Here is a 55,472-nt window from a genome sequence, read left to right as displayed (position 1 = left end):
GCGGGTTGGAGCGGTCGGACACCAGGCCCATGAGAAACTTGGACAGGCCGTAGGCGATCGCGATGGCCGACATCGCCAAGCCCAGCTCACCACGGGTGTAACCCTCGTCGATCAGGTAGGGCATGGCCAAGGAGAAGTTTTTGCGCAGCAAGTAGTAGCCGGCGTAACCAAAGAAAATACCAGCGAAGATCTGCCAGCGCAGTCGTCGGTAGGTACTGTCTATTTTTTCTTCAGGCAGGGGCGCCTGGTGTGCGGCAGGTCGAAAGAAAGCAAACATTCAAGAGCTCCAAATTTCTTGTTTTGACTGCGGATGCGAATGTTACAGTTTCGTTACCGAAAATAGCATCGCCTCTTATCCGCAAACACAGGAAAACGGAGCAATTGCATGTTCTCTTATGAACATGTCGCTAATAGATAAGTTGTGGTCGGAATTGGAGTCTGCGAGTCCCTGGAGATCCAAATGTGGGAGGGGGCTTGCCCCCGATTACGGTGGATCAGTTGTGAATAGGTTGACTGAATAACCGCCATCGGGGGCAAGCCCCCTCCCACATTTGAATGCATTTCATACCGGTCAGCGGGTTTGAACGACCACCTTGCCCACCGCCTTGCGCTGCCCCAGGTCATTGATTGCCTGGGCAGCCTGTTCCAACGCATACACCCGCGACACCAACGGCTTGAGCTTGCCCTCACCGTACCAAGTGAACAACTGCTGAAAATTCGCCGCATTGTCCTGCGGCTGACGCTGGGCAAACGAGCCCCAGAATACGCCCACCACTGCCGCGCCCTTGAGCAGCGCCAGGTTTACCGGCAGTTCCGGAATGCGCCCGCTGGCAAAGCCCACCACCAGCAAGCGGCCGTTCCAGGCGATTGAGCGGATGGCCTGGTCAAACAGGTCACCACCCACAGGGTCGTAGATCACGTCGGCGCCGTTGCCGTCGGTCAGGCGCTTGACCTCGTCCTTGAGGTTGGCTTCGCTGTAGTTGATCAGCTCATCGGCGCCGGCCGCCTTGGCCACCGCGAGCTTGTCGGCGCTGCTGGCGGCGGCGATCACCCGCGCGCCCATGGCCTTGCCGATTTCCACGGCGGCCAGGCCCACGCCACCGGAAGCGCCGAGTACCAACAGGGTTTCGCCGGGTTGCAGGTGGGCGCGCTGTTTCAGCGCGTGCATCGAGGTGCCGTAGGTCATGCTGAAGGCGGCGGCGGTGTTGAAGTCCATGCTGGGCGGGATCGGCAGCACATTGTAGCCAGGCACCGCAACCTGCTCGGCAAAGCTGCCCCAGCCGGTCAGGGCCATTACACGATCACCGACTTTCAAGTGGCTGACCTTCTCCCCAACCTCGCTCACCACGCCCGCCGCTTCGCCACCCGGCGAAAACGGAAAGGGTGGCTTGAACTGGTACTTGCCTTCGATAATCAGGGTATCCGGGAAATTCACCCCGGCCGCGTGCACGTCCAGCAGGATTTCGTTCTTCTTGATCGCAGGGCTGGCGATCTCTTCCAGCACCAGGGTTTCGGCGGGGCCGAAGGCTTTGCACAGCACAGCTTTCATCGGACTATTCCTTTTGGCATCGTGGCCGATAAGTGTAGGAGGGTACGCGCGTGGGTCAACGAGCATGCCCGCGCCTGATAAGCCCCCATAAGCTTGTGCTCAGCCTTGCTAGCGTTATGCTACCCGGCAACCGAATTCGAGGAATGAACTGTGAAAGCGTGGATCCTGTTGATGCTGGCCCTGACCTTGCCGATGGCAGCCCAGGCCGAAGAAGCCAAAGAGGGCGAGGCGCCGAAAGTCAGCTATATCAGCCTCACCCCGCCGTTCGTGGGCAACTACGGGCTGGATGGCACGGCCAAGCTCAAGGTCTTCAAGGCCGATATCGCCCTGCGCGTGACCGGTACCGAGGCCGCCGCAGCGGTCAAAGCCAACGATGCGTTGATTCGCAACCAACTGGTGGCGCTGTTTACCCAACAGACCAACGAAACCATGAGCAGCGTTGAAGGTAAGGAAAAGCTGCGTCAGGAAGCGTTGAAACAAACCCAGCAGGTGATGAACGATGAGACCGGCAAGCCGGTGGTAGAAGACCTGTTGTTCAACAACCTGATCATCCAGTAACGCCTCAACGCAAACCCATCACCGCCGCCCACTGCTCGGCAGTGACCGGCATCACCGAGAGCCGGCTGCCTTTTTGCACCAAAGGCAATTCGGCCAGCGCGGCCTGCTGTTTGAGGTAGCCCAGGCCCAGCACCTTGGGAAAGGTCTGCACATGCGCGACGTCGATTGCGCTCCACGGGTTTTTCTCCGGGGTGGCCTTGGCGTCGAAATAATGGCTGTCCGGCTCAAGTGCGGTCGGGTCGGGATAGGCGGCCTCGATGATTTTACCGACGCCGGCAATGCCCGGCTCCGGGCAGCTGGAGTGGTAGAAAAAAAATTCATCGCCCACCGCCATGGCTCGTAGAAAGTTGCGCGCCTGGTAATTGCGCACCCCGTCCCAGCGGGCTTGGCCGAGCTTTTCCAAGTCATGTATGGACAGTTCGTCAGGCTCGGATTTCATCAGCCAATAGGCCATTTTTGGGCTCCTGAAAAAGGCATTGGGCAAGTTGTCGGGCAATGCCGTGACAAACCGACAGTCGGTTGACGTCAAGGTTTGCGTGTTGGTTCACGTTACCTCAGAATGCCGGCTTTTAAGCTTGGCGCAGCTGCAACGGACTACTTTGGAACGTTGTTGTCATCGTGTACGAGGTGCCTGAAGGGGGGCAATCGATGCAACGTAAACCGGATTTACTATGGATATTGGTTATTTTGTTTGGTCTGGGCGTCGTGACCACCGGGTATGCCCAGAGCCTGTGGTCGAACAAGACCGATGCACCGGTTGAACTCTCGCCTGTGCAACAGCAATTCAAGCGCTGACACCACTTCAAGGCGTCGCTGGTTCCAGCGACGTTTGTGCAACATACCAATGCTTATCGGTGACAGTGCCCGCCAGCGGCACGTCCCAACTCGCCTGCGCCAAGCGATCCACTTGCTGACACTCATGGGCCAGCCCCAGCAGCGTTGGCTTGCGCCAGCTTTTGCGCCGTGCGAGGTAGGCCAGGCTGCGGTCATAGAATCCGCCACCCATGCCCAATCGCCCACCCTCATCATCGAACCCCACCAGCGGCAGCAGCACCAGGTCCAGGGCCCACACCTTGCGTTGGCGCTGGGCATTGGGCCGTGGCTCGAGAATGCGAAAACGGTTGGGCAGCAACTTATCCCCAGGCCGCACGCGCTGGAACACCATCTTGGTCCGCGGCCACGCACTCAAAACGGGCAGGTAGGTGGCCTTGCCCTGGCGCTGGGCAGCGCGCAGCAGCAGGCGCGGATCGATTTCACCGTCCGTCGGTAGATACAAGGAAATATGGTTGGCCCGGCGAAACAGCGGGTGCTGCGCCAGTTGCCGATACAGGCCCAAAGCGGCCTGGCGCTGCTCGCGCGGCGTGAGGGCGCGGCGGGCTTTGCGCAACATGCGTCGAAGTTGCGGACGGGAGAGCGGCGCAGGTTCGGTCATGGCTTTTCGGCTCATAAAACAATGCCAGTCCTGGGACTGGCATTGAGTTTGGGATTCAGGCTCCCCGGCAGAGCCGCTGTCGACTAAGCCCTTGAACCCGAAAGTTCAAGGTGGAAGAAGCAGTAGGCTTTAAGGCTTTCCGTCTAGCGGACATGCACACCAGCCCAACGTGCAACTTCCAGGGTAGTGCGAATCGGCTCCGGGACATCGCCGACTGGCAAACACGCCAGGGAGTGAGGCGAGTATACCTTAAACAGACTCGGCAATCAGCCCTTGGGTGTGTCTGAATCGGTTGAAAGCGCCAGATCAACGCGTTCGAGCAGGTCGCGCACTTGCTCACGGGTCGAGCCACTGGCCTGCACATCAGGGCGCTCCTGCTTATGCAGCAGGTCGTGGGTAATGTTCAGCGCGGCCATCACGGCGATGCGGTCGGCGCCGATCACTTTGCCGCTGCTGCGGATCTCGCGCATCTTGCCGTCCAGGTAGCGGGCAGCGCTCACCAGGTTGCTGCGCTCTTCCTGGGGGCAGATGATCGAATATTCTTTGTCTAGGATCTGCACGGTAACGCTATTGCTTGAACTCATGAGTCTTGCTCCAGGGCCTTCAGGCGCGAAATCATCGATTCGACCTTACGCCGGGCGATTTCGTTTTTTTCAATGAGGTGAGCGCGTTCCTCGCGCCAGGTCTTTTCCTGAGCTAGTAGGAGTCCGTTTTGACTCTTAAGTTGCTCGACCCGATCAATTAGCAGTTCGAGTCTGGCCATCAGCGCTTGCAGGTCGGTGTCTTCCATTGGGTTCCACTGGATTTGTCTGATGAATGGCAACTGCAGGATAAACGATCTGACGCCCTCGATAGTCTTGGTACGTCTGCCGGTGCTAGGATACAGCGCTCCATTCTAGACATTGCGCCGTCTGGCGCCTAGCTCACCATGCCCATTCAGAACTCCCCGTACGACGCTTTTTCCAAACTGCTGAGCACCAGCGGTCATCCTTGCTCGCCTGCTGAACTGCACGGCGTGCTGTTGGGCCGCAGCTGCACCGGTGTCGGCTTCGATGCCGACAACTGGCTGGCCGATGTGGCCGAGCTGCTGGAAAAGGAACCTGAAGATAACGTGCGCAATGCGCTGATCGGCCTGCAAGAGATGGTCAAGGGCGAGCTGACCGGTGATGACGTCACCGTGGTCCTGCTGCTGCCGACCGACGATGCGCCGCTGGCCGAACGCGCCGCTGCACTGGGCCAATGGTGCCAGGGTTTCCTCCACGGTTTCGGCGTGAACGCCGGCGGCCTGGAACTGAGCACCGATGCCAAGGAAGTGCTGCAGGACCTGGCAGCCATCTCCCAGGTACAAGACGCCCTGGAAGAGTCCGAAGATGGCGAGGGCGACTACATGGAAGTCATGGAATACCTGCGCGTCGCGCCATTGCTGTTGTTCACCGAGACCAAGAAGTCCGCTGAACCGGCGGCACCCAAGCCGTCGCTGCACTAAGAGAGGAAACCCATCTGCCCATGATCCATATCCCCAAAGCGGAATACACCCGTCGCCGCAAGGCGCTCATGGCGCAGATGGAACCCAACAGCATCGCCATCCTGCCCGCCGCCGCCGTGGCGATCCGCAATCGCGATGTGGAGCATGTCTACCGCCAGGACAGCGACTTCCAGTATCTGAGCGGTTTTCCCGAACCGCAGGCGGTGATCGTGCTGATGCCCGGTCGCCAGCATGGCGAGTACGTGCTGTTCTGCCGCGAACGCAACGCCGAGCGCGAATTGTGGGATGGCCTGCGCGCCGGCACTGAAGGCGCGACCCGTGATTACGGGGCGGACGATGCGTTTCCCATCACCGATATCGACGACATCCTGCCCGGCCTGATCGAAGGCCGTGACCGGGTGTATTCGGCCATGGGCAGCAATGCCGAATTTGACCGGCATCTGATGGAGTGGATCAACGTGATCCGCTCCAAGGCGCACCTGGGCGCCCAGCCGCCGAACGAATTCGTTGCCCTGGATCATTTGCTGCACGATATGCGCCTGTATAAATCGGCGGCGGAAGTGAAGGTGATGCGCGAGGCAGCGCGAATTTCCTGCGCGGCCCATGTGCGGGCGATGCAGGCCAGCCGTGCCGGCCTGCATGAGTTCAGCCTGGAGGCCGAGCTGGATTACGAGTTCCGCAAAGGCGGCGCGAAAATGCCGGCCTATGGCTCCATCGTCGCCGCCGGGCGTAATACCTGCATCCTGCATTACCAGCAGAATGACGCGTTGCTCAAGGACGGCGACCTGGTGCTGATCGATGCCGGTTGCGAGATCGACTGCTACGCCAGTGACATCACTCGCACGTGGCCGGTCAATGGCAAGTTTTCGCCCGAACAGAAGGCGATCTACGAAATTGTGCTGGCCTCCCAGGAAGCCGCCTTCCAGCAGATCGCGCCGAACAAGCACTGGAACCAGGCGCATGAGGCGACCGTGCAGGTCATCACTGCCGGGCTGGTCAAGCTGGGGCTGCTGCAAGGCGAGGTTGACGAGCTGATCGCCAGCGAGGCCTATCGCGCCTTCTACATGCACCGCGCCGGTCACTGGCTGGGCATGGATGTGCATGATGTGGGCGAGTACAAAGTGGGCGGTGAATGGCGTGTGCTGGAAGTCGGCATGGCCTTGACCGTGGAGCCGGGAATCTATATTTCACCGGACAACCAGAGCGTAGCGAAGAAGTGGCGTGGCATTGGCGTGCGCATCGAGGACGACGTGATAGTGACCAAGCAAGGCTGTGAAATCCTGACCGGCGCGGTGCCCAAGACGGTGGCCGAGATCGAAGCGCTGATGGCGGCTGCCCGATGAGCCGGGTCAACCTGGCGATTATCGGCGGCGGCCTGGTGGGTGCCAGCCTGGCACTGGCGTTGCAGGCCGGGGCCAAGGCGCGCGGGTGGACCATCGCCCTGATCGAGCCCTTCGCTCCGGGTGACAGCTACCAGCCGAGCTACGATGCGCGTTCTTCGGCGTTGTCCTTCGGCGCCCGCCAGATTTATCAGCGCCTGGGCCTGTGGCAAGCGATTTCCCGGCGCGCGGAGCCGATCAAACAGATTCACGTGTCGGACCGTGGGCGTTTCTCCACCGCACGTTTGTCTGCCCTGGAAGAGGGCGTGCCGGCCCTGGGTTATGTGGTGGAAAACGCCTGGCTCGGCCAGTGCCTGTGGCAAGGCCTGGACAAGGACGTGGTGAGCTGGCGCTGCCCGGCGGAGGTCACGCGCATGGAGCCGCTGCCGGATGGCTATCGCCTGACCCTCAACGACGAAACCGTGCTGGAGTGCGATCTGGCGGTGTTGGCCGATGGCGGTCGCTCCGGCTTGCGCGAGCAACTGGGCATCGGCGTGAAAACCCGGCCCTACAACCAGAGCGCGCTGATCGCCAACATCACCCCGAGCGAAGCCCACAACGGCGAAGCGTTCGAGCGTTTCACCGATGACGGCCCGATGGCCTTGCTGCCGCTGCCCGACAACCGCTGTGCGCTGGTCTGGACCCGCATCGGTATGGACGCCCAGCGCCTGGCCAACCTCGATGAGCGCAGTTTCCTGAGCCAATTGCAGGACGTGTTCGGCTATCGCCTGGGCACCCTGAAACAAGTGGGCGCGCGACATCTTTATCCGCTCACCCTGGTGGAAGCCGAGGAGCAAGTGCGCTCGCACCTGGTGGTGCTGGGCAATGCGGCGCACAGCCTGCACCCGATCGCCGGGCAGGGCTTCAACCTGTCCTTGCGCGATGCCAATGCCCTGGCCGAAGCCTTGCTGGCCGGGCCGCAAGTGCCCGGGGACCTGGCAACGCTGCAACGCTATCGCGAGCGCCAGCGCCTGGACCAGCAGTTGACCGTGGGCTTCTCCGACCAGGTCACGCGCCTGTTTGGCAGCGGGCAACCGTTGGTTGCGCTGGGGCGCAACATGGGCCTGCTCGGCCTGGATCTGCTGCCGCCGGCCAAGCGCTGGTTCGCCCGCCAGGCCATGGGCCTGGGTACGCGCTCCGATGCGTAAGTGGCTGGTCGGGCGGCTGGGCAAGGCGCGGCTGTTGCGCTGGGTGATGACGCTCTATCCGCCGTATCTGGGCGCCGGCGTCAGCGTGCAGCACATGAGCGCCGACTTTCGTCACGTCAAAGTGCGCATGGGTCTGGGCTGGTATAACCGCAACTATGTGGGCACGCAGTTCGGCGGCAGCCTGTATTCGATGGTCGATCCGTTCTACATGCTGATGCTGATGGAGAACCTGGGCCGCGACTACATCGTGTGGGACAAGGCCGCCAGCATCGACTTCATCGCGCCGGGCAAAGGCCCGGTGTATGCCGAGTTTTCCATCGACGACACCTTGCTCGATGAGGTGCGCCGGCAGACCGCCGATGGCGAGAAATATTTGCCTCGCCTCAAGGTCCAGATTCATGACGGCTCCGGCACCTTGGTGGCGCGAGTCGACAAAACCCTTTACGTGCGGCGCAAGCCGCCAGCGAGACAGGCTTGACTATGGACATGCGCGCAGATGTGCTGATTGTCGGGGCCGGAATGGTCGGAAGCGCCCTGGCGCTGGCGTTGCAGGGCAGTGGCCTGCAGGTATTGATGCTTGACGGCAGCCCGCTGAGCGTCAAGCCGTTCGAGCCGGCAGCGGCGTTTGAACCTCGGGTGAGTGCGTTGTCCGCCGCCAGCCAGCGCATTCTGGAGCGCCTTGGCGTGTGGGATGGCATTGTCCAGCGTCGCGCCAGCCCGTACGGCCAGATGCAAGTGTGGGACGGCAGCGGCACCGGGCAGATCCACTTCTCGGCGGCCAGCGTGCATGCCGAGGTGCTGGGGCATATCGTCGAAAACCGCGTGGTCCAGGATGCCTTGCTGGACCGCCTGCATGATTGCGACCTGGGCCTGCTGGCCAATGCGCGCCTGGAGCAGATGCGCCGCTCCGGCGATGACTGGCTGCTGACCCTGGCCGATGGCCGCAAGCTGCGTGCGCCGCTGGTGGTCGCCGCCGACGGTGCCAACTCCGCGGTGCGCCGCTTGACCGGCACCCCCACCCGCGAATGGGATTACCTGCATAACGCCATCGTGACCAGCGTGCGCAGCAGCCAGCCGCACCAGCGCACGGCGTGGCAACGCTTTACCGACACCGGCCCGCTGGCGTTCTTGCCGCTGGTGCGGGATGGGCAAGAGGATTGGTGCTCGATCGTCTGGTCGACCACGCCGGCGGAGTCCGAGCGCCTGATGGCGCTGGATGACGAGCGCTTCTGTGGGGAACTGGAGCGTGCCTTTGAAGGGCGCCTGGGCAACGTGATCAGCACCGACCCGCGCGTCTGCGTGCCGTTGCGTCAGCGCCACGCCAAACGCTATGTGGCCGAGGGCCTTGCGCTGATTGGCGATGCGGCCCACGTGATTCATCCGCTGGCGGGGCAGGGCGTGAACCTGGGGTTTCTGGATGCTGCGGTGCTGGCCGAAGTGCTGCTGGCGGCCAACGAACGTGGCGAGCGTCTGGCGGATGTGAAGGTGCTGAGCCGCTACGAGCGGCGGCGCATGCCGCATAACCTGGCGCTGATGGCCGCGATGGAAGGCTTCGAACGTTTGTTTCAGGCTGATCAACTGCCATTGCGCTGGTTGCGCAATGCCGGCTTGAAAATGGTCGACCAAATGCCCGAAGCCAAGGCACTGTTTGTACGCCAGGCCCTGGGCCTGAGCGGCGACCTCCCGAACCTCGCCAAACTGTAAATTAAAATGCGGCCTCCTGTGGGAGGGGCGGTGCGACGATTCGACTTGCCCCCGATGAGGTCGCCAGCCCTCACACATACCTCAAACCGTGCAACATCTGGTAACGCCTCCATCAAGCGTTACCAAATGTGAGTCCTTATCATTTGCCCTCTTTTTGCAAATGAGCGACCGCACCCATGTTGGCACCCAAGCGCCTCCTGACTGCCCTGGCACTCACCCTGATCGGCAGCACCACCGTGCAGGCCGCCGACGAAGTGGTGGTCTACTCCTCGCGCATCGATGAACTGATCAAGCCGGTGTTCGACGCCTACACCCAGAAAACCGGTGTGCAGGTCAAATTCATCACCGACAAGGAAGCCCCGCTGATGCAGCGCATCAAGGCCGAGGGCGAAAACGCCACCGCCGACCTGCTGCTCACTGTCGATGCCGGCAACCTCTGGCAGGCCGAGCAAATGGGCATCCTGCAACCGTTCACCTCCGAGGTGATCGACAAGAACATTCCGCTGCAATACCGCTCCTCGGCCCACGCCTGGACCGGCTTGAGCCTGCGCGCGCGTACCATCGCCTATTCCACCGCCCGTGTAAAACCGGGCGACCTGACCACCTACGAAGCCCTGGCCGACAAACAGTGGGAAGGCCGCCTGTGCCTGCGCACGGCGAAAAAGGTCTACAACCAGTCACTCACCGCCACGCTGATCGAAACCCATGGCGCGAGCAAGACTGAAGAAATCGTCAAGGGCTGGGTGAATAACCTGTCTACCGACGTGTTCTCCGACGATATCGCGGTGTTGGAGGCGATCAATGCCGGGCAATGCGATGTCGGTATCGTCAACACCTACTACTACGGGCGCCTGCACAAGCAGAAGCCGGACCTGGCGGTGAAGCTGTTCTGGCCGAACCAGGGCGACCGTGGCGTGCATGTGAACCTGTCGGGTATTGGCTTGACCAAGCACGCGCCACACCCAGAGGCGGCCAAGGCTTTGGTGGAGTGGATGACCACGCCCGAAGCGCAGAAAATCTTCGCCGATGTAAACCAGGAGTTCCCAGCCAACCCGGCGGTGCCGCCGTCGCCCGAAGTGGCGAGCTGGGGCAAATTCGTGGCCGATACCTTGCCGGTGGAAGTGGCGGGCAAGCGCCAGGCCGAGGCTATCCGCTTGATGGATCGCGCCGGCTGGAACTGATTTTGTAAGTCGCCGCGGATCAAAGTGTGGGAGGGGGCTTGCCCCCGATGGCGGAGTGTCAGTCTAATCATCAGTGGCTGATTCACCGCAATCGGGGGCAAGCCCCCTCCCACATTGTTTTGTGTTCACCCTTCCCAGAGAGTTAAGCCTTGGCCCATCCCGCCCAACGCCGCTGGTACCTGCCGGTCTTCAGCGTCGCCGCCCTGGTGCTGCTGCCGCTTAGCGTGCTGTTGCTGTCCTGGCAAAGCATCGACCAGCAGATCTGGTCCCACCTGTGGGACACCCAGATGCCGCGTTTGCTGGGTAACACCTTGACGCTGGTGCTCGGCGTCGGTCTTGGCGTGACGTTGCTGGGCGTGAGCCTGGCCTGGCTGACCAGCCTGTGCGAATTCCCGGGGCGCCGCTGGCTGGATTGGGCGCTGATGCTGCCCTTTGCGATTCCGGCCTATGTGCTGGCCTTCGTGTTCGTGGGGCTGCTGGATTTTGCAGGCCCGGTGCAAACCCTGCTGCGCGAGTGGTTCGGTGCAGGGCTGCGCCTGCCGCGTGTGCGTTCCACCAGCGGGGTGATCATCGTATTGGTGCTGGTGTTCTACCCCTACGTCTACCTGCTGGCGCGCTCGGCATTCCTGGCCCAGGGCAAGGGCCTGATGGAAGCGGCACGGGTGCTCGGCCAGTCGCCCTGGCAAGCGTTCTGGCGCGTGGCGCTGCCCATGGCTCGCCCGGCGATCGGTGCGGGTGTCGCCTTGGCCTTGATGGAAACCCTGGCGGATTTTGGTGCGGTCTCGGTGTTCAATTTCGATACTTTCACCACCGCCATCTATAAGACCTGGTACGGCTTTTTCAGCCTGTCCAGCGCGGCGCAACTGGCCAGCCTGTTGCTGCTGGTGGTGATGCTGGTGCTGTACGGTGAGCGGCGCGCCCGCGGAGCGAGTCGGCCCAGCAACGAGCGCCCGCGGGGCAAGGCGTTGTACCACCTGCATGGGTTCAAGGCGGCAGCGGCCAGTGCCTGGTGTGGCGTGGTGTTCGCCTGCGCATTTGTGATTCCGATGCTGCAACTGGTGGCCTGGTTCTGGCAGCGCGGCCGCTTCGATCTGGATGAGCGCTACAGCGGCCTGATCGTGCACACCCTGTATCTGGGCGGGATCGCGGCGCTGATAACGGTCAGCGTGGCGCTGGTGCTGGCGTTCGCCAACCGCCTGGCGCCGACGCGGGCGATTCGTTCCGGCATCAGCCTGGCCAATGTCGGTTATGCCTTGCCCGGCTCGGTGCTGGCAGTGTCGATCATGCTGGCTTTCAGTTACCTGGACCGTGAGCTGGTGGTGCCGTTGTCGGGCTGGCTGGGCGGGGCGGGTAAACCATTGCTGCTGGGCAGCCTGTCGGCGCTGGTGCTCGCCTATCTGGTGCGTTTTCTGGCGGTGGCTTACGGGCCTCTGGAAAATAGTCTGGCGCGTATCCGCCCGTCGTTGCCCGAGGCCGCGCGAAGCCTGGGGGTGAGTGGGCCACGACTGTTTTACAAGGTGTATCTGCCGTTGTTGCTGCCCGGCACGCTGAGCGCGGCGCTGCTGGTGTTCGTCGATGTACTCAAGGAAATGCCCGCCACCTTGCTGATGCGCCCGTTTGGCTGGGACACCCTGGCGGTACGGATCTTCGAAATGACCAGTGAAGGGGAATGGGCGCGGGCCTCGCTGCCGGCGCTGACCCTGGTGCTGGTCGGGCTGTTGCCGGTCATCGGACTGATCCGACGCTCCGCGAGACAAATCGGTTAGGTGCCAGTCCTACGGCTTGCGGCTACAATGCGCGGCATTCGGTGTGCCGCGTCTTTCGAGACGGGGCGCCGCGTGTGTCTGCAGGCCTTGTCATTCAAGGCTTGCGGCACTAGCGGTGGCTCTGCGCACCTTCGCCAAGCCCGGAAGGAGAAACCCATGGGACAGCGTACGCCTCTGTACGACCTGCATCTCGCCCTCGGCGCGAAAATGGTCGATTTTGGCGGTTGGGATATGCCTTTGCATTACGGCTCGCAGGTTGAGGAGCACCACCAAGTGCGACGCGACTGCGGGGTGTTCGATGTATCTCATATGACCGTGATCGATGTCAGCGGCCTTCAGGCCAAGGAATGGCTCCAGCACCTGCTGGCCAATGATGTCGCTCGATTGCACGGCTGCGGCCGTGCGTTGTACAGCGCCATGCTCAACGAGCAGGGCGGGGTGGTGGACGACATGATCGTCTACCGCACCGAAACCGGTTACCGGCTGGTGGTCAACGCCGCCACCCGCGACCAGGACATGGCCTGGATGCAGGCGCAACTGGGTCACTATGAAGTGCAGCTCCAGGAGCGTTCGGAGCTGGCCATGCTCGCCATTCAAGGTCCCCTCGCGCGGCAGAAGATCGCCGAACTGGTGACTCAGTCCCGTGGCAGCCTCATTCACCAGCTCAAACCGTTCGAAGGCCAGGCCGATGGCGACTGGTTTATCGCCCGCACCGGTTACACCGGCGAAGACGGCCTGGAGATTGTCCTGCCTGCCGACCAGGCGCCAGGTTTTTTCAACGACCTGGTGGGCGCCGGCATTTCCCCCATTGGCCTTGGTGCCCGCGATACCTTGCGCCTGGAGGCCGGCATGAACCTGTACGGCCAGGATATCCACCAGCAGGTGTCACCCCTGGCCGCCAACATGGCCTGGAGCATCGCCTGGGAGCCGGCCTCGCGCAACTTCATCGGCCGCGCCGCGCTGGAAGCAGAAAAAGCGGCCGGTGTGCAGTTCAAACTGGTGGGCCTGGTCCTGGAAGAGCGTGGGGTTTTGCGCGCTCACCAGGTGGTTCGTATCGCCAATGTTGGCGAAGGGGAGATCACCAGTGGTAGTTTCTCACCTACGCTGAGCAAATCCATTGCACTGGCGCGCGTGCCGACGGCAACTGCCGACCGGGCCGAAGTGGAAATCCGCGGCAAGTGGTACCCGGTTCGAGTGGTCAAGCCGACCTTCGTGCGCCATGGCAAAACCTTGATCTAACTATTTTCCGGCAGGCCAATGGCTGCTGACATTTCTTCTTGAGGACACAGACTATGAGCAATATCCCTGCCGACCTGCGTTTTGCCGAAAGTCATGAGTGGGCCCGTCTGGAAGCCGACGGCACCGTGACCGTGGGGATCTCCGACCATGCACAGGAAGCCTTGGGTGATGTAGTGTTTGTTGAATTGGCTGAGGTTGGCGCCAAATTTGACGCAGAAGCGCAGGCGGGTGTGGTTGAGTCGGTGAAGGCAGCTTCGGATATTTATGCGCCGGTGGCTGGCGAAGTGATTGCCGTCAACGAAGAGTTGAGTGGTAGTCCTGAGCTGTTGAACTCCGACCCTTACGGCGCCTGGATCTTCAAGCTCAAGCCAAGCAACCCGGCTGATCTGGACAAGCTACTTGACGCTGCCGGCTACAAAGCCGCTATCGGCGAGTAAACGCAAGGCCCATGTGGGAGGGCTTGCTCCCGATAGCGGTGGTTCAGTCAAAGATGCATTGGCTGACACTCCGCCATCGGGGGCAAGCCCCCTCCCACATTAGGTGATCAGTCTGCTTTCAATACTGCTTTTACCGCCGCCACGGCTCGCTCTACATCCGTCTCTGTCATCGCCGTAAACATCGGCAACGACACGATCAAACGTCCCACTTTCTCCGCAACCGGGAACATGCCTTCCTTGAACCCCTGTGCCCGATACAGGCTCAGCAGGTGGATCGGCGGGTAGTGATAGCCAATGCCGACGCCGTGGGCCTGCATCTGTTCCATAAAGGTGGCGCGGGCAGGCAAACCGTCCTGACGCTCCGGCAATACCAGTTGGAACAAGTGCCAGTTGCTGTTCTCGAAGTCGGCCGGCGGCAATTGCGCGCCGTACTGTTCTTCAAAATCACTGCCGAAGCATTCGAAGTAGTGCCGCGCCAGGTTCTGGCGGTGGGCGGTAATTTTCTCGATATGGGCAAATTGCCCCAGGCCGATGACGGCGGCGATATCGGTCATGTTGAATTTGCCACCCAGCACGTCCACATCCAGGCCATCGAAACCGCTACGGGTCACACCCTGCAGGCGATATTTTTCGGCCAGACGGGCTTCTTCGGCGTTGTTCAGCACCAGGCAGCCGCCTTCGGATGAAGTGATGTTCTTGTTGGCCTGGAAGCTGAACGACACGAAGTCACCGGTAGCGCCGATGCGTTCTCCGTCCCAGCTGGAACCCAGGGCCTGGGCAGCATCCTCGACGATGCGCAGGTTGTACTTGTTGGCCAGCGCGTAAAGCATCGGCATGTCCAGGGGCAATCCGGCCAGATACACCGGGATGATCGCCTTGGTGCGCGGGGTAATCGCCGCTTCCACCTGGGCCAGGTCGATGTTGCGGGTCACCGGGTCGATATCGGCAAATACGGGGGTGGCGCCTACCTCGAGGATGACATTGGCCGTGGCAACCCAGGAAATCGGTGTGGTGATGACTTCATCTCCAGGCCCGATGCCAGCGATGCGCAGGGCAATCTCCATGGTGCAGGTGCCGGAGTTGAAGGTGCGTACCGGACGGCCGCCGAAATATTCCGACAGTTGCGCTTCGAACGCCTGCACCTTCGGCCCGCTGGTGATCCATCCGGAACGCAGCACATCGCCGACCGCCGAGATGGTGGCTTCATCAATGGTAGGTTTGGAGAACGGCAGGAAGGGCTGTTGGCTCATGACGAAGAAGGCATCCGTTTCAGTTAGGCGATAAGTAATGGACGTGTGAGTCCTGCATGGTTGCATGGCTCGACTGAATATAGCCTGTCGCCCGTGAACGATTCGTCACGTTGCAGACAAAAAAATGCCGCTTGAAAAAGCGGCATTTTTCTAACGCGCAGTTGTTACTCGGTAACAGCGTTCTTCGCGAGGATGGCGTTGGCCAGCTCCATATCCGTGGCCTGGAGGCCAGGGTTGTCGGCGCGTACTTTCTGCATGGCGGCTTCCAGGTATGGGCCGCGGATGCCGCCGTCACTGGCAACGAAGCTGCCTGCGTCGTCCTGGGCGGCGACCACCAGCTTGTGGTCCTTGAAGGTCAGGTAAGTCGAGCCGGTGGTGGCGCCCGACGAGATGACATTACGCCAGAAGCTGTCGGCCATGGCTGAGCCGACAGGGAGGGAAAGCACAGCGAGGGTTGCGACAGCATATTTAAGACGCATGATGGGTGACTCCGGTGGGTTATCTGTACGTTTTGATTGTAGTTAACCTGATCCAGTTCCATCACTGACTAAACAGTTTCAACTTTTAAAACCACCCCATCCTGGCCAACCACGCGGACTTGAGCGCCTACAGGTGCATCGGTACCAGTGACCATCCATACGCCATCGCCGACTTTGACCTTGCCCCTGCCATCCACAATTGCCTGATGCACCACGAAGGTGCGCCCGACCAGCTCTGAACCGCGCTCGTTCAAGCCGGGTTGGTCGCTGGCCTTGGCGCTGCTGCGTTGGCGTTTCCACCAGTACACTGCCGTCAATATCGACAACAGGGCGAACAGCAACAGTTGCCACTCAAGCCCCAGGGGCGGGACGATGAATTTGATCACCCCCACGGCAGCTGCGGCGATACCCATCCACAACAAGTAGCCACCGGCACCGAACACTTCGAGAATCAACAACACGGTGCCCAGCGCCAACCAGTCCCAGAACGAAAGATGCTGCAGGAAATCCCACATGGTGGCGGCCTCAGCCTTTCTTGCTGTCGAAAGTTGCTTTGACTATCTCACCGATACCGCCCACGGCACCAATCACCTGGCTGGCTTCCAGCGGCATCAGGATCACCTTGCTGTTGTTGGCCGACGCGAGCTTGCCCAGGGCATCGATGTATTTCTGCGCGACGAAGTAATTCACCGCCTGCACGTTGCCGGACGCGATCGCTTCCGATACCACTTGTGTCGCACGGGCTTCAGCTTCGGCCTGACGCTCACGCGCTTCGGATTCGAGGAAGGCGGCCTGGCGGCTACCCTCAGCCTCGAGGATCTGCGCCTGCTTCTTGCCTTCGGCCGTGAGAATCGCCGAGGCTCGCAGGCCTTCGGCTTCGAGGATCTGGGCACGCTTGATTCGCTCGGCTTTCATCTGCCCGGACATGGCCGCCATCAGGTCGGCGGGTGGGCTGATGTCCTTGATTTCGATACGGGTGATCTTGATGCCCCACGGCGCCGTGGCTTCGTCGACGGTGCGCAGCAGTTTTTCGTTGATACCGTCGCGCTGGCTGAGCATGGCATCCAGCTCCATGGAGCCGAGCACCGTGCGGATATTGGTTTGCAGCAGATTGCGGATGGCATGCTCGAGGTTGTTCACCTCGTACGCGGCCTGGGCCGTGTTGACCACCTGGAAGAAGCACACGGCGTCGATCTGCACGGTGGCGTTGTCAGCGGTGATCACTTCCTGAGGCGGGATATCCAGCACGCTTTCCATCACGTTGATCTTGCGGCCGATGCGGTCCATGACCGGGATGATGATATTGAGGCCGGGCTTGAGCGTGTTGGTATAGCGGCCGAAACGTTCGACTGTCCACTGGTAGCCCTGGGGCACTACCTTGAAGCCCATGAACAGGATGGCAATGGCCAACCCCACGAAAAGAAGCAGTACGGTTCCGATCTGCATAGCGATTCCCTATCTGGTGATGTCAGTGATACGAGGTTCGGCTGATTGTAACGGCCTCGTCACGGATAAGAACGGTTTCAGTGTCCGACAAACAACGGATTTGTTACTGAATCCCCAGGGGTAACCCTGAGTACTTCCGCCATCGTTGTCAGCCCGGCCTTCACCTTTTGCAGGCCGGCCATCCGCAGGCTGTGCATGCCTTGACGCAGAGCCGCATGACGCAAGGCCTGCACGTCCGCGCCGGGGGTGATCAGCGCCTTGAGGGTTTCGTCCAGGCTCATGATTTCGTAGAGCCCGGCTCTGCCTCGATAGCCACTGTCGCGGCACTCCACGCAGCCGACAGCTTCATAAACTTCAGCCACGGCGCTTTTGCAATGGGGGCACAGCACGCGCACCAAGCGTTGCGCCATGACGCCTATCAGGGTGGCCTTGATCAAATAATGCGCGACACCCAGCTCCTGCAAGCGGCTGATGGCACTCGGCGCATCGTTGGTGTGTAGGGTCGACAGCACCAGGTGCCCGGTCAGCGCGGCCTGGATCGCCATTTCGGCGGTTTCCTGGTCGCGAATCTCGCCGATCATGATGATGTCCGGGTCCTGGCGCAGCAACGCGCGGACACCGCTGGCGAAGGTCAGGTCGATGTTGTGCTGCACCTGCATCTGGTTGAACGCCGGCTCGACCATTTCGATCGGATCTTCCACCGTGCACAGGTTGACCTCGCGGCTCGCCAGTTGCTTGAGGGTGGTGTAGAGCGTGCTGGTCTTGCCCGAGCCGGTGGGGCCGGTGACCAGGATGATGCCGTTGGCCTGACGGGTCATGGCCTGCCAGCGCTGTTGATCGTCGGCAGACAAACCCAGCTCGTCGAAATTCTTGAGCAGCACCTGAGGATCAAAAATGCGCATGACCAGCTTCTCGCCAAAGGCGGTGGGCAGGGTCGAAAGGCGCAGCTCCACTTCGGCGCCCGCCGGGGTTCGGGTCTTGACGCGGCCGTCCTGGGGTTTGCGTTTCTCGGCCACATTCATTCGCCCAAGGCTTTTCAGGCGGCTGACCACGGCGGTGGTGACCTGGGGCGGAAACTGGTAGACGTCATGCAGCAGCCCATCGATGCGAAAGCGCACACGGCCCTGATCCCGGCAAGGTTCGATATGGATATCACTGGCCCGCTGACCGAAGGCGTACTGCAAGAGCCAATCGACGATATTGACGATATGCGCGTCGTTGGCGTCCGGCTCCTTGTCGCTGGCGCCGAGGCTGAGCAGTTCGCCACCGCCGGGCGCCGCCATGTTCTGATCGGCGCCGCTGACTGACCTGGCCAGCCGATAAAATTCGTTGATACAGCGCTGGATGGCTTGAGGGCTGGCCACCACGCGCTTGACCGAGCGTTTGAGCACCTGGGACAGCCCGGCTTCCCAGGCACTGACGTGGGGTTGAGTGCTGGCCACCGTGACGCTGTGTGTATCCACGGCCACCGCGAGAATGGCGTGGCGCTGGGCGAAGGCCTGAGACATCAACGGCACCACCGTCGCGACGTCGATCTTCAGCGGGTCGATGCGTAGATACGGCTGGCCGACCTGCCGGGCCAGCCACTGCGTCAGCGTTTCCAGGCACGGGCCTTCGGCGGCGATACGTTCCAGCGGATGCTGGGTGCTGGGGGGGGCCGACGACAAGCGCTGCGCCACCGCTGCGCTGATAACTTCCTGCTCGACCAATGCAGGCAGTAATCGATGCAGTTCCAAGGGGCGATCTTGCAGGGCGGTGGGCATGATGTTTCCTGGTTGGCGTCGGGTGTAATCCCAGCCTAGCCAGCACCTGAAAATCCTCCCTGCGCCTGTGTTGCAGGCTTTTACCCGAACGTCGCCGCCACGGCTTGAGGCCGCACGCCATCCGCCGGCCACAACTCCACGGAGCACACGCTGATCAGGTTTCGAAACTTTTCACCGATCACCTGGGCGCGGTGCCAGCTCAGGCCGTCGATCACGATGTCGATGCGCAACAGGTCGTCTTCCCTGTTCATGCTTACCTGTCGGGGCGTGAGAAATTGCAGCGCGAAATAATTCAGCACCCGGCACAACACATCCGGTTCTGCCTGCGCGACGATCTGATACTGCGCCTCGCAGTGAAGGCTATCGACCGCCCATGCATCGACGCGGGTAACACAGTGAACGGTTTCGACGGCATGCATGCTGATTCTCCAGATTCGACTGGAGAAATTTTTACATTCAATCCGGGAGATTTCTTATCTAAAATCGCCTGTATTAGCGTGTAATCGAATCACATAATTCAAATTGAACGAGTTAAAAGGTATTTCTATGCACAGCGAGCTGGACGTATACGACCGCCGCATCCTGGCCCTGCTTCAAGAGGACGCTTCGCTCTCCAGCGCACAGATCGCCGAGCAGGTCGGACTTTCGCAGTCACCGTGCTGGCGGCGTATCCAGCGGCTCAAGGAGGAAGGCGTGATCCGCGGCCAGGTCACTTTGCTGGACCGCAAGAAGATCGGGCTCAATACGCAGATTTTCGCCGAGGTCAAACTCAACGCCCACGGACGGTCCAACTTCACCGAGTTCACCGAAGCGATTCGTGGCTTTCCGGAAGTGCTGGAGTGCTACGTGCTGATGGGGGCGGTGGACTTTCTGTTGCGCATTGTGGCGTCGGACATCGAGGCGTATGAGCGGTTTTTCTTCGACAAGTTGTCGATGGTGCCGGGGATTCAGGAGGTCAATTCGATTGTGGCGCTGTCTGAGATCAAATCCACCACCAGCCTGCCAGTGTTGCGCTAGCAGGTCCGGCCTCATCGGGGGCGAGTCGAATCGTCGCACCGCCCCTCCCACAGTTGACCGAGTTCCTACTTTGGAATGCAGTTATATGTGGGAGGGGGCTTGCCCCCGATGGCGATCTTACAGGCGCAGAAGCATCTTCCAGGCACGATTCTGATAAACCGCAATCGCCTGATGCATCCGCGCATCCAGCGACTCATCGGTAATCGGCTGGTTAGCCAGGTGCGCCAACTTGTTCAGTTCGCCGTACAAACGGTCCAGTTCCGGGATTTCCACCACCTGACGCGCATGGTGCAGCCAGGCCTGGATGCGTTCGATACGCGGCAATTGCTCGGCCAGGTCTTCCGGCTGCTGCTGGTAGCGCTGCAGTTGCAAGGCGACGGCGTCGTCGGCCAGCAGGCGCGGCAGCCAGTTGGTGATCTGCGCGCCACCCTGGCGGTTGCCACGCACGTTGCGCTCGGCGGTCCAGGTGCGGGCCAGCAGCCAGCGTGAGGTGTTCAGGGAGAACAGGCCCCAGCGCACGTCCTGCAGTTCTTCAGCGAACTGTTCAGGTGCGGCTTTGCGAATGTCTTCATCGTCGTCACCGGCCTGCACCAGCGGGCGCCAGTCTTCCAGCAACGCGTCCAAAGCACTGCGCAGCTCGCTGGTGGACTGACGCGGCGCGGCCTGGCCGAGGCTGCCGATCATGGCGCGCAATTCGCCGAGGTTCTCGACCCAATCCTGCAGCAGGCGCCAGTGGCCATTGAAGCGATATTGTTCGGCCAGGCGCTGGCTGCTGCCCAGCAGGTGCCACATGATTGCGGCGAAGGCATCGTCCAACGGCATTTCGGCGTGGATCTGCGGTGCCGGCAAGCTCAAGGAATAGCTGCTGGCGTCATGCAGGCGATAGCCACGTTCAGCCTTGCTGATATCGCACGGCATCAGCGCCAGGGTCGCAGCCAGCTCGGCGGCCAGTTCCAGCAGGGCGGCCGGTTCGCCTTCGCGCAGTTCCAGTTCCAGCTCGCAGATTTCTTCCTTCTGCTTGCCGACCACCACATGGCCCAGGTCCAGGGCGGCTTCGATCACTACCTTGGCCTTGCCGCGACCCCAGGCGATTTCGGCGCGTTCGCGCACGAAGTCGGTGGTAAAGATCGGCTTGAGGGTCTTTTTGTCCAGCTCGGCCAGTTGCTCGGGCCAGCATTCGCCGTCGAGTTTCTTCACGTCGAGCTTGGCTTTGGGCAGTTCCCAGTTGTATTCGTTACGTTCCGACAAGCCGGCGACGCTCTGGCCGCGGGTCTTGAGGGTCTGGATGATGTCGTCACCGTCCTTGCGCAGGCGCAGGGCCACCTTGGCTTGGGCCAGGTCGCGTTCGGGGGTGTCGAAGTACTGGTTCATCAACTCACGGCGTTCCCAGCCACTTTTGTTGCGTTTTTTCAGTAGCGGGTGCTCACGCAGCGCGGCGAGTGTTTCGCGGCTGACGCGGAGCTTGATTTCGGTTTCTTTCTGCATGGCCGGAAAATCCAGGATCGGGAGCGCAGCCGGGGAAAAGTGTGGCTGCCAAGGTCGTGCAGTGTACAGGACTGAGCCCGGCAACGTGCCGCAACGGTTTATTGTGTCGTGCAGATGGCTCTATAGTGGGGTTCATCCGGGAAGTTGGAGACCGCGCATGCCGTTACCGTCCATGAAAGAGCAGTTCGCCGCGCTGATTGCCGCGCCGTCGGTCAGTTGCACTCAAGCGTCCATCGACCAGACCAACCGCCCGGTGATCGATCTGCTCGCCACCTGGCTGGGCGACCTGGGCTTCTCCATCGACATCCAGCAGGTCAGCCCCGGCAAGTTCAACCTGCTCGCCAGTTTTGGCAGTGGCCCCGGTGGCCTGGTACTGGCCGGCCATAGCGACACGGTGCCTTACGACGCGGCGCTGTGGAAAACCGACCCGCTCAAGCTGACGGAAGTCGACGGCCGCTGGGTAGGCTTGGGCAGTTGCGACATGAAGGGTTTTTTTGCGCTGGCGATTGAAGCGGTGTTGCCGCTGCTCGACCAACCCTTCAAGCAACCGCTGCTGATTCTCGCCACCTGCGATGAAGAAAGCTCCATGTCCGGCGCCCGGGCGCTGGCCGAGGCGGGGCGGCCGTTGGGCCGGGCGGCGGTGATCGGTGAACCCACCGGGCTCAAGCCGATCCGTCTGCACAAAGGCGTGATGATGGAACGCATCGACATCCTTGGCCGCAGCGGCCACTCGTCGGACCCAAGCCTGGGCCATAGCGCCCTGGAAGCCATGCACGACGCCATCGGCGAACTTCGCGGTTTGCGCCTTGCCTGGCAGCGCGAATACCGCAACCCGCAATTCAGCGTGCCACAGCCGACCCTGAACTTCGGCTGCATCCATGGCGGCGACAACCCCAACCGCATCTGCGGCCAGTGCTCCCTGGAGTTCGACCTGCGCCCTCTGCCGGGCATGGACCCTGCGGTGCTGCGCGCCGCCATTCGGCAAAAACTCGAGCCCCTGGCCGAGCGCCACAAGGTCAAGATCGATTACGCGCCGCTGTTTCCCGAAGTACCGCCCTTCGAGCAACCCGAAGGCGCCGAGTTGGTGCGGGTGGCGGAGCGTTTGACCGGCCATCGTGCCGAAGCAGTGGCGTTCGGCACCGAAGCGCCTTATCTTCAGCGCCTTGGTTGTGAAACCCTGGTGCTCGGCCCTGGCGATATTGCCTGTGCGCACCAGCCGGGCGAATACCTCGAAATGTCACGCTTGGCGCCTACAGTGCGTCTATTGCGGGAACTGATCGAACATTACTGCCTGAAACCTGCATAAATTAACCCCCGCCTGTTCGTACATACAAAGGAGAGTGAGCGTGTCGCCAAGCCTGTTCCGACGATAACCATCAGCCCGCTGTGCGCTTTCACGATTGATCCTTTTTTTGGCTGCTTTTTATTACAGGCCCAGGTGTTATGCCCGAATACGTTAATTGGCTTCGTCACGCTTCGCCCTACATCAACGCCCACCGCGACTGCACCTTTGTGGTCATGCTGCCCGGCGATGGTGTGGAACACCCCAACTTCGGCAATATCGTTCACGACCTGGTGTTGCTGCACAGCCTGGGGGTGCGCCTGGTGCTGGTGCACGGCTCGCGTCCGCAAATTGAAGCGCGCCTTGAAGCACGCGGCCTGACCCCGGCGTATCACGAAGGCTTGCGCATTACCGATGCGGCGACGCTCGAGTGCGTGATCGACGCCGTGGGGCACTTGCGTATCGCCATCGAAGCGCGCCTGTCCATGGACATGGCCTCATCGCCCATGCAGGGCTCGCGCCTGCGGGTGGCCAGCGGCAACCTGGTCACCGCACGGCCGATCGGTGTGCTCGAAGGCGTGGACTACCACCACACCGGCGAAGTACGCCGGGTCGACCGCAAGGGCATCAACCGTTTGCTGGACGAGCGCTCCATCGTCTTGCTGTCGCCGTTGGGGTATTCGCCCACCGGTGAAATTTTCAACCTGGCCTGCGAAGACGTTGCCACCCGAGCCGCCATTGACCTGGGTGCCGACAAATTGCTGCTGTTCGGCGCCGACCTGGGCCTGATCGATGAAAACGGTCGACTGGTGCGTGAGTTGCGTCCGCAACAAGTGCCGGCGCACCTGCAGCGCCTGGGCAGCAACTATCAGGCGGAGCTGCTCGATGCCGCCGCCGAAGCCTGCCGTGGTGGCGTGGGGCGCAGCCATATTGTGAGCTACGCCGAAGACGGCGCCTTGCTCACCGAACTGTTCACCCGCGACGGCGGCGGTACGCTGGTCGCCCAGGAGCAATTCGAACTGGTGCGCGAGGCGGCGATTGAAGACGTCGGTGGCTTGCTCGACCTGATCAGCCCGCTGGAAGAGCAGGGCATCCTGGTGCGTCGTTCCCGCGAAGTGCTCGAGCGTGAGATCGAGCAGTTCAGCGTGGTGGAACGCGAAGGCATGATCATCGCCTGCGCGGCGTTGTATCAGATCGCCGATTCGGATGCGGGTGAGCTGGCGTGCCTGGCGGTAAACCCGGAATACCGGCATGGCGCACGTGGCGATGTGTTGCTGGAACGCATCGAAACCCGTGCCCGGGCCCAGGGCTTGAAGACTTTGTTCGTCCTCACCACCCGCACTGCCCACTGGTTTCGTGAGCGCGGCTTTGTGCCCAGCAGCGTGGACCGCCTGCCGTCGGCGCGGGCGTCGCTGTACAACTATCAGCGTAACTCGAAAATTTTCGAGAAGGCCCTGTAACCCCGGTCCAACAAACCACACCTATCCAAATGTGGGAGGGGGCTTGCCCCCGATAGCAGTGGGTCAGTTAACTCATAAGTCGCTGACAAACCGCAATCGGGGGCAAGCCCCCTCCCACATTTAACTGCATTCAGTCTTTGATGTATTTGTCAGTCACATACGCCGAATAGTCCGGCAGCACCGTTTCGACCTTGCCTTGCTCCTTCAAGAACTTCGCCGTCTCCCCAATCGCCTTCGCCGTGCCGCCCTTGAGCAGCGCTTCGCTCTGTTGCGCCTGTGCATCGGGGAAAGTGCTGCCGGCCAGCAATTCGGGAATGTCGGTGGCGTTCGAACCTGTCAGTTTGGCGATTTTCTGTACCGGTTCGGAATCCACCGTCCAGCTGTCCTTGTGCGCGGCGTAGTCGGCAAAAGCGTCCAGCGTGACCTTGGCAAACCTGGCCACTACGTCAGGGTGTTTTTCGGCGAAATCCTTGCGCGCCACCCACACTTCGAAAGTTGGCGCACCCCACTGACCCACCTGCGCCGCGTCTGTCAGGGTTTTTCCGGTCTTGCGAATCTCGCCGAGAGCCGGTGACCACACGAAGGCACCGTCGATATCGCCACGTTTCCACGCGGCGGCAATTTCGGCGGGTTGCAGGTTCACGACTTTGACTTGCTTGGTGTCCAGCCCCCAATGCTTGAGTGCACCCAGCAGGCTGTAATGGGAGGTGGAGACGAACGGCGTGGCGATGGTCTTGCCGATCAGGTCGGAGGGTTTGTCGATACCGCTGCCGTTACGCACCACCAGGGCTTCAGAAGCGTTGATTTGTGCCGATACGATAAACGCCACAATCGGCAAGTTGCGTGAAGCGGCCGCTGCGAGCGGGCTGGAACCCAGGTTGCCGATTTGCACATCGCCGGAGGCAATGGCCGTAACCACTTCCGGGCCACTGTTGAACCGGCGCCAATCGATCTTTTCGCCAATGGCTTTTTCGTAAAGGCCGTCGGCCTGGGGGACTTTGCTGGGGTCGATGCCGGTCTGGTAGCCGACAGTCAGGTCGGCCGCGTTGACACCAAAAGAAAGTAATACCGATACAAAAACTGTAACAAATTGACGGGAGGATGTGCGTTTGGCCATGATGGCGTCGCCTTTTTGATCGTGAGTGACGTATGCAACCGAACGTCAACACTAATCGATCTAAAAAAGCAGCAGTAAATACCTTTTAGGAATTAGCTTATGGAACGGTTCGTCTAACCTGACCTACCCGTCTCATGGATGCGCTTATTCCTGAATCGTATGAAAAAGAATGAAACAATTCTTTTTGGGTGTATGAAAAACTCATTACCCTGCAGGGACCAAATCGACTGCGATTAGACGAAGGTAGTAGACACACAAGGTTACGATTGACTTGGTAGTCACTATCTGGCGCTAATCGCGCATCTGTGGATCGAGGGCGTCAGACCCGAGACCAAAGAAATACAAAAATTAGAAATGAGAGGAGCGGTACATGAAGAAGTCCACCTTGGCTGTGGCTGTAGCGTTGGGCGCAATCGCCCAGCAAGCAGGCGCTGCCGGTTTCATCGAAGACAGCAAGGCCACACTGGGTCTGCGTAACTTTTACATCAACACCGATAACCGTGATGGCGCCGGTGCGAACAAGAACGAAGAATGGGGCCAAGGCTTCGATCTGCGCTTCATTTCGGGTTATACCCAAGGCACCGTTCAGTTCGGCGTTGACGCCATCGGCTTGTACGGTGTGCGCCTCGATTCTGGCCGTGGCACCAGCGGTAACATCGCCGGTACTTCGTCCGGCGGTACTGTGTTCCCAAGCGACGGCAACCGCGCAGTCAACGATTTCGCCAGCCTGGGCGTGACCGGCAAGGTGAAGATTTCCCAAACCGAACTGAAGCTGGGCACCTTGCAGCCTAAGCTGCCAGTTATCGTGACCAACGATGGTCGTCTGCTGCCGCAAACCTTCCAGGGTGGCCAGATCACTACAAACGATATCAAGGATTTGACCCTGGTTGCCGGTCAGATCGAGCATGCCAAAGGCCGTAACTCCAGCAACAACGAAGGTTTGTCGCTGGGTGGTGCCAACGGTGGTTCCAACTACACCGCAGGCAAGTTCGTCAACAAGTTCTACTACGCCGGTGGTGACTACAAGCTCACCAAAGACCTGACTGCACAGTATTACTACGGCAACCTGGAAGACTTCTACAAGCAGCACTTCCTGGGTCTGACCCATAACTGGTCGATTGGCCCGGGCGTATTGAAGTCTGACCTGCGTTATTTCAACAGCTCTGACGACGGCCTGAACGGTAATACTTCCAGCTACTACACCAACGGTAACTACAACGGTTTCCGTGCTGGTAAGGGTAAAGTCGACAACAACCTGTACAGCGGCCTGTTCCTGTACACGGTGGCCGGCCATACCTTTGGCGGCGGTTACCAAGTCAGCAATGGCAGCAGCGACTTCCCTTGGCTGAACCAGGGTGACGGCTCGTCGGCTTACCTGACTACCGACATGCAGATCCAGAAATTCGCCCGTGCTGGCGAGCGTACCTGGCAAGCTCGTTACGCTTATGACTTCGCCAAGGTAGGTGTACCTGGCCTGACTGCTGGCGTTGTTTACCTCAAAGGTAGCGACATCGACACCATCGCCAACACCGCTGCACGTACTGAAACCACCGGCCAATCCGAGTGGGAACGTGACATCACTGTTGCCTACGTGATTCCGGAAGGCCCGCTGAAGAACCTCGGCGTAGCCTGGAAAAACGCTATGTGGCGCACCGATCTGGCGAACACCCGTTCCCAGGACGAAAACCGTTTGATCGTCAGCTACTCGCTGCCACTGTTCTAGTAGCGTAACGCTGTCGTAAGACTGTAAAACCCTGCCCGGCGCAACGCCGGGCAGGGTGTCTTGCTTTTCAAGTCGGGCTCAACCCCCGCAAGCCCTTCCTGAACCCTCTTTTTACAGCGTCTCAAGGCCTTCTCGAACCTTGAAAACGATGTTGATCCTCGCTCGTCCCCAAGTCCAATGAACAGATTTTTAATATTCCTTTATCATCTAGATAAATCGATATTTATTCTTTTTAAAATATCCACGATCCATGCACAGTGGGCTCCATAAGCACTCATCAGGAGCCACACCATGAGCCTAAGACTGGGCGACATCGCCCCCGACTTCGAACAGGATTCCAGCGCCGGCAAGATTCGTTTCCACGAATGGCTGGGCGATAGCTGGGGTGTACTGTTTTCCCATCCGGCGGACTTCACCCCGGTGTGCACCACTGAGCTGGGCTTTACCGCCAAGCTCAAGGACGAGTTCGCCCAGCGTGGCGTCAAGGCCATCGCCTTGTCGGTTGACCCCGTGGACTCGCACCACAAGTGGATCGAAGACATCAACGAAACCCAGAACACCGTGGTCAATTTCCCGATTCTGGCCGATGCCGATCGCAAGGTGTCGGACCTCTACGACCTGATCCACCCCAATGCCAGCGACACCCTCACCGTGCGTTCCTTGTTCGTGATCGACCCGAACAAGAAAATCCGCCTGACCATCACCTACCCGGCCAGTACTGGACGTAACTTCCACGAAATCCTGCGGGTGATCGACTCGTTGCAGCTGACCGACAACCATAAGGTCGCCACCCCGGCCAACTGGCAGGACGGGGACGAAGTGGTGATCGTGCCGTCGCTCAAGGATGAAGACGAGATCAAGAAACGCTTTCCGAAGGGCTATCGCGCAGTGAAGCCATACCTGCGACTTACTCCACAACCCAATCGTTAAAGCGGATATCGCCATCGGGGGCAAGTCGAATCGTCGCACCGCCCCTCCCACAATTGGCCGCATTCCAATGTGGGAGGGGGCTTGCCCCCGATGACGTCGGTAAATGCACCGCTTTTTGAAGCTGAATCACCACAAGGGTTTTCAGGCCGTTTCGACGGCCTTTTTTTTCGCCTGGCGATTCACTGCCTGCATATGCATTTAAAGAATAAACAAATGAATAAATAAGATTTAAAGATATATAAATCTGCTGCTAAGGTCTGTTCCATCTTGGCGTCATCGTCACACAGCGAACCGCCGACACTTGCTCAAGGAATACTTGCATGCTGGTCGTAACACTTGGAGGCAGCCCCAGTCAGCGTTCCCGCTCCGGGGTCTTGCTGGAGAAAACCCGTCAATGGCTGCAAGGCCAGGGCGTGGAAGTGGTGAGTTACCAGGTCCGCGACTTCCCGGCCGAAGACCTGCTGCATGCGCGCTTCGACAGCCCCAAGGTCATTGACCTGTTGCAGCAAGTGGCAAATGCCGATGGCCTGGTGATCGCCACGCCGGTGTACAAGGCGTCTTTCTCCGGTGCATTGAAGACGGTCCTCGACCTGCTGCCCGAGCGCGCCCTGGCGCACAAGGTGGTCTTGCCGATGGCCACCGGCGGCAGCATCGCCCACATGCTGGCGGTGGATTACGCCCTCAAACCGGTGTTGTCGGCGCTAAAGGCGCAGGAATTACTGCATGGGATTTTTGCCGAAGACAGCCAGATCGCCTACGGCGAAGGCAGCGCCCAGGCGCAATTGGTGCCGGTGCTTGAGCAGCGTTTGCACGAAGCCCTGGAGCAGTTCTACAGCGCCATGGCCCGCCGCCCGAAACCGCTGGACCCGCATGTATTGAATGAACGCTTGTTGAGTGCTCGCTGGAGCATTTAAGCCTTACCCCGACATCTGGAAACACTCACCTTACTCAGCCGCCAACGGCCAAGCAGGTGCAGCCAAAACCCTAATCGCATATTTGGAGAGAGCGCCATGCGCACTGTCATTTTGCGTCGCGGTCTGGTCGCACTGTTTGCTGCGGCTGTGTCCTTCGGCGCCATCGTTCAAGCCCACGCCGCCGAAACCCTGCGGATCGGTTATCAGAAATACGGCACGCTGGTGCTGCTCAAGGCCAAGGGCACCCTGGAAAAACGCCTGGCTGCCCAGGGCGTGCAGGTGCAATGGACCGAATTCCCCGGTGGCCCGCAATTGCTTGAAGGCCTGAACGTCGGCTCCATCGACTTCGGCGTTACTGGCGAAACCCCACCGGTGTTCGCCCAGGCCGCTGGTGCCGACTTGCTGTACGTGGCGTATGAGCCGCCCGCGCCGACCAGTGAAGCGATCCTGGTGCCGAAGGATTCGACGATCAAATCGGTGGCCGAGCTCAAGGGCAAGAAAATCGTGCTGAACAAAGGCTCCAACGTGCACTACCTGCTGGTGCGTGCCCTGGAAGACGCCGGCCTTGCCTACACCGACGTGAAAACCGTGTTCCTGCCGCCCGCCGACGCTCGCGCCGCCTTCGAACGCGGCAGTGTGGACGCCTGGGTAATCTGGGACCCGTACCAGGCCGCCGCCGAGAAACAACTGCAAGCGCGCACCCTGCGCGACGGCACCGGCATCGCCGACAACCACCAGTTCTACCTGGCCACCAAGCCTTACGCCGAACAGCACCCCGAGGTGATCAAGGCGCTGGTGGAAGAAGTGCGCGCCGTGGGCGAATGGTCCAAGGCCAACCCGCAGGAAGTGACTGACCAGGTCGCGCCGCTGCTCGGCCTGCCGGCGGACATCACCCTCACCTCGGTGAAACGCCAGGGTTACGGCGCGCTGTTCCTGACGCCTGAAGTGGTCGCTGCCCAGCAGAAAATCGCCGACAGCTTCTACCAGCTCAAATTGATTCCCAAGCCCTTGAGTATCAAGGACGTGATCTGGACCCCACCCGCCGCTGTTGCCAAAGCGCCGTAATCCGACTTCTTCAGGAGACAACTCCATGAGCCTCAATATTTTCTGGTTCCTGCCTACCCACGGCGACGGCCATTACCTTGGCACCGCCGAAGGCGCTCGCGCCGTCGATCACGGTTACCTGCAGCAAGTGGCCCAGGCCGCTGATCGCCTGGGCTTCGGTGGGGTGTTGATCCCTACCGGGCGCTCCTGCGAAGACTCCTGGTTGGTGGCCGCCTCGCTGATTCCCGTAACCCAGCGTTTGAAATTCCTCGTCGCGCTGCGCCCCGGGATCATTTCCCCGACGGTGGCCGCGCGCCAGGCGGCAACCCTGGACCGCCTCTCCGGTGGCCGTGCGCTGTTCAACCTGGTGACCGGCGGTGACCCGGAAGAGCTGGCCGGCGACGGCTTGTTCCTCAGCCATGAAGAGCGTTATCAGGCGTCAGTGGAATTCACCCGCATCTGGCGTCGTGTGCTCGAAGGCGAGACCGTGGATTACGACGGCGAGCACATCAGCGTCAAAGGCGCCAAGTTGCTCTATCCGCCGGTCCAGCAGCCACGCCCGCCGCTGTACTTTGGCGGTTCCTCCGAAGCCGCCCAGGACCTGGCGGCCGAGCAAGTGGAAATGGTGCTGACCTGGGGCGAACCACCGGCAGCGGTGGCCGAGAAGATCGAACAAGTGCGGGCCAAGGCCGCCAAGCTCGGGCGCACCCTGCGTTTCGGTATTCGCCTGCATGTAATCGTGCGTGAAACCAACGAGGAGGCCTGGAAGGCTGCCGATAAACTGATCTCCCACCTGGACGACGACACCATCGCCCGCGCCCAGGCCTCCCTGGCGCGCTTCGATTCGGTGGGCCAGCAACGCATGGCGGCCTTGCACGGTGGCAGCCGCGACAACCTGGAAGTCAGCCCCAACCTGTGGGCTGGGGTCGGGCTGGTGCGTGGCGGCGCGGGTACTGCGCTGGTGGGCGATGGCCCAACGGTTGCGGCGCGGGTCAAGGAATACGCGGATCTGGGCATCGACACCTTTATCTTCTCCGGTTATCCGCACCTGGAAGAGTCGTATCGGGTTGCCGAGCTGCTATTTCCGCACCTGGATATCGAACGCCCGGAGCTGCCCAAAGGCGCCGGCTACGTCAGCCCATTCGGCGAGATGGTGGCCAACGACATTCTTCCCAAAGCTGCATCGCAGAGCTGAGGCGGCGCTATGAACCTGGAAAAATTCAGTCATCGCGTGGCGCCCTGGGTGCTGCCGATCCTATTGCTGGCGGTGTGGCAGCTGTCGGTAACGGCGGGTTGGTTGTCGACGCGCATTCTGCCGGCGCCCAGCGCGGTCATCGAGGCCGGCATCAACCTGATCCGCAGCGGCGAAATCTGGACGCACCTGGCGATCAGTGGCTGGCGCGCGGGCCTGGGCTTTGTGATTGGTGGCAGCATCGGCCTGGCGCTGGGCTTTATCACCGGCCTGTCGAAGTGGGGCGAACGCTTGCTGGACAGCTCGGTGCAGATGATCCGTAACGTGCCGCACCTGGCGCTGATTCCCCTGGTGATCCTGTGGTTCGGGATTGACGAGACCGCGAAGATTTTCCTGGTGGCCCTCGGCACCTTGTTCCCGATTTATCTGAACACCTACCACGGCATCCGCAACGTCGACCCGGCACTGGTGGAAATGTCGCGCAGCTACGGGTTGTCCGGTTTCAGCCTGTTCTGGCAAGTCATCCTGCCGGGCGCATTGCCGTCGATCCTGGTGGGCGTGCGCTTTGCCCTGGGCTTCATGTGGTTGACGCTGATTGTGGCGGAAACGATCTCGGCCAGTTCCGGCATCGGTTACCTGGCGATGAATGCCCGCGAGTTCCTGCAGACCGACGTGGTGGTGCTGGCCATTGTGATGTACGCGATCCTCGGCAAGCTGGCCGACCTGGCGGCGCGCGGCCTGGAGCGGGTATGGCTGCGCTGGCACCCGGCGTATCAAGTGAACAAGGGAGGTGCGGCATGACGGCTCAACAACCCCCGCGCCTGCTCAAGGGCATCCCCCTGGCGGTGCGCAAGTTGCGCAAGTCCTTCGGTGCTCGCGAAGTGCTCAAGGCAATCGATCTGCATATCCCGGCCGGCCAGTTCGTGGCCGTGGTTGGCCGCAGCGGCTGTGGCAAAAGTACCTTGCTGCGCCTGCTGGCAGGCCTGGACAAAGCCAGTGGCGGCGAGCTACTGGCGGGCTCCGCGCCGCTGCATGAGGCGATTGAAGACACGCGGTTGATGTTCCAGGAAGCGCGCCTGCTGCCGTGGAAGAAAATCATCGACAACGTCGGCCTGGGCCTCAAGGGCAACTGGCGCCCCAAGGCGTTGGAAGCGTTGGAGGCCGTGGGCCTTGCCGAGCGCGCCGATGAGTGGCCGGCGGCCTTGTCCGGTGGCCAGAAGCAGCGCGTTGCCCTGGCCCGCGCTTTGATTCACCAGCCGCGTCTGTTGCTGCTCGATGAGCCGCTGGGCGCGCTGGATGCCCTGACACGGATCGAGATGCAGCAACTGATCGAAAACCTGTGGCAGAAACACGGCTTTACCGTGCTGCTGGTCACCCATGACGTCAGTGAAGCCGTGGCGATTGCCGACCGGGTCATCCTGATCGAAGACGGCGAAATCGGCCTGGACCTCAGCGTCGACTTGCCACGCCCCCGCGCCCGTGGCTCACATCGCCTGGCTGCGCTGGAAGCCGAAGTACTCAACCGCGTGCTGTCGCTGCCCGGCTCACCGCCGGAACCCGAACCTGTTTCACCGCTGCCGACGCAATTGCGTTGGGCTCAATAACTCGCAGAGGAAAAAACCATGACTATCAAAGCCATCAACGTGCGTAACCAGTTCAAGGGCACCATCAAGGAAATCGTGGTGGGCGACGTGTTGTCGGAAATCGACGTACAGACGGCGTCCGGCATCGTCACCTCGGTGATCACCACTCGCTCGGTCAAGGAACTGGAGTTGGTGATTGGCAGTGAAGTGATTGCCTTTGTTAAGTCGACTGAGGTGTCGATTGCCAAGTTGTAATGTACGTCGCTCTTGAGGCCGTCATCGGGGGCAAGCCCCCTCCCACACTTTGAATGTATTCACAGATCCAAATGTGGGAGGGGGGCTTGAACTGGCCTAATGATCCCGGACACCTCTTAAGGGCGATATGATTCGCCCAATCAGGAGGTTCCAAATGCAACAGCGAAAGACCTATACCCGCGAGTTCAAGCAACGTGCTGCAAGCATGGTTCTTGATGATAACTGCTCAGTTCCCGACGTCTGTGCATCGATGGACGTTGGCCCTACGGCTCTGCGCCGCTGGGTTGATCAGGTTCGTAAAGAGCGTCACAAAGGGCAGCCAGTGGCAGGTACCAAAGCTATCAGCGACGAACAGCGAGAGCTTCAACAGCTACGAGCCAAGGTCAAGCGCCTGGAGACTGAGGCTGAAATCTTAAAAAAGGCTACGGCTCTCTTGATGTCGGATCCCGATCGTTTTTCCTGATCGAGGAACTGAGGGAGTCGAGTTCATATCCGACCAGCCTGCTTTGCAGTGCGCTAGGCGTTTCTCGCAGCGCGTTTTATGACTGGATTAAGCGTCGCTCAGCGCCGAATGCCGAGCGTGACGCGCTTAGAGCAAAAGTCGTGCAATTGCATGTCGAAAGCCGGGAAAGTGCAGGCGCGCGGATGATCTCTCAGCGCCTGAAGGCCCAGCAGATCAAGGTGGGAAGGTATTTAGTTGCAAAGCTCATGGCGGAGGCAAATCTGGCCAGCAAACAGCGCCGCCGCCATCAGTATCGTTCTAGAGGCGTCGAAGCATTTGTGGCCAAGAACCTGCTCGAGCGTAACTTCGAGCCAACCGCAATTAATCAGGTCTGGTGCGGCGACGTTACCAGCCTGATGGTTGGGAAACGCTGGTATCACTTGGCAGCGGTGATCGATCTGTTCGCCCGCCGAATCGTTGGCTGGGCATTTTCTCTGATCAATGACGCCAACCTGGTAAGCAAGGCGCTGAGAATGGCGGTAGAGGTTCGAGGCAAACATGCAGGCTTGATGTTTCATTCGGATCAAGGCTGCCAATACACCAGCCAGCTCTTTCAGTCCGAGCTGCTGGAGCATGGAATAACGCAAAGCATGAGCCGCAGGGGGCAGTGCTGGGACAACGCGCCAACAGAGCGTTTCTTCGGGACGCTCAAATCAGAGTGGGTGCCCAGCAAAGGCTATACGACAGTTGAAGAAGCCAAGCAGGATATGACCCGCTTCTTCATGCGATACAACCGAATCAGGCTCCACAGCTACAACAACTACCTGTCGCCAATAGCCATGGAGCAGGAGGCGGCTTAATCACCGTAATCGGTGTCCGGAAAAACTTGACCAGAACAGCTTGCCCCCGATGAGGCCGGCCCAGCCAACACAAGACTCACCGCTTGGGCAAATACACCGGCAAATAAAGCCCCACATACGCATCAAACACCCGCATCCCTTCCTGCGCCATGCGCGGCGTAATCTGCCCATGCTGATGCACCGAACGCGCATACACGCGGTCGCTCAGCTCCAGTGCCAGGGCAAATACATCCACATCGTTCGGCAGGCTTGGCACGTCGAAGTGGCGGTTGAACACCTCCAGCATCAGCACCCCCAGTTCCAGGTCATGCTGGCGATCCGCCTGGGTGACTTCGGTCAGCCCATGCTGGGCCAGGATCAACTGGCGGGCGGCGGCGTCGTGGCTGTAGATGCTGAGCATACGTTGCTCGACGATGCAGGACAGGTCGCGCCACGTCTGGAGTGAATCATGCTCGATGGGCGCCTGGATGGCTGCGCGAAAGGCCGCGTGCACATCGGCCGTCAAGGCTTGCAGCAACGCTGGCACGCTGGCGAAAAAGTGATACACCGACGATGGCGGGATCTGCGCCCGTTCGGCCACGCTGTAGATCGACAAGCCGGCCACGCCTTCGGTCGCCAGCAAGGCACGGGCGGCGTCCAGGATTGCGTCGATCCGGGCCTGGCTGCGGGCGCGTGGTTTGCGAGGGGCGGCGGGGGGGGGGGCATGGAAGTCTCCTACAGGGCAGCGGGCATTGTATGAGCAGGAAGATGTGTTGTCTGCTCAGCCGCCATCGGGGGCAACCCGATGTACCGGAAAAAAACCATAAAAAAACGCCGCAGCCTATAAGGCCTGCGGCGTTCTTTTTTGCAGCAACCGCTTAAACGGTATGCAGGTACCAGTTGTACTCAAGGTCGGAGATGGAGTGTTCGAACTCCTCCAGCTCACTTTCCTTACAGGCAACGAAGATATCGATGTATTTAGGATCGATGTACTTGGCCATCACCTCGCTGTCATCCAACTCGCGCAGGGCATCGCGCAGGTTGTTCGGCAGGCTCTGTTCGTTCTGCTCGTAGCTGTTGCCTTCAACGGGAGCGCCCGGTTCGATCTTGTTGGTCAGACCGTGGTGCACGCCCGCCAGGACCGAAGCCATCAGCAGGTAAGGGTTGGCGTCGGCACCGGCCACGCGGTGTTCGATACGCACCGCATCGGACGAGCCGGTCGGTACGCGAATCGCCACGGTGCGGTTGTCCAGGCCCCAGCACGGCGAGTTCGGCACGTAGAACTGTGCGCCAAAACGACGGTAGGAGTTGACGTTGGGGCACAGAAACGCCATCTGGGCGGGCAGGGTCTCCAGCACACCGCCGATCGCGTGACGCAATGCGGCGTTCTGCTCGGGATCCTCGCTGGCAAAGATGTTCTTGCCGTCCTTGTCCAGAATGGAGATGTGTACGTGCAAACCGTTGCCTGCCTGACCTGGGTAAGGCTTGGCCATGAAGGTGGTGTCCATCTCATGGTCGTAGGCGATGTTCTTGATCAGGCGCTTGAGCAGTACCGCGTAGTCGCATGCCTTGATCGGGTCGGCGACGTGGTGCAGGTTCACTTCGAACTGCGCCGGGGCACTTTCCTTGACGATGGCGTCGGCCGGAATGCCTTGCTCTTTGGCACCTTCCAGAATGTCCTGGAGGCAGTCGACGTATTCGTCGAGGTCGTCGATCAGGTAGACCTGTGTCGAGTGCGGGCGTTTGCCGGAAATCGGCGAGCGGGGCGGTTGTGGCCGGCCGTTCACGTTCTCCTGGTCGATCAGGTAGAACTCAAGCTCGAAGGCAGCGCAGATGGTCAGGCCCATGTCGTCGAATTTGCTCACGACTTGGCGCAGCACTTCGCGAGGATCGGCGAAGAACGGCTCACCTTCCAGTTCGTGCATGGTCATCAGCAGTTGCGCGGTTGGGCGCTTTTGCCAGGGCTCATTGCACAGGGTGTCGGGGATTGGATAACAGATTCGGTCAGCATCACCGATATCCAGGCCCAGGCCGGTGCTTTCCACCGTAGAGCCGTTGATATCCAGGGCAAATAAAGAGGCAGGCAGGTTAATGCCCTTCTCGTAAACCTTGTGGAGGCTGGTGCGTTCGATGCGCTTGCCGCGCACCACACCATTCATATCCGCAATTAGAAGGTCTACGTACAGAACCTCAGGATGATCCTTAAGGAACGCGTTCGCTTCGTTAAGCTGAACGGCACGCGGGGGTACCGACATGATGCAACACCTTTGTTGTTAAAAATATCAATCATTGATCTTTTCTGGTTTCAGTCAACCCGAACGGCATGCCGAAGTCAAGCGAGGCATTTTTTGCCCTAAAAAAGCGCCACGGCGCCTTTTTTGGGGCTTTTGGGGGCGGTTTTTTGGGTTTGGGGGGCTTGGGACCTGCAGGCTTGAGCGGGCCGTGTTGTATTTTTTACGGGGGTGTTGTGTAAAAAAATGAACAAGGCTAAGCTCGATTCAAACCCATAACAGCAATAATACCGGGGTGCTTCATGTCTCGCCTGCCGCCATCTGGCGTCTTGGCCTGCTTCAGCCAGGCTGTGTCATCCGTTTCTCGTCGCAGCGTGTATACCTGCGCAGCGGCCAATATTCTTGACGCCTGGTCCGCCTCTCTCTTTTCCCCTTCGATTGTCTCAATTGTGCCGCGCAGCCGTGCCGATGCACGGTGCTGCTCATGATTCTGCACAAGTTTGGCGTGAGGAATGCAACCCTTGGGCAAATGGCAGGTAAGCTCCTACCCTGAGTGAACAAACGACGCGGATGCTGCGTCAACCAACGCCTGGCTTTTTAATGGATGCCAGGAAACCCAGCCCAGAGGCATTTATGAGTAACAACCTCGACCAGCTCACCGATTGGTTGAAAGACCACAAGATCACAGAAGTCGAATGCATGATTGGCGACCTCACAGGCATCACCCGGGGCAAGATCTCGCCGACCAACAAGTTCATCGCCGAAAAAGGCATGCGCCTGCCCGAAAGCGTGCTGCTGCAGACCGTAACCGGCGACTATGTCGAAGACGACATCTATTACGAATTGCTCGACCCGGCCGACATCGACATGATCTGCCGCCCCGACCAGAACGCGGTATTCCTGGTGCCCTGGGCCATCGAGCCGACCGCCCAGGTGATCCACGACACCTACGACAAGCAAGGCAACCCGATCGAGCTGTCGCCGCGCAACGTGCTCAAGAAAGTCCTCAAGCTCTACGCCGACCGCGGCTGGCAGCCCATCGTGGCGCCAGAGATGGAGTTCTACCTGACCAAGCGCTGCGAAGACCCGGACTTCCCGCTGCAACCGCCGATTGGCCGCTCCGGTCGCCCGGAGACCGGTCGCCAGTCCTTCTCTATAGAAGCTGCCAACGAATTCGACCCGCTGTTCGAAGACGTCTACGACTGGTGCGAACTGCAGGAGCTGGACCTCGACACGCTGATCCACGAAGACGGCACCGCCCAGATGGAAATCAATTTCCGTCATGGCGATGCGCTGTCCCTGGCCGACCAGATCCTGGTGTTCAAGCGCACCATGCGTGAGGCCGCGCTCAAGCACAACGTGGCCGCCACCTTCATGGCCAAGCCGATGACCGGCGAGCCCGGCAGTGCGATGCACCTGCACCAGAGCATTATCGACATCGCCACCGGCAAGAACGTCTTCTCCAATGAAGACGGGACCATGAGCCAGTTGTTCCTTAACCACATTGGTGGCCTGCAGAAATTCATCCCCGAATTGCTGCCTTTGTTCGCCCCCAACGTGAATTCATTCCGCCGCTTCCTGCCCGACACCTCGGCGCCGGTGAACGTGGAGTGGGGCGAAGAAAACCGCACCGTGGGCCTGCGCGTACCGGATGCCGGCCCGCAGAACCGCCGCGTGGAAAACCGCTTGCCGGGCGCCGATGCCAACCCGTACCTGGCGATTGCCGCCAGTTTGCTGTGTGGCTATATCGGCATGGTCGAAGGCCACAACCCGAGCGCCCCCGTGGTGGGCCGTGGCTACGAGCGCCGCAACCTGCGCCTGCCGTTGACCATTGAAGACGCACTGGAACGCATGGAAAACAGCAAGACCATCGAGCAATACCTGGGTCAGAAATTCATCACAGGCTATGTCGCGGTCAAGCGGGCCGAGCATGAAAACTTCAAGCGCGTGATCAGTTCGTGGGAGCGGGAATTCCTGCTCTTCGCCGTCTGATGCGCCGGGCGCGTCGTTCACACGGCGCGCCCTCACCGAAAAAGTCTAGGAGATCGGTATGTCCAGCAACAACCCGCAAACCCGTGAATGGCAAGCCTTGAGCAATGATCACCACCTGGCGCCGTTCAGCGATTTCAAGCAATTGAAAGAGAAAGGCCCAAGGATCATCACCAAAGCCCACGGCGTTTACCTGTGGGACAGCGAAGGCAACAAGATCCTCGACGGCATGGCCGGCCTGTGGTGCGTGGCGATCGGTTACGGTCGCGACGAACTGGCTGAAGCCGCCGCCAGGCAGATGAAAGAGCTGCCGTACTACAACCTGTTCTTCCAGACCGCTCACCCGCCGGTACTCGAACTGGCCAAAGTCATTTCCGACGTCGCACCCGCGGGCATGAACCATGTGTTCTTCACCGGTTCCGGCTCCGAAGGCAACGACACCATGTTGCGCATGGTCCGCCACTACTGGGCGATCAAGGGCCAGCCGAACAAGAAAACCATCATCAGCCGCAAGAATGGCTACCACGGCTCCACCGTAGCCGGCGCCAGCCTGGGCGGCATGACCTATATGCATGAGCAGGGCGATTTGCCGATCCCGGGCATCACCCACATCGCCCAGCCTTACTGGTTCGGCGAAGGCGGCGACATGAGCCCCGAAGAATTCGGTGTCTGGGCCGCCAACCAGCTGGAAGAGAAAATCCTGGAACTGGGCGTGGACAACGTCGGTGCCTTTATAGCCGAGCCGATCCAGGGCGCGGGTGGTGTGATCGTGCCGCCCGCCAGCTACTGGCCGCGCATCAAGGAAATCCTCGCCAAGTACGACATCCTGTTTGTCGCCGACGAAGTGATCTGCGGTTTCGGCCGTACCGGCGAGTGGTTCGGCAGCGACTTCTACGACCTCAAGCCCCACATGATGACCATCGCCAAGGGCCTGACCTCGGGCTACGTGCCCATGGGCGGCCTGATCGTGCATGACGATGTAGTAGCGGTGCTCAACGAAGGCGGCGATTTCAACCACGGTTTCACCTACTCCGGGCACCCGGTGGCGGCAGCGGTGGCCCTGGAAAACATCCGCATCCTGCGCGATGAAAAAATCGTTAGCCGTGTACACGATGAAACGGCACCGTATTTGCAGAAACGTCTGCGGGAACTGGCGGACCATCCACTGGTGGGTGAAGTACGCGGTGTGGGCATGCTCGGTGCGATCGAGCTGGTGCAGGACAAGGCCACGCGCAAGCGTTACGAAGGGAAGGGCGCGGGCATGATCTGCCGCACGTTCTGCTTCGAGAATGGCCTGATCATGCGCGCCGTGGGCGACACCATGATCATTTCGCCGCCGCTGGTGATCAGCCAGGCAGAAATCGACGAATTGGTGAGCAAGGCCCGCCAGTGCCTGGACCTGACTTTGGCGGCATTGCAGGGCTAAGTGCTAGGCTCAGTGCGCAGCGGCTTTTCGTGTGCTGCGCCTGTGTGGATAAATGTGGGGGCCGGTTGAAAGCGGGCCCCCGAACTTGCCAGACTGTCGTCCTGTTTTGTTGCCCTTTGGCTGGGCCCGAAACACCTACAACTTGCGGCCCAAAAAAGAAAAATCGGAGCATCACCAAATGAAGGCATTAGGTTTGAAGAACGCTGGCAAGACCCTCCTCGCCTTGTCCCTGATGGGCGCAATGGCGGGCGCGGCCCAGGCGGACAATAAAGTGCTGCATGTCTACAACTGGTCCGACTACATTGCACCGGACACCATCGCCAACTTTGAAAAAGAGTCGGGCATCAAGGTGGTGTACGACGTATTCGACAGCAACGAGACCCTGGAAGCCAAGTTGCTGGCAGGCAAGTCCGGCTACGACATCGTCGTGCCATCGAACAACTTTCTCGCCAAGCAGATCAAGGCCGGCGTCTACCAGGAGCTGGACACGTCCAAGCTGCCTAACTACAGCAACCTGAACAAATCCCTGCTCAAGGCCGTGTCGGTCAGCGACCCGGACAACAAGCACGCGTTCCCCTACATGTGGGGCTCGATTGGCATCGGCTACAACCCGGAGAAGGTCAAGGCCGCGCTGGGCGTGGACAAGATCGATTCGTGGGACGTGCTGCTCAAGCCGGAAAACATCGCCAAGCTCAAAAGCTGCGGCGTGAGCTTCCTTGACTCGCCGACCGAAATGCTGCCGATCGCGCTGCATTACCTGGGCCTGCCGACCGACAGCCAGAAGAAGGCTGACCTCAAGCAGGCCGAAGACCTGTTCCTGAAAATCCGTCCTTCGATTGGCTACTTCCACTCGTCCAAGTACATCTCGGACCTGGCCAACGGCAACATCTGCGTAGCCGTGGGTTACTCGGGTGACATCCAGCAGGCCAAGTCCCGTGCGAATGAAGCCGGTGGCAAAGTCAAAGTGGCCTACGACATTCCGAAAGAAGGTGCTGGCAGCTTCTTCGACATGGTCGCCATTCCCAAGGACGCTGAAAACGTCGAGGCCGCGTATGCCTTCATGAACTACCTGCTCAAGCCGGAAGTGATGGCATCAATCACCAACAGTGTGCGTTTCCCGAACGGCAACGAGAAAGCCACTGCGTTGGTCGACAAAGACATCACCAGCGACCCGGGCATCTACCCATCGGCGGAAGTGCAGGCCAAGCTCTACGCGATTGCCGACTTGCCGGCGGCAACCCAGCGTGAAATGACGCGCAGCTGGACCAAGATCAAGTCCGGTAAATAAGCCTTAAAACCTGTGGGAGCGAGCTTGCTCGCGAAAATCGTCAACGATAACGCAGCGCCTCTGGTCGCCCGCGTTGCCTGTGAGTTCTTCGCGAGCAAGCTCGCTCCTACAAAGAGCGGCAGCCGTACAGAAAATAAATGACAGAAAGTTTTGCCGGATCGGTTTATCGAGGGTAAGTTGCGCGCCGGTTTTGTTGCCGGGCAACAACTTTGGGCCCAACTATTTAAGAGGACCTCCACTTGCCAATTTCTTTATTTCGCAAAGCCTTGCTGGTGGGTGCAGGTATCACGCTGGCTGTCAGCGTGCAGGCCGCATCGACCGTGCATGTTTATAACTGGTCGGACTACATCGGCCCCGACACCCTGGCCAACTTCGAAAAGGCCACCGGCATCAAGCCCGTGTATGACGTGTTCGATTCCAACGAAACCCTGGAAGGCAAGCTGCTCGCCGGGCGTACCGGCTACGACGTGGTGGTGCCGTCCAACCACTTTTTGGGCAAGCAGATCAAGGCTGGGGCGTTCCAGAAGCTGGACAAGTCCCTGCTGACCAACTATGCCAACCTCGACCCGGCACTGCTCAAGCGCCTTGAGAAAAATGATCCGGGCAACGCGTACGCCGTGCCATACCTGTGGGGCACCAACGGCATCGGTTACAACGTCGACAAAGTGAAAGAAGTACTGGGCGTCGACAAGATCGACTCGTGGGCCGTGCTGTTCGAACCGGAAAACATGAAGAAGCTCGCCACCTGCGGTGTTTCGTTCATGGACTCGGCCGATGAAATGCTGCCGGCGGTGCTCAACTACATGGGCCTGGACCCTAACAGCACCAACGAGGCCGACTACAAGAAAGCCGAGGAAAAGCTGCTCAAGGTTCGCCCCTACGTGACCTATTTCCACTCCTCCAAATACATCTCCGACCTGGCCAACGGCAATATCTGCGTGGCGGCAGGGTTCTCCGGTGATGTGTTCCAGGCCAAGGCCCGCGCAAGCGAGGCGGGCAAGGGCGTGAACATCGCCTACGCAATTCCCAAGGAAGGCGGCAACCTGTGGTTTGACGTGCTGGCGATCCCCAAGGACGCCACCAACGTCAAGCAGGCGCACGCCTTCATCAACTATTTGCTGCAACCTGAAGTGATCGCTCAGGTCAGTGATTACGTCGGTTATGCCAACCCTAATCCCGGGGCGGACAAACTGATGGAGCAATCGATACGCACCGACGCAGCGGTTTACCCACCGCAGGCGGTTCTCGACCGGACCTTCGTCAACTTCGAGCTACCCCCGAAGGTGCAACGTTTAATGACCCGTAGCTGGACCAAGGTCAAGACGGGCAAGTAAGGCTCAAACTATCCAAAGTCCGCCTGCACCGGGTGGACTGCACTCTTTTTTGTTGGGAGTTTCGTAAATGGCAGTTGCCTCCGGCGCCTATAAGAAAGCCCTCGAGGGCGACCAGACACCGAAGAAGGTGCTGGTCAAAATCGACCGGGTCACGAAGAAGTTCGACGAGACGATTGCGGTGGACGATGTGTCCCTGGAAATCAAGAAAGGCGAGATCTTCGCCTTGCTCGGCGGTTCGGGTTCGGGCAAGTCCACCCTGCTGCGCATGCTCGCAGGTTTCGAACGCCCGACTGAAGGTCGCATCTACCTCGATGGGGTGGACATCACCGACATGCCGCCCTATGAGCGGCCGATCAACATGATGTTCCAGTCCTATGCCTTGTTCCCGCACATGACCGTGGCGCAGAACATCGCCTTCGGCCTGCAGCAGGACAAGATCCCCAAGGCGGAAGTCGACGCCCGTGTGGCCGAAATGCTCAAGCTGGTGCAGATGAGCCAGTACGCCAAGCGCAAGCCGCACCAGCTGTCCGGTGGCCAGCGCCAGCGTGTGGCATTGGCCCGTTCCCTGGCCAAGCGTCCGAAACTGCTGCTGCTCGATGAACCGATGGGTGCGCTCGACAAGAAGCTGCGCTCGCAGATGCAACTGGAGCTGGTGGAGATCATCGAACGTGTCGGCGTGACCTGTGTGATGGTGACCCACGACCAGGAAGAGGCCATGACCATGGCCGAGCGCATCGCGATCATGCACCTTGGGTGGATCGCCCAGATCGGCAGCCCGATCGACATCTACGAAACGCCTACCAGCCGCCTGGTGTGCGAGTTCATCGGCAACGTCAATATCTTCGACACCCAAGTGGTGGACGACGCCGAAGGCCACGCCGTGCTCAAGTGCCCGGACCTGGACCGCGATATCTACGTGGGCTACGGCATCGCCACTTCGGTGGAAGACAAGTCGGTGACCTACGCCATCCGCCCGGAAAAACTGCTGGTCACCACGCAAATGCCGACCTGCGAGCACAACTGGTCCAGCGGGAAGGTGCACGATATCGCCTACCTGGGCGGCCATTCGGTGTTCTACGTAGAGCTGCCGAGCGGCAAGCTGGTGCAATCCTTTGTCGCCAACGCGGAACGCCGTGGCCAGCGCCCAACCTGGGGCGACCAGGTGTACGTATGGTGGGAAGACGACAGCGGCGTGGTACTTCGCTCATGAACATGAAGAAATTCAAGCGGCGCTTGGATCGCATCGTGCCCAGTGGCAAGCAGGTGGTCATCGGGATTCCCTTCCTGTGGCTGTTCCTGTTTTTCGCCCTGCCGTTTTTCATCGTATTGAAAATCAGCTTTGCCGAAGCCGATGTGGCGATCCCGCCCTACACCGAGATCTACACTTACGTTGAGCAGAAGCTGCAAGTGGTGCTGAACCTGGCCAACTACAGCCTGCTGGCGGGCGATGAGCTCTACATCGCCGCCTACCTGGGCTCGCTGAAGATGGCTTTTTTCAGCACGCTGCTGTGCCTGCTGATCGGCTACCCGATGGCCTACGCCATCGCCACCGCGCGCAAGGAAATGCAAACGGTGCTGGTGCTGCTGATCATGATGCCGACCTGGACCGCGATCCTGATCCGCGTCTATGCGTGGATGGGCATCCTCAGCAACAACGGCTTGCTCAACGGCTTCCTGATGTCCATGGGGCTGATCAACGAACCGCTGCAGATCCTCAACACCAACATCGCGGTGTATATCGGCGTGGTCTATTCATACCTGCCGTTCATGATCCTGCCGCTGTACGCCAACCTGGTGAAGCATGATCAGAGCCTGCTGGAAGCGGCATCGGACCTGGGTTCGAGCACCTTCAACAGCTTCTGGAAGATCACCGTGCCGTTGTCCAAGAACGGCATCATCGCCGGCTGCATGCTGGTGTTTATCCCGGTGGTGGGCGAGTTCGTGATTCCTGAACTGCTCGGCGGCCCGGAAACCCTGATGATCGGTAAGGTGCTGTGGCAGGAATTCTTCAACAACCGTGACTGGCCGGTGGCCTCCGCATTGGCCGTGGTGATGCTGGCGATCCTGATCGTGCCTATCATCCTGTTCAACCGCAGCCAAGCCAAAGAGTTGGAGGGCAAGATATGAAGCGCTTCAGATTTTCAAGCTTCATGCTGGTGGTGGGGTTGCTGTTCATCTACCTGCCGATGCTGATTCTGGTGATCTACTCGTTCAACGAATCCAAACTGGTGACGGTGTGGGGCGGTTGGTCGATCAAGTGGTACGTGGGCCTGCTGGACAACACCCAGCTGATGGGCTCGGTGGCGCGCTCCCTGGAAATCGCCTGCTACACGGCGGTGGCCGCAGTGGCGCTGGGTACGCTGGCGGCATTCGTGCTGACGCGCATCAGCCAGTTCAAGGGGCGCACGCTGTTCGGCGGCCTGGTTACGGCGCCGTTGGTGATGCCGGAAGTGATTACCGGTCTGTCGCTGTTGCTGCTGTTCGTGGCCATGGCGCAGATGATCGGCTGGCCTCAGGAGCGTGGCATCGTCACCATCTGGATCGCCCATACCACCTTCTGCGCGGCGTATGTGGCGGTGGTGGTGTCGGCGCGCTTGCGTGAGCTGGACCTGTCGATCGAAGAAGCGGCGATGGACCTGGGGGCGCGGCCGTGGAAGGTGTTCTTCCTGATCACCATCCCGATGATCGCGCCCTCCCTGGCGGCGGGCGGTATGATGTCGTTCGCGCTGTCGCTGGATGACCTGGTACTGGCCAGCTTCGTGTCCGGGCCGGGCTCGACCACCTTGCCGATGGAAGTGTTCTCCGCCGTGCGGCTTGGGGTTAAACCTGAGATCAACGCGGTGGCCAGCCTGATTCTGCTGGCGGTGTCCCTGGTGACCTTCCTGGTGTGGTTCTTCAGCCGTCGGGCCGAGGAGCATCGCAAGAAGGCCATTCAGCAAGCCATCGAAGAAGCCGCCGCCGATGGCTGGCAGCAACCGGACAAACGCCGGGCGCCTGCGCCGGTCTGAAGCCTGGTGAGGTCCAAATGTGGGAGGGGGCTTGCCCCCGATAGCAGTGTTTCAGTCAGCTCATCTGATACTGGTACACCGCCATCGGGGGCAAGCCCCCTCCCACATTTGATTGGGTTTCAAGCCCAGGGCGATTTACGAATCACCTCCACAAAGTTCATCGGCTTGAACCCCGGCTCCTGATCCACCAGCACATCGGTCTTCACGTTGCCAAACGTGGTCTGCGGACGATGGCGCAAGCCGTCGGCGAAGGCGCAGATGATGCATTCCTTGAACCCCTCGCCCCGTGGATGCGCATGCACCACCGCCTCGCGCTGCACGCTGCTGAAGGCGGCGTAGTCCATGCCCAATACATCCATTTCCACCCCTGCAGTCACCAGCGCCACGGTCGGGCGCAGATGCTGCGGCACGCCCGGCGTGGTGTGCAGGGCAATCGATAGCCACACTTGTTCGATATCGTCATCACTGAGCCCATACGGCTTGAGGAAGGCCGCCGCCGCGTTGGCGCCGTCCACTTCGAAGCGCTCGTTGTCGCTGCGGTGGCCCTCCACCAGGCCCAGGTCGTGGAACATCGCGCCGACGTACAGCAACTCGGGGTTGTAGGCCAACTGCTTGCGTTCACCGCTCAATGCACCGAACAGGAACACCCGGCGGGAGTGGTGGTAGAGCAGGTCGGACTCGATGTCGCGGATATATTCCGTGGTGGCCCTGGCCAGGGCGCTGTCGGGGATCTTGATGCCGGCGATGGTGGTGCTCATGGTGGCTCTCCTCTGGAAAGCATCCAGTCTGGTCGCACCCTCGCCAAGGGGCCATCGCGGCGAAGGTGCGATCTCGGCCAATGTGCCGACACATCGTGCCAAGGCAAAATCGGCTAGGGTAAGGCTTGCGACAATCAAAATGTGGGAGGGGGCTTGCCCCCGATGGCGGTGTATCAGTATCCGCTGTGCTGACTGACCCACTGCTATCGGGGGCAAGCCCCCTCCCACAGGGTTTTGCGTTTTATTCAGCCAAAAAGGTATCTGTGTTCATGGGCAAAACCGTTGCGATCCTGATCTTCCCCGGTGTCCAGTCGCTGGACGTGACCGGGCCTATGGATGTGTTCTGCGAGGCGAACCGTTTCCTCGCGCCCGCAGACCACTACCAACTGGACGTCATCGGCTTTGCTCACGGCAGCATGGCGTGTTCCAACGGTCTGTCGTTGCAGGCTCACACGCATTACAGCCAGGCCCTGCGTGCCTATGACTTGTTGCTGGTCGCCGGAGGCCCGCAGTTACCGTTCGAGGATTTCGGCCCGGCGTTCGATGACTGGCTGCGCGCCGCCGCGGCCCGGGCGCAGCGCTTCGGTTCGATCTGCAATGGCGCCTTCATGCTGGCTCGCGCCGGTCTGCTCGACGGTAAAACCGTCACCACCCATTGGGGTGACGCCGCCGACCTGGCCCGGTTATGCCCCTCGACCCGCGTCGAAGCCGACCGTCTGTATGTGCAGGACGGCAACCTCTACACCTCGGCCGGGGTCACGGCGGGGATAGACCTGTCGCTCTACCTGCTGGCCCAGGATCATGGCCCGGAAGTGGCGTTGAGCGTGGCCAAGCGCCTGGTGGTGTTCACCCAGCGCTCGGGCGGGCAGTCGCAGTTCAGCCCGTTCCTTGCGCCCCATGCCGAAACCACCTCGGCGGTGGCGCAGGTGCAGTTGTACGTGCTGGCGAACCTGACCGGGGACCTGGGCATCGCCGACCTGGCCAGGGCGGCGAACATGAGCGCGCGCAATTTCTCCAGGGTGTTCGCCCGTGAAGCGCGGATCACGCCTGCGGAATTTGTGGAAAGGGCGCGGGTGGACGCGGCGCGGGTCATGCTCGAAAGCACGCACGCGCCGCTCAAGACAGTGGCCTACCAATGCGGGTTTCGCGACGCCCAGCACATGCGCAGTGTGTTCAACCGTCGGCTGGGGGTGACACCGCAGCAGTTCAGGCTCAATTTTGCAGCGCCCGCGTAGCGATAACTAAAAGGGGGCAAGCCCCCTCCCACATAACATAGCTATCTGGCCGGCAACAGTTTCAAGGTGCCACGGGTATTGGCCGTGATTTCCTCTTCGCTGAAATGCGCTTGCTCGTAGCCGCCTTCGATATAGGTTTGCGCCTGGTCACTGTAGTGCGTATCGAACGGCACGCCGCTTTGCCCCACCGGGTTGATGGTCAGGGCATGGGCTGCGTCGGCGAAGTCGATCAGGCGACGGGTCGAGGGGCCATAGGTCACCGGCCAGGGAGCCGGGCCGATCATGGCGGTCTGGTTGTTCGGCACTTCGTGGCTGCCCGGTGCGGCGAAGGGGCCCACGTTGAATAGCCTGTCCAGCGGCTTCTGCATGCCCAGCGGATGGCCGTGGGTCAGGGTGTGCGCTTTGCCCCACTGCCACAGGGACGGATCATCGCCGAAGGTGGCTTTCAGATGCGCCAGGCTGTTGTCCCAGGCCAGCTTGACGGTGGCCGCTCGCGTGCCGTTCCACCACGGTGAATCCGGCGAGGCCGCCAGGCGTGGCAAGGCTGCGTCGATCACGCGGGTGCCGAGCAGGGTCTTGAACAGGGCGTCGCCCAGTTTCGGGTGGAAGGTCGCGTCGGCGAGGTTGAACAGCAACTGGTTGAACAGGGTGGCGCTGGTGGAGTCCAGCGGGTAGTCGCCTTTCCAGTTTGCCAATTGCTCCACCAGCTTGAGCTGCGCCGGGTCTGTGACCACCTCACGCAGCACCGGCAGCAGCGGCGCCAGCAGGCGCGGGCCAAAGGCGGTGGTGGTGCCCAGTTGCAGGGCCTGGCTGTTGTACACGTTCCACTTCACGCTGTTGTCGCTCAACTGCGCGTTCAACTGTTGGCCACGGTCGGCCAGGTTGTAATAGCCGGGGATCTCCATGCCGGTGGGCGAGGCGGGTTGCGCATTGGCCGATACCACGTAGCCGCGCGCCGGGTTTTCTTCCTGGGGGTTGGCGCTGAAAGGGTAGAAGCCCAGCTTGTCGGCCTGGGCGGTGCTGCCGTCGAGGATGAACGCCGGGTTGACGCCGGCCGGGCGTATCGGCAACTGCGCCGCCGCCCACCAGCCGATATCACCCTTGGCATTGGCCCACACGATGTTCAGCCCCGGCGCCGAAACCTTGGACGCCGCAGCACGTGCCTTGACCAGGGAATCGGCCCGGTTGAGCTGGTAGAAACCTTCGAGGATCGGGTTTTCGCTGTCGAGGAACGCCCACCACATGGCGATGGGCGTGCTGCCGGCGTTTTCACCGAGTACGTCATTGACGATCGGGCCGTGGGGCGAGCGGCGCAGGGTGAGGGTGACCGGGGCCTGCCCCTTGACCTGGATCTGCTGCTCGCTGCTGCTCATGTCGACCCACTGGCCGTGATACCAGACCTGATTGGGGTTGGCCGGGTTGACCTTCTCGGCGATCAGGTCGAGGTCGTCGTTCTGGAACATGGTCAGGCTCCAGCCGAAATCCAGGTTGTGCCCCAGGAAGGCCACCGGCACCAGCGCGTTGTGGTAGCCATACAGCTCAAAGCCGGGCGCCGACAGCTGCGCCTCGTACCACACCGATGGCACCGAGAAACGAATATGCGGGTCGCCCGCCAGCAAAGGCTTGCCGCTCTGGGTGCGGCTGCCGCTGACGGCCCAGGCATTGCTGCCTTCGAATTGCGGCAGGCCGTTGTCGGCCAGAGCTTGCTCAGTCAGGTTGGCGAGGGCGCCCAGGGTCTTCCAGTCGTCGGCCGCCAGGTTGAGGGCGCCTTTGGGTTGCCAGTCGAGGTCGAAGACCTTGAGGTAGTCGCCGCCCAACTGGTCGCGTACGTAAGTCAGCAGGGGTTCGGTACGAAAGGCCGCGGCAAAGCTGTAGGCCATATACCCGGCGACACTGATGGAGTCCTCGGCGGTGAAGGGGCGCTTGGGGATGCCCAGTACGTCGAATTCCATCGGGCTGGCGTGGCTGGCCTGATACTGGTTGATCCCGTCCAGGTAAGCTTGCAGGGCCTTCGAGGAGGCCGACTCGGGGTCCATGTGCTCAACGTAACCCAAGGCGCGCTCGCGAATCTGCAGGCTGCGAAACAGCTTATCGGTCTCCAGCAGCTTGGGCCCCAGCACTTCGGCCAGTTCGCCACGGGCCAGGCGGCGCATGATCTCCATCTGGAACAGCCGGTCCTGGGCGTGCACATAGCCCAGGGCGCGGTACAGGTCGGCCTCGTTGCCGGCACGGATATGCGGCACGCCACGGTCGTCGTAGCGCACCGTGACCGAGCCTTGCAGGTGCGCCAGCGTGACCGTGCCCTGGCGGGTCGGTTGCTTGCTGTAGACGTACCAGCCGGCGCCGAGGGCGACCAGCACAACCAGTACCGCAAGAGCCTGCAAGACACGCTTCATCGACTTTCCTTAACCCAGAATGGACGGACTACGGATCCTTAGGCCACGAACAATAGCAGCCCACCGCCAGGGTGTGCGTGGCATTCACTTCGCGCCCGGCCTGCAGGGCCTTGAGGATGGGCTCGATAAAGCTGTTGCTGGAATTGCAGGTCAACCCTTCGCTGTAGGGGCCGAAATACGCCAGCTTGCCGGTACGGTCCCAAATGCCCACGGCGGGGCTTGCCGGTACCTGATCGGCGCCGGGCAGGGCGTCGAGGGTTTTCATCTGGCCCAGGTTGTCCGGCAGCACGCCGTGGCTGCCGGCTTTTTGCAGCGCGTAGAACTCGACACCTTGCGGCGCATATTGCTCGATCAGCTCGCCCAGGTGTTGCTGGTTGCCAACATTGCACGGGCAGGCCGGGTCCCAGAAGTGCACCAGGCGAATCGGGCCGGGGCCGCGCAGTGCGGCGGGCAGTTGCAGCGCGTCGCCGGAGAACACCGCCGTGTGCTCGCTGAAGGCGCGCAGGTAACGCCCCTGGAACCAGTCATACGCGGCCCACAGCACGCCGGCGCAGATAATCAGCACCAGGCTGGCGAACAAGGCAGTGCGGTAGGGTTGTCGCATTCAGATGTATCCTCGCGGGTCGCGTAGCTTGCCATGCTTGTCCTGACAGATGAATATCGCAGCTCGATATTCATCTTCACCGTCAGTCTGGAAGCCTTTATGCCCGTCACCTTTGACCCTGATCATCTGCGCGAGAGCTTGCGGCCGCTGGTGGATGCGCAGCCTCTGTCAGCCGAGGCGAGGGTCTATCAACGTTTCTATGGCCTCGACCTGGGCGCGCGCAAGGTGCCGGCCGTGAGCCGTCTGGGGCGCTTGGAGGTGGACGGGTTCGAGGTGGTGGCGCAGGTGTGGTGGCCGCCCGTGCCCGTGGCAACGATGTTCATGTTCCACGGCTTCTACGACCATATGGGGCTGTACCGCCACGTAGTGGAATGGGCGTTGGACCAGGGCTTTGTGGTGATCGCCTGCGACCTGCCCGGCCATGGCTTGTCCAGCGGCGCGCGCGCCAGCATTGATGAGTTTGCGGTGTATCAGGATGTCGTGCAGGCGTTGTTTGTCGAGGCCAAGACACTGCAGCTGCCGCAGCCCTGGCACCTGTTCGGGCAAAGCACGGGCGGGGCCATCTTGGTGGACCACCTGCTCAACCACGGCGCCGAGAGCCCGGCCCAGGGCAAGACCTTTCTGCTCTCGCCGCTGGTACGTCCGCGTGCCTGGGGCTGGTCCCAGCTCAGCTATTACCTGCTGCGCCCTTTCGTCAAAGGCATTGCGCGGCGGTTCAGCGACAACTCCAACGACCCGGCCTTCAAACCTTTTCTCGAAGCCGACCCGCTGCAACCGCGCCAACTGCCCACCGCTTGGGTAGGCGCCCTGGCACGCTGGATCAAGCGCATCGAAGCGGCGCCGGCTAGCTCACGGCGGCCGGTGATCGTGCAGGGCGAAGAGGATATGACGGTGGATTGGCAGCATAATTTGCAGGTGCTGCGCAGCAAGTTCGACCAGCCGCAGGTGCTGATGCTCAAGCGCGGCAGGCATCACCTGGCCAATGAAATTCCAGAAATTCGCCAAGAGTACTTCAGGTATCTGACAGACCAACTGAAGTAGCGCATTCCAAATGTGGGAGGGGGCTTGCCCCCGATAGCAATGGGTCAGTCAACTTATGTGTGGCTGACCCGGCGCCATCGGGGGCAAGCCCCCTCCCACATTTCTACTGCGTCAGGCTTGAGGTGCTTTGGCCCACAGCCAGCCCTGCGCGGATGGCGGCGAGCGCCGCCTGGTAATACGCCTTGCCTTCCGGCGATTCGGCGAACGTTGCGAATTCTTCCAGCTCCGGGTCAGACAAATCCCGGTAGACGTAGAGCAGCGTGTTATTCAGGTCCTTGTCGATCTGCTGCATCAGTCGCTCACGCTGGCCATTCAACATGCCTTGGGCCTGACCGCCGCCCAACAGGCCCGGGATCATCTGGCTCAAGCTGTCGGCCGCCACGCCGGCAATCGCCAGGCTGACTTCGGCGCCGGCTTCGCGTGCGGGCAGGGCCTGGGCCAGGTGGCCGATGATCAGGCTGCGAGTAGCGTCGGCTTGAATTTTCGGCAGGCCCTGTGCGTTCTTCGCCAATTGGTCGCGACGCGTGGCGAGCAATTCGGCGGCGACGATCTTGCGCCCCAGGGGCGACTGGAAAAAAGCCAGGGCCGGTTTCGGGTCCGCCAGGTGTTTGCGCAGTTGGGCCTCGGCACGCTGGTCCATGGCCTGGGCCGCGAAGCGTTTGCTGCTGTTGTCCACCAGCGCCTGGTACACCGCCGGCGGCAAGCTGTTGCGGTAACGCTGTTGGGCGGCGGCGAGGGCGTCATTGAAATGCGCACGTTGTTCGGCCCAGCCGGCGACCTTGTACAACTGGTCATGGCCGTCTGCCCAGGCGGGCAAAACGCAGAACATCAGCAAGGAAAAAAACAAACGACGCATAAGGACTCCTGTCAGTCGGCCACTATTGTCCGTGTCGGGCGTAGGATTTGTCGAGAAGTCCTATCAGTCACCTGACTAAAGTGTATTCAGACGCTCGACGGCGCTGTCGGATTCACAGGCGTATGGATACTATGCGCGCCATGCAAATACCCCTCGATCACCCGCTGCTGCAACGCATTGTCGACGACTTGGCCGAAAAAGGCTGGTCGCAGCAGAATGCCTTCCTGCCCCAGGCTCTGACCCTGGAGCTGGCGGCTGAGTGCCGTAAACGTGCGGCGCAAGGTGAACTGGCACCGGCAGGGGTGGGGCGCGGGCTGGCCCAGGAAATTCGCGAGGGGATTCGCGGCGACCACATCCAATGGCTGGAAGAGGGCGACGCCGTCGTCTGCGACACCTACATGGCGGTGATGGACAGCCTGCGCCTGGCGATGAACCGTGGCTTGTTTCTTGGCCTGGAAGATTTCGAAAGCCACTTCGCGATGTACCCGCCCGGGGCGTTCTACCTCAAGCACGTGGATCGTTTCCGCGATGATGACCGGCGCATGGTCTCGGCCGTGATCTATCTGAACGACGCCTGGCTGCCTGAACACGGCGGCCAGTTGCGCATGTACCTCAAGGGTGGCCTCGAACACGACGTGGTGCCCACCGGCGGTAGCCTGGTGGTGTTCCTCTCGGGCGAAGTGCCCCACGAAGTCCTGCCGGCCACGCGTGAACGCCTGTCCCTGACCGGCTGGTTCCGTCGGCGCGGTAACGAGCCGTTTTAACCGTGCGAAAGGTTCTGAAGAAAAATGTGGGAGGGGGCAAGCCCCCTCCCACATGGGTCACTGCGGTGTGCTTTTTTCGAACCACTTCTGTTCCAGCGCCTTCAAGCGTCCATCATCCTTCACCCGCTTCAACGCACCGTCCAGGCTTGTCTTGAATGCTGGGTTGCCCTTCTGGAACGGGATCACCAGCTCAGGCTTCTGGTGATAAGCCGCGCTGACATCGAACTGATCCTTAAGCTCGGCAGTCATAGCGATATGGTTAATCGCCACGTCATATTTGCCGGTCGCCACACCAGGTAGCAGGTCGGCGTCATCGGTGGTGATAAACGAGGAACGCACGTCCATTTCCTTGGCCAGCAGTTCACCCAGCTCGACTTCAAAGCCGGTGAGTTTCTCGCCTTCCTTGAAATTGTAGGGTGGGGTGTTGGCTTCAAGGGCAATGCGCAGCTCACCGCGATCATTGACGTCATCGATCAGCTCGGCATGAGCCAGCGAGCTTAGAAGGGGAAGCAGCAGTAACAGGCCAGGCGAAAAGCGCATGGTCACTCCTAAAGAATTCGTACGGGCGAGACGCCGTTCAGCATCGCTTTGCTATGGTATCGAGTGCCTTGGACAGCAATTTGTCGCGAAGTTGTCATAACCCTACAGATTTCACCAAAAACTGGAGAAGCGAATGAAAGCCTTTTTGTCCCGTGCAACCCTGGCCTCCCTGATGCTGGGTGCTTCGATGTTGGCCACTGCCGCCGACGGCATCCCGCGCAGCGCTCCACCTGAAGGCGCGAAAGTATTCATCGTCTCGCCTAAAGACGGCGCGACCGTCGACAAGACGTTCACTGTGAAATTCGGCATGGAAGGCCTGAAACTGGCACCGGCCACCGACCAGGCTGCCGGCACCGGCCACCACCACCTGCTGATCGACCAGAAAGCATTGCCGGATGCAAAACTGCCGATCCCGGCCACCGACACCGTTATCCATTACGGCAAGGCCCAGACCGAAACCGAACTGACCCTGACGCCCGGCAAGCACACCTTGCAACTGGTGGCTGGCGACAAACTGCACATGCAGTTCGACCCGACTGTAGCCTCGAAAGTCATCACGGTTAATGTGAAATAAAAAAAACGGGAGTCCCTTGCGGGGCTCCCGTTTTTTTTGCGGCAAGCTTCAAGTTACAAGCTGCAAGCGACAGCTTTTATCTTGCCGCTTGCAACTTGCCGCTTGCAACTGCTCTTAAAACAACACCCGGCTACGGATAGTGCCGTTGATGTGCTGCAGCTTCTCTTGCGCCAGGTCCGAGTACTCGGCGTCGACGTCGATGACCACGTAGCCGACCTTCTCGTTGGTCTGCAGGAACTGACCGGAGATGTTGATACCGTTTTCCGCGAAGACCTTGTTGATCTCCATCATCACACCTGGAATGTTCTGGTGGATGTGCAGCAGGCGGTGCTTGCCAGGGTGAGCCGGCAGGGCCACTTCCGGGAAGTTCACCGACGATACCGAGGTACCGTTGTCGCTGTACTTGACCAGCTTTTCCGACACTTCCAGGCCGATGTTGGCCTGGGCTTCAGCGGTGGAGCCGCCGATGTGCGGAGTCAGGATCACGTTGTCCAGGCCACGCAGCGGGCTTTCGAAGATGTCGTCGTTGGAGCGTGGCTCTACCGGGAACACGTCGATGGCGGCGCCGATCAGGTGCTTGTCCTTGATCGCGTCGGCCAGGGCGTCCAGCTCGACCACAGTGCCGCGCGCGGCGTTGATCAGGATCCCGCCCTTCTTGATGGCGCGGATTTCCTTCTCGCCGATCATCCACTGGGTTTCAGCGGTTTCCGGAACGTGCAGGGTGACGATGTCGGACATGCCCAGCAGTTCGGTCAGGCTCGAGACCTGGGTAGCGTTGCCCAGTGGCAGCTTGGTCAGGGTGTCATAGAAGAACACCTGCATCCCCAGGCCTTCAGCCAATACCGACAGTTGCGTGCCGATCGAGCCGTAACCGACGATACCCAGCTTCTTGCCACGGATTTCGAAGGAGTTGGCCGCGCTCTTGATCCAGCCGCCACGGTGGCAGGACGCGTTCTTCTCCGGGATACCGCGCAACAGCAGGATGGCCTCGGCCAGCACCAGCTCCGCGACGGAACGGGTGTTGGAGTAAGGTGCGTTGAACACCGCGATGCCGCGCTCGCGCGCTGCGTTGAGGTCGACCTGGTTGGTGCCGATGCAGAAACAGCCGACCGCCACGAGTTTCTTGGCGTGGTCGAAGATCTCTTCGGTCAGCTGAGTGCGGGAGCGAATGCCGATAAAGTGCGCGTCGGCGATCTTTTCCTTGAGCTGGGCTTCCGGCAGAGAACTGGTGATGTACTCAATGCTGGTGTACCCGGCGGCTTTCAGAACGTCGACAGCCGATGGGTGGACGCCTTCCAGAAGAAGGAACTTGATCTTGCTCTTATCGA

At 60.6% G+C, this 55,472-nt stretch carries 57 protein-coding genes and 1 other RNA gene (2 of these 58 running past the window's edge); 35 read left to right on the top strand and 23 right to left on the bottom strand.

All coding sequences use genetic code 11. The annotated features are described in order from the left end of the window. Both glpT and C4J94_RS26225 read right to left on the bottom strand, forming a co-directional pair. Positions 1-277, bottom strand: partial view of a glycerol-3-phosphate transporter gene (gene glpT / locus C4J94_RS26230; protein ID WP_016978960.1) — the 5' end (the start) only. It extends 1,061 nt beyond the left edge of the window; 277 of the gene's 1,338 nt are visible here — the first part of the coding sequence; its start codon is at positions 275-277; the stop codon falls past the left edge of the window. 294 nt (positions 278-571) lie between these two features. Then, positions 572-1,549, bottom strand: a complete 978-nt coding sequence (locus tag C4J94_RS26225; RefSeq protein ID WP_124388688.1) for an NADPH:quinone oxidoreductase family protein — start codon at positions 1,547-1,549, stop codon at positions 572-574. Positions 1,550-1,699: 150 nt separating this feature from the next. On the opposite strand from C4J94_RS26225, the gene C4J94_RS26220 reads away from it, so the two are divergent. After that, positions 1,700-2,107: a flagellar basal body-associated protein FliL gene (locus C4J94_RS26220; RefSeq protein ID WP_124388687.1), complete on the top strand. Its 408-nt coding sequence runs from the start codon at positions 1,700-1,702 to the stop codon at positions 2,105-2,107. A gap of 4 nt (positions 2,108-2,111) precedes the next feature. Here C4J94_RS26220 and C4J94_RS26215 read toward each other — a convergent pair whose 3' ends face one another. Continuing rightward, a complete protein-coding gene (locus tag C4J94_RS26215; RefSeq protein ID WP_124388686.1) occupies positions 2,112-2,561 on the bottom strand; it encodes an EVE domain-containing protein in 450 nt (149 codons plus the stop codon). Between the two features lie 194 nt (positions 2,562-2,755). Here C4J94_RS26215 and C4J94_RS27670 point away from each other — a divergent pair, with 194 nt between their 5' ends. Beyond that, positions 2,756-2,902: a hypothetical protein gene (locus C4J94_RS27670; RefSeq protein ID WP_015886446.1), complete on the top strand. Its 147-nt coding sequence runs from the start codon at positions 2,756-2,758 to the stop codon at positions 2,900-2,902. A gap of 7 nt (positions 2,903-2,909) precedes the next feature. On the opposite strand, the gene C4J94_RS26210 is transcribed toward C4J94_RS27670, so the two are convergent. The 4 genes from C4J94_RS26210 to C4J94_RS26195 form a co-directional block, all read right to left on the bottom strand. Further along, positions 2,910-3,539 (bottom strand): 5-formyltetrahydrofolate cyclo-ligase, encoded by a 630-nt coding sequence (locus tag C4J94_RS26210; protein ID WP_124389044.1) that lies wholly within the window; start codon positions 3,537-3,539, stop codon positions 2,910-2,912. 57 nt (positions 3,540-3,596) lie between these two features. Beyond that, positions 3,597-3,775, bottom strand: a non-coding RNA gene (gene ssrS, locus C4J94_RS26205) — 6S RNA. A gap of 30 nt (positions 3,776-3,805) precedes the next feature. Next, the gene (locus C4J94_RS26200) at positions 3,806-4,123 is read right to left on the bottom strand and encodes a cell division protein ZapA (RefSeq protein ID WP_124388685.1); all 318 of its coding nucleotides are present in this window, start codon (positions 4,121-4,123) and stop codon (positions 3,806-3,808) included. After that, positions 4,120-4,329: a TIGR02449 family protein gene (locus tag C4J94_RS26195; protein WP_003177365.1), complete on the bottom strand. Its 210-nt coding sequence runs from the start codon at positions 4,327-4,329 to the stop codon at positions 4,120-4,122. Before C4J94_RS26195 ends, C4J94_RS26200 begins: the two co-directional genes overlap by 4 nt. Before the next feature lie 138 nt (positions 4,330-4,467). Between C4J94_RS26195 and C4J94_RS26190 the strand changes: the two genes are divergently transcribed. The 9 genes from C4J94_RS26190 (at position 4,468) to gcvH (ending at position 13,879) form a co-directional block, all read left to right on the top strand. Then, a complete protein-coding gene (locus C4J94_RS26190) occupies positions 4,468-5,025 on the top strand; it encodes a YecA family protein (protein WP_124388684.1) in 558 nt (185 codons plus the stop codon). A gap of 20 nt (positions 5,026-5,045) precedes the next feature. Further along, positions 5,046-6,368 carry a Xaa-Pro aminopeptidase gene (gene pepP / locus C4J94_RS26185; protein WP_124388683.1) on the top strand — a complete coding sequence of 441 codons (1,323 nt, stop codon included), beginning with the start codon at positions 5,046-5,048 and terminating at the stop codon, positions 6,366-6,368. After that, positions 6,365-7,552 carry a 2-octaprenyl-6-methoxyphenyl hydroxylase gene (ubiH, locus tag C4J94_RS26180; protein ID WP_124388682.1) on the top strand — a complete coding sequence of 396 codons (1,188 nt, stop codon included), beginning with the start codon at positions 6,365-6,367 and terminating at the stop codon, positions 7,550-7,552. Before pepP ends, ubiH begins: the two co-directional genes overlap by 4 nt. Continuing rightward, positions 7,545-8,030, top strand: a complete 486-nt coding sequence (locus C4J94_RS26175; protein ID WP_124388681.1) for a DUF4442 domain-containing protein — start codon at positions 7,545-7,547, stop codon at positions 8,028-8,030. Before ubiH ends, C4J94_RS26175 begins: the two co-directional genes overlap by 8 nt. A gap of 8 nt (positions 8,031-8,038) precedes the next feature. Continuing rightward, positions 8,039-9,256, top strand: coding sequence for a 2-octaprenyl-3-methyl-6-methoxy-1,4-benzoquinol hydroxylase (locus C4J94_RS26170; RefSeq protein ID WP_164485631.1), 1,218 nt, complete (start codon positions 8,039-8,041; stop codon positions 9,254-9,256). Positions 9,257-9,432: 176 nt separating this feature from the next. Further along, positions 9,433-10,437, top strand: coding sequence for an extracellular solute-binding protein (locus C4J94_RS26165; RefSeq protein WP_124388679.1), 1,005 nt, complete (start codon positions 9,433-9,435; stop codon positions 10,435-10,437). Between the two features lie 149 nt (positions 10,438-10,586). Continuing rightward, positions 10,587-12,203, top strand: a complete 1,617-nt coding sequence (locus tag C4J94_RS26160; protein WP_124388678.1) for an iron ABC transporter permease — start codon at positions 10,587-10,589, stop codon at positions 12,201-12,203. 156 nt (positions 12,204-12,359) lie between these two features. Then, a complete protein-coding gene (gene gcvT, locus C4J94_RS26155; RefSeq protein ID WP_124388677.1) occupies positions 12,360-13,442 on the top strand; it encodes a glycine cleavage system aminomethyltransferase GcvT in 1,083 nt (360 codons plus the stop codon). 53 nt (positions 13,443-13,495) lie between these two features. After that, positions 13,496-13,879 (top strand): glycine cleavage system protein GcvH, encoded by a 384-nt coding sequence (gene gcvH, locus C4J94_RS26150; protein WP_124388676.1) that lies wholly within the window; start codon positions 13,496-13,498, stop codon positions 13,877-13,879. 107 nt (positions 13,880-13,986) lie between these two features. On the opposite strand, the gene C4J94_RS26145 is transcribed toward gcvH, so the two are convergent. The 6 genes from C4J94_RS26145 to C4J94_RS26120 all read right to left on the bottom strand — a co-directional run bounded on the left by C4J94_RS26145 (position 13,987) and on the right by C4J94_RS26120 (position 19,236). Then, positions 13,987-15,129 (bottom strand): DegT/DnrJ/EryC1/StrS aminotransferase family protein, encoded by a 1,143-nt coding sequence (locus C4J94_RS26145; protein WP_124388675.1) that lies wholly within the window; start codon positions 15,127-15,129, stop codon positions 13,987-13,989. 164 nt (positions 15,130-15,293) lie between these two features. Next, entirely contained in the window at positions 15,294-15,608 is a 315-nt protein-coding gene (locus C4J94_RS26140; protein ID WP_003176799.1) for a DUF2388 domain-containing protein, read from the bottom strand. Between the two features lie 68 nt (positions 15,609-15,676). Continuing rightward, entirely contained in the window at positions 15,677-16,123 is a 447-nt protein-coding gene (locus C4J94_RS26135; RefSeq protein WP_124388674.1) for an NfeD family protein, read from the bottom strand. A 10-nt stretch (positions 16,124-16,133) separates the two neighbouring features. Further along, positions 16,134-17,054 carry an SPFH domain-containing protein gene (locus C4J94_RS26130; protein WP_122485113.1) on the bottom strand — a complete coding sequence of 307 codons (921 nt, stop codon included), beginning with the start codon at positions 17,052-17,054 and terminating at the stop codon, positions 16,134-16,136. Between the two features lie 77 nt (positions 17,055-17,131). Further along, positions 17,132-18,817 (bottom strand): GspE/PulE family protein, encoded by a 1,686-nt coding sequence (locus C4J94_RS26125; protein WP_124388673.1) that lies wholly within the window; start codon positions 18,815-18,817, stop codon positions 17,132-17,134. Positions 18,818-18,897: 80 nt separating this feature from the next. After that, entirely contained in the window at positions 18,898-19,236 is a 339-nt protein-coding gene (locus C4J94_RS26120; RefSeq protein ID WP_124388672.1) for a hypothetical protein, read from the bottom strand. A gap of 127 nt (positions 19,237-19,363) precedes the next feature. On the opposite strand from C4J94_RS26120, the gene C4J94_RS26115 reads away from it, so the two are divergent. Continuing rightward, on the top strand, positions 19,364-19,834 hold the full coding sequence (locus tag C4J94_RS26115; RefSeq protein WP_043046970.1) for an Lrp/AsnC family transcriptional regulator: 471 nt from the start codon (positions 19,364-19,366) through the stop codon (positions 19,832-19,834). Between the two features lie 117 nt (positions 19,835-19,951). Here the strand turns inward: C4J94_RS26115 and C4J94_RS26110 are convergent, their stop codons facing one another. Continuing rightward, entirely contained in the window at positions 19,952-21,319 is a 1,368-nt protein-coding gene (locus tag C4J94_RS26110) for an inorganic triphosphatase (protein ID WP_124388671.1), read from the bottom strand. Positions 21,320-21,476: 157 nt separating this feature from the next. On the opposite strand from C4J94_RS26110, the gene argE reads away from it, so the two are divergent. Both argE and argA read left to right on the top strand, forming a co-directional pair. Further along, positions 21,477-22,625 (top strand): acetylornithine deacetylase, encoded by a 1,149-nt coding sequence (argE, locus tag C4J94_RS26105; RefSeq protein WP_124388670.1) that lies wholly within the window; start codon positions 21,477-21,479, stop codon positions 22,623-22,625. A gap of 137 nt (positions 22,626-22,762) precedes the next feature. Further along, positions 22,763-24,061, top strand: coding sequence for an amino-acid N-acetyltransferase (gene argA, locus C4J94_RS26100; protein ID WP_124388669.1), 1,299 nt, complete (start codon positions 22,763-22,765; stop codon positions 24,059-24,061). 130 nt (positions 24,062-24,191) lie between these two features. Here the strand turns inward: argA and tauA are convergent, their stop codons facing one another. Then, positions 24,192-25,178, bottom strand: coding sequence for a taurine ABC transporter substrate-binding protein (gene tauA / locus C4J94_RS26095; RefSeq protein ID WP_124388668.1), 987 nt, complete (start codon positions 25,176-25,178; stop codon positions 24,192-24,194). A gap of 370 nt (positions 25,179-25,548) precedes the next feature. Here tauA and C4J94_RS26090 point away from each other — a divergent pair, with 370 nt between their 5' ends. The 10 genes from C4J94_RS26090 to C4J94_RS26050 all read left to right on the top strand — a co-directional run bounded on the left by C4J94_RS26090 (position 25,549) and on the right by C4J94_RS26050 (position 34,121). Next, a complete protein-coding gene (locus tag C4J94_RS26090) occupies positions 25,549-26,901 on the top strand; it encodes an OprD family porin (protein ID WP_124388667.1) in 1,353 nt (450 codons plus the stop codon). Positions 26,902-27,192: 291 nt separating this feature from the next. Next, positions 27,193-27,831, top strand: coding sequence for a peroxiredoxin (locus tag C4J94_RS26085; protein WP_078050628.1), 639 nt, complete (start codon positions 27,193-27,195; stop codon positions 27,829-27,831). Between the two features lie 320 nt (positions 27,832-28,151). Then, positions 28,152-28,745 carry an NADPH-dependent FMN reductase gene (gene ssuE, locus C4J94_RS26080; RefSeq protein ID WP_124388666.1) on the top strand — a complete coding sequence of 198 codons (594 nt, stop codon included), beginning with the start codon at positions 28,152-28,154 and terminating at the stop codon, positions 28,743-28,745. A gap of 96 nt (positions 28,746-28,841) precedes the next feature. Further along, positions 28,842-29,810, top strand: a complete 969-nt coding sequence (locus C4J94_RS26075) for a sulfonate ABC transporter substrate-binding protein (RefSeq protein WP_124388665.1) — start codon at positions 28,842-28,844, stop codon at positions 29,808-29,810. A 25-nt stretch (positions 29,811-29,835) separates the two neighbouring features. After that, complete coding sequence (ssuD, locus tag C4J94_RS26070; protein ID WP_124388664.1) at positions 29,836-30,984, top strand: FMNH2-dependent alkanesulfonate monooxygenase; 1,149 nt, start codon at positions 29,836-29,838, stop codon at positions 30,982-30,984. Between the two features lie 9 nt (positions 30,985-30,993). Next, a complete protein-coding gene (gene ssuC, locus C4J94_RS26065) occupies positions 30,994-31,782 on the top strand; it encodes an aliphatic sulfonate ABC transporter permease SsuC (protein WP_124388663.1) in 789 nt (262 codons plus the stop codon). Further along, positions 31,779-32,585, top strand: a complete 807-nt coding sequence (gene ssuB, locus C4J94_RS26060) for an aliphatic sulfonates ABC transporter ATP-binding protein (protein WP_124388662.1) — start codon at positions 31,779-31,781, stop codon at positions 32,583-32,585. Before ssuC ends, ssuB begins: the two co-directional genes overlap by 4 nt. A gap of 18 nt (positions 32,586-32,603) precedes the next feature. Then, complete coding sequence (locus tag C4J94_RS26055) at positions 32,604-32,819, top strand: molybdopterin-binding protein (protein ID WP_003176783.1); 216 nt, start codon at positions 32,604-32,606, stop codon at positions 32,817-32,819. A gap of 154 nt (positions 32,820-32,973) precedes the next feature. Next, positions 32,974-33,282 carry a transposase gene (locus tag C4J94_RS27940; protein WP_256657553.1) on the top strand — a complete coding sequence of 103 codons (309 nt, stop codon included), beginning with the start codon at positions 32,974-32,976 and terminating at the stop codon, positions 33,280-33,282. Continuing rightward, positions 33,279-34,121 (top strand): IS3 family transposase, encoded by an 843-nt coding sequence (locus C4J94_RS26050; RefSeq protein ID WP_305955306.1) that lies wholly within the window; start codon positions 33,279-33,281, stop codon positions 34,119-34,121. The genes C4J94_RS27940 and C4J94_RS26050 overlap by 4 nt, the downstream gene beginning before the upstream one ends. Before the next feature lie 76 nt (positions 34,122-34,197). On the opposite strand, the gene C4J94_RS26045 is transcribed toward C4J94_RS26050, so the two are convergent. Together C4J94_RS26045 and C4J94_RS26040 are read right to left on the bottom strand one after the other, a co-directional pair. Next, positions 34,198-34,773: a TetR/AcrR family transcriptional regulator gene (locus C4J94_RS26045; protein ID WP_124388661.1), complete on the bottom strand. Its 576-nt coding sequence runs from the start codon at positions 34,771-34,773 to the stop codon at positions 34,198-34,200. 205 nt (positions 34,774-34,978) lie between these two features. Then, complete coding sequence (locus C4J94_RS26040; RefSeq protein WP_003176781.1) at positions 34,979-36,355, bottom strand: glutamine synthetase family protein; 1,377 nt, start codon at positions 36,353-36,355, stop codon at positions 34,979-34,981. A 609-nt stretch (positions 36,356-36,964) separates the two neighbouring features. On the opposite strand from C4J94_RS26040, the gene C4J94_RS26035 reads away from it, so the two are divergent. The 7 genes from C4J94_RS26035 (at position 36,965) to C4J94_RS26005 (ending at position 45,376) form a co-directional block, all read left to right on the top strand. Continuing rightward, the gene (locus C4J94_RS26035) at positions 36,965-38,323 is read left to right on the top strand and encodes a glutamine synthetase family protein (protein WP_124388660.1); all 1,359 of its coding nucleotides are present in this window, start codon (positions 36,965-36,967) and stop codon (positions 38,321-38,323) included. A 58-nt stretch (positions 38,324-38,381) separates the two neighbouring features. Further along, positions 38,382-39,746 carry an aspartate aminotransferase family protein gene (locus tag C4J94_RS26030; RefSeq protein WP_124388659.1) on the top strand — a complete coding sequence of 455 codons (1,365 nt, stop codon included), beginning with the start codon at positions 38,382-38,384 and terminating at the stop codon, positions 39,744-39,746. A 193-nt stretch (positions 39,747-39,939) separates the two neighbouring features. Continuing rightward, entirely contained in the window at positions 39,940-41,034 is a 1,095-nt protein-coding gene (locus C4J94_RS26025) for a polyamine ABC transporter substrate-binding protein (RefSeq protein WP_124389043.1), read from the top strand. A gap of 239 nt (positions 41,035-41,273) precedes the next feature. After that, positions 41,274-42,368, top strand: a complete 1,095-nt coding sequence (locus C4J94_RS26020) for a polyamine ABC transporter substrate-binding protein (RefSeq protein WP_124388658.1) — start codon at positions 41,274-41,276, stop codon at positions 42,366-42,368. Positions 42,369-42,435: 67 nt separating this feature from the next. Continuing rightward, positions 42,436-43,578 carry an ABC transporter ATP-binding protein gene (locus C4J94_RS26015; RefSeq protein WP_057723416.1) on the top strand — a complete coding sequence of 381 codons (1,143 nt, stop codon included), beginning with the start codon at positions 42,436-42,438 and terminating at the stop codon, positions 43,576-43,578. Beyond that, entirely contained in the window at positions 43,575-44,495 is a 921-nt protein-coding gene (locus C4J94_RS26010; protein ID WP_057014223.1) for an ABC transporter permease subunit, read from the top strand. The genes C4J94_RS26015 and C4J94_RS26010 overlap by 4 nt, the downstream gene beginning before the upstream one ends. Beyond that, a complete protein-coding gene (locus C4J94_RS26005) occupies positions 44,492-45,376 on the top strand; it encodes an ABC transporter permease subunit (RefSeq protein WP_057723417.1) in 885 nt (294 codons plus the stop codon). Before C4J94_RS26010 ends, C4J94_RS26005 begins: the two co-directional genes overlap by 4 nt. Positions 45,377-45,495: 119 nt before the next feature. Here the strand turns inward: C4J94_RS26005 and C4J94_RS26000 are convergent, their stop codons facing one another. Continuing rightward, on the bottom strand, positions 45,496-46,134 hold the full coding sequence (locus tag C4J94_RS26000; protein WP_124388657.1) for an HD domain-containing protein: 639 nt from the start codon (positions 46,132-46,134) through the stop codon (positions 45,496-45,498). A 269-nt stretch (positions 46,135-46,403) separates the two neighbouring features. Between C4J94_RS26000 and C4J94_RS25995 the strand changes: the two genes are divergently transcribed. Beyond that, positions 46,404-47,369 carry a GlxA family transcriptional regulator gene (locus tag C4J94_RS25995; protein WP_124388656.1) on the top strand — a complete coding sequence of 322 codons (966 nt, stop codon included), beginning with the start codon at positions 46,404-46,406 and terminating at the stop codon, positions 47,367-47,369. A gap of 41 nt (positions 47,370-47,410) precedes the next feature. On the opposite strand, the gene C4J94_RS25990 is transcribed toward C4J94_RS25995, so the two are convergent. Both C4J94_RS25990 and C4J94_RS25985 read right to left on the bottom strand, forming a co-directional pair. Continuing rightward, positions 47,411-49,765, bottom strand: a complete 2,355-nt coding sequence (locus C4J94_RS25990; RefSeq protein WP_124388655.1) for a penicillin acylase family protein — start codon at positions 49,763-49,765, stop codon at positions 47,411-47,413. A gap of 28 nt (positions 49,766-49,793) precedes the next feature. Continuing rightward, positions 49,794-50,369, bottom strand: a complete 576-nt coding sequence (locus C4J94_RS25985; RefSeq protein ID WP_124388654.1) for a DUF6436 domain-containing protein — start codon at positions 50,367-50,369, stop codon at positions 49,794-49,796. Positions 50,370-50,468: 99 nt separating this feature from the next. Between C4J94_RS25985 and C4J94_RS25980 the strand changes: the two genes are divergently transcribed. After that, the gene (locus C4J94_RS25980; RefSeq protein WP_124389042.1) at positions 50,469-51,410 is read left to right on the top strand and encodes an alpha/beta hydrolase; all 942 of its coding nucleotides are present in this window, start codon (positions 50,469-50,471) and stop codon (positions 51,408-51,410) included. A 103-nt stretch (positions 51,411-51,513) separates the two neighbouring features. Here the strand turns inward: C4J94_RS25980 and C4J94_RS25975 are convergent, their stop codons facing one another. Continuing rightward, a complete protein-coding gene (locus tag C4J94_RS25975) occupies positions 51,514-52,266 on the bottom strand; it encodes a DUF2059 domain-containing protein (protein WP_124388653.1) in 753 nt (250 codons plus the stop codon). Positions 52,267-52,397: 131 nt separating this feature from the next. Here C4J94_RS25975 and C4J94_RS25970 point away from each other — a divergent pair, with 131 nt between their 5' ends. Next, positions 52,398-53,030 (top strand): 2OG-Fe(II) oxygenase, encoded by a 633-nt coding sequence (locus tag C4J94_RS25970; RefSeq protein WP_124389041.1) that lies wholly within the window; start codon positions 52,398-52,400, stop codon positions 53,028-53,030. Positions 53,031-53,087: 57 nt separating this feature from the next. Here the strand turns inward: C4J94_RS25970 and C4J94_RS25965 are convergent, their stop codons facing one another. After that, on the bottom strand, positions 53,088-53,570 hold the full coding sequence (locus tag C4J94_RS25965) for a transporter substrate-binding domain-containing protein (RefSeq protein WP_124388652.1): 483 nt from the start codon (positions 53,568-53,570) through the stop codon (positions 53,088-53,090). A gap of 133 nt (positions 53,571-53,703) precedes the next feature. On the opposite strand from C4J94_RS25965, the gene C4J94_RS25960 reads away from it, so the two are divergent. Then, positions 53,704-54,144: a DUF4399 domain-containing protein gene (locus tag C4J94_RS25960; RefSeq protein ID WP_124388651.1), complete on the top strand. Its 441-nt coding sequence runs from the start codon at positions 53,704-53,706 to the stop codon at positions 54,142-54,144. Between the two features lie 114 nt (positions 54,145-54,258). On the opposite strand, the gene serA is transcribed toward C4J94_RS25960, so the two are convergent. Next, positions 54,259-55,472, bottom strand: the 3' portion of a protein-coding gene (gene serA / locus C4J94_RS25955) for a phosphoglycerate dehydrogenase (protein ID WP_003176761.1). The gene runs 16 nt beyond the window's last position; 1,214 of the gene's 1,230 nt are visible here — the last part of the coding sequence; the start codon falls outside the window, past its right edge; it ends in the stop codon at positions 54,259-54,261.

Source organism: Pseudomonas sp. R5-89-07 (assembly GCF_003851685.1).
Taxonomy (GTDB): domain Bacteria; phylum Pseudomonadota; class Gammaproteobacteria; order Pseudomonadales; family Pseudomonadaceae; genus Aquipseudomonas.
Note: the sequence above shows the minus strand (reverse complement) of the source record. Positions and strands in the feature narration are given on the sequence as shown.

Bases quoted from the DNA above. Each gene is read 5' to 3' on its own strand.
- argE (WP_124388670.1), top strand. From the start codon at position 21,477: ATGCCGTTACCGTCCATGAAAGAGCAGTTCGCCGCGCTGATTGCCGCG.
- tauA (WP_124388668.1), bottom strand. From the start codon at position 25,178: ATGGCCAAACGCACATCCTCCCGTCAATTTGTTACAGTTTTTGTATCG.
- C4J94_RS25960 (WP_124388651.1), top strand. From the start codon at position 53,704: ATGAAAGCCTTTTTGTCCCGTGCAACCCTGGCCTCCCTGATGCTGGGT.
- C4J94_RS26165 (WP_124388679.1), top strand. From the start codon at position 9,433: ATGTTGGCACCCAAGCGCCTCCTGACTGCCCTGGCACTCACCCTGATC.
- C4J94_RS26085 (WP_078050628.1), top strand. From the start codon at position 27,193: ATGAGCCTAAGACTGGGCGACATCGCCCCCGACTTCGAACAGGATTCC.
- C4J94_RS25980 (WP_124389042.1), top strand. From the start codon at position 50,469: ATGCCCGTCACCTTTGACCCTGATCATCTGCGCGAGAGCTTGCGGCCG.
- C4J94_RS26010 (WP_057014223.1), top strand. From the start codon at position 43,575: ATGAACATGAAGAAATTCAAGCGGCGCTTGGATCGCATCGTGCCCAGT.
- ssuB (WP_124388662.1), top strand. From the start codon at position 31,779: ATGACGGCTCAACAACCCCCGCGCCTGCTCAAGGGCATCCCCCTGGCG.
- C4J94_RS26035 (WP_124388660.1), top strand. From the start codon at position 36,965: ATGAGTAACAACCTCGACCAGCTCACCGATTGGTTGAAAGACCACAAG.
- C4J94_RS26110 (WP_124388671.1), bottom strand. From the start codon at position 21,319: ATGCAGAAAGAAACCGAAATCAAGCTCCGCGTCAGCCGCGAAACACTC.
- gcvH (WP_124388676.1), top strand. From the start codon at position 13,496: ATGAGCAATATCCCTGCCGACCTGCGTTTTGCCGAAAGTCATGAGTGG.
- ssuE (WP_124388666.1), top strand. From the start codon at position 28,152: ATGCTGGTCGTAACACTTGGAGGCAGCCCCAGTCAGCGTTCCCGCTCC.
- ssuD (WP_124388664.1), top strand. From the start codon at position 29,836: ATGAGCCTCAATATTTTCTGGTTCCTGCCTACCCACGGCGACGGCCAT.
- argA (WP_124388669.1), top strand. From the start codon at position 22,763: ATGCCCGAATACGTTAATTGGCTTCGTCACGCTTCGCCCTACATCAAC.
- C4J94_RS26040 (WP_003176781.1), bottom strand. From the start codon at position 36,355: ATGTCGGTACCCCCGCGTGCCGTTCAGCTTAACGAAGCGAACGCGTTC.
- C4J94_RS26115 (WP_043046970.1), top strand. From the start codon at position 19,364: ATGCACAGCGAGCTGGACGTATACGACCGCCGCATCCTGGCCCTGCTT.
- C4J94_RS25975 (WP_124388653.1), bottom strand. From the start codon at position 52,266: ATGCGTCGTTTGTTTTTTTCCTTGCTGATGTTCTGCGTTTTGCCCGCC.
- C4J94_RS26190 (WP_124388684.1), top strand. From the start codon at position 4,468: ATGCCCATTCAGAACTCCCCGTACGACGCTTTTTCCAAACTGCTGAGC.
- C4J94_RS26090 (WP_124388667.1), top strand. From the start codon at position 25,549: ATGAAGAAGTCCACCTTGGCTGTGGCTGTAGCGTTGGGCGCAATCGCC.
- gcvT (WP_124388677.1), top strand. From the start codon at position 12,360: ATGGGACAGCGTACGCCTCTGTACGACCTGCATCTCGCCCTCGGCGCG.
- C4J94_RS25985 (WP_124388654.1), bottom strand. From the start codon at position 50,369: ATGCGACAACCCTACCGCACTGCCTTGTTCGCCAGCCTGGTGCTGATT.
- C4J94_RS26120 (WP_124388672.1), bottom strand. From the start codon at position 19,236: ATGCATGCCGTCGAAACCGTTCACTGTGTTACCCGCGTCGATGCATGG.
- C4J94_RS26075 (WP_124388665.1), top strand. From the start codon at position 28,842: ATGCGCACTGTCATTTTGCGTCGCGGTCTGGTCGCACTGTTTGCTGCG.
- pepP (WP_124388683.1), top strand. From the start codon at position 5,046: ATGATCCATATCCCCAAAGCGGAATACACCCGTCGCCGCAAGGCGCTC.
- C4J94_RS26215 (WP_124388686.1), bottom strand. From the start codon at position 2,561: ATGGCCTATTGGCTGATGAAATCCGAGCCTGACGAACTGTCCATACAT.
- C4J94_RS26170 (WP_164485631.1), top strand. From the start codon at position 8,039: ATGCGCGCAGATGTGCTGATTGTCGGGGCCGGAATGGTCGGAAGCGCC.
- C4J94_RS26015 (WP_057723416.1), top strand. From the start codon at position 42,436: ATGGCAGTTGCCTCCGGCGCCTATAAGAAAGCCCTCGAGGGCGACCAG.
- C4J94_RS26135 (WP_124388674.1), bottom strand. From the start codon at position 16,123: ATGTGGGATTTCCTGCAGCATCTTTCGTTCTGGGACTGGTTGGCGCTG.
- C4J94_RS26130 (WP_122485113.1), bottom strand. From the start codon at position 17,054: ATGCAGATCGGAACCGTACTGCTTCTTTTCGTGGGGTTGGCCATTGCC.
- C4J94_RS26000 (WP_124388657.1), bottom strand. From the start codon at position 46,134: ATGAGCACCACCATCGCCGGCATCAAGATCCCCGACAGCGCCCTGGCC.
- C4J94_RS27940 (WP_256657553.1), top strand. From the start codon at position 32,974: ATGCAACAGCGAAAGACCTATACCCGCGAGTTCAAGCAACGTGCTGCA.
- ubiH (WP_124388682.1), top strand. From the start codon at position 6,365: ATGAGCCGGGTCAACCTGGCGATTATCGGCGGCGGCCTGGTGGGTGCC.
- C4J94_RS26175 (WP_124388681.1), top strand. From the start codon at position 7,545: ATGCGTAAGTGGCTGGTCGGGCGGCTGGGCAAGGCGCGGCTGTTGCGC.
- C4J94_RS26225 (WP_124388688.1), bottom strand. From the start codon at position 1,549: ATGAAAGCTGTGCTGTGCAAAGCCTTCGGCCCCGCCGAAACCCTGGTG.
- C4J94_RS25990 (WP_124388655.1), bottom strand. From the start codon at position 49,765: ATGAAGCGTGTCTTGCAGGCTCTTGCGGTACTGGTTGTGCTGGTCGCC.
- C4J94_RS26140 (WP_003176799.1), bottom strand. From the start codon at position 15,608: ATGCGTCTTAAATATGCTGTCGCAACCCTCGCTGTGCTTTCCCTCCCT.
- C4J94_RS25965 (WP_124388652.1), bottom strand. From the start codon at position 53,570: ATGCGCTTTTCGCCTGGCCTGTTACTGCTGCTTCCCCTTCTAAGCTCG.
- C4J94_RS26030 (WP_124388659.1), top strand. From the start codon at position 38,382: ATGTCCAGCAACAACCCGCAAACCCGTGAATGGCAAGCCTTGAGCAAT.
- C4J94_RS26005 (WP_057723417.1), top strand. From the start codon at position 44,492: ATGAAGCGCTTCAGATTTTCAAGCTTCATGCTGGTGGTGGGGTTGCTG.
- C4J94_RS26210 (WP_124389044.1), bottom strand. From the start codon at position 3,539: ATGACCGAACCTGCGCCGCTCTCCCGTCCGCAACTTCGACGCATGTTG.
- C4J94_RS26055 (WP_003176783.1), top strand. From the start codon at position 32,604: ATGACTATCAAAGCCATCAACGTGCGTAACCAGTTCAAGGGCACCATC.
- C4J94_RS25995 (WP_124388656.1), top strand. From the start codon at position 46,404: ATGGGCAAAACCGTTGCGATCCTGATCTTCCCCGGTGTCCAGTCGCTG.
- C4J94_RS26200 (WP_124388685.1), bottom strand. From the start codon at position 4,123: ATGAGTTCAAGCAATAGCGTTACCGTGCAGATCCTAGACAAAGAATAT.
- C4J94_RS25970 (WP_124389041.1), top strand. From the start codon at position 52,398: ATGCGCGCCATGCAAATACCCCTCGATCACCCGCTGCTGCAACGCATT.
- ssuC (WP_124388663.1), top strand. From the start codon at position 30,994: ATGAACCTGGAAAAATTCAGTCATCGCGTGGCGCCCTGGGTGCTGCCG.
- C4J94_RS27670 (WP_015886446.1), top strand. From the start codon at position 2,756: ATGCAACGTAAACCGGATTTACTATGGATATTGGTTATTTTGTTTGGT.
- C4J94_RS26125 (WP_124388673.1), bottom strand. From the start codon at position 18,817: ATGCCCACCGCCCTGCAAGATCGCCCCTTGGAACTGCATCGATTACTG.
- C4J94_RS26145 (WP_124388675.1), bottom strand. From the start codon at position 15,129: ATGAGCCAACAGCCCTTCCTGCCGTTCTCCAAACCTACCATTGATGAA.
- C4J94_RS26195 (WP_003177365.1), bottom strand. From the start codon at position 4,329: ATGGAAGACACCGACCTGCAAGCGCTGATGGCCAGACTCGAACTGCTA.